Origin of the sequence: Nocardioides sp. (assembly GCF_041393715.1) — a bacterium.
Lineage (GTDB): Bacteria > Actinomycetota > Actinomycetes > Propionibacteriales > Nocardioidaceae > Nocardioides.
In genome coordinates this window covers 111232-165674 of the sequence record NZ_JAWKJQ010000002.1, presented here as the reverse complement: position 1 = coordinate 165674, position 54443 = coordinate 111232, and the positions used below count along the sequence as shown (strand labels likewise).

Sequence of the window (54443 nt, the reverse complement as noted above, 5' to 3'; positions counted from 1 at the left end):
AGGTGCTCGCCGAGGACCAGCAGCGGCCGCTGCGCGTGTCGGTGCCGGCCGTGCCGGTGCGGGTGCCCCTCGCCGCCGAGGACCTCGCCGACGCGGTCGACGTGCTCATCGACAACGTGTTCGCGCACACCCCCGACGGGACGCCGTTCGAGGTCAGCCTCAGCGCGCTGGCCGGTCGCGCCTCGCTCCTCGTCGTCGACGAAGGGCCGGGGCTGCTCGGCGCCGTCGCCGGCGACCGGCCCGGCACCACCGGCCTGGGGCTCGACATCGTGCGCCGCACCGCGGGCGACTCGGGCGGGCAACTGCTCATCGGCGCCACCAGGAGCGGTGGCGCCGATGGCTCGGAGATCGGGACCCGCGTCGAGCTCACGCTGCCGCTGGTCGAGGGCTGAGGCCCCCGGCAGCCGGCCCGCCGCGCGTCCCCCCTGCGCTGCGGTCATCGGGCTCAGTCGTCGTCCGGCTCGTCGGGCTCGTCCTCGTGGTCCTCGTGGTCGTCGCCGTCGTCGTCGTCATAGGAGCCGGAGTCGTCGGACCCCGAGTCGTCGTCGTACGACGAGCCGCCGCTGCTGCCGCTGCCGGAGCTGCCGGCGACCGAGTGGTGGCCACCGGAGGAGCCGCCGCTCGAGGCGGGCGGCGTCACCACCACGGTGTGGACCTCCTCGGTGACGCAGGTGTCGCCGCGCTGCACCGACGGGGGCTTGCAGGGGGCCCACTCGAAGCGGGTGCCCTGCTCGATCGTGGGGACGACCACCTCGGCCACCTCGTCGTCGGACGAGGAGGACACGGGCTGGACGGAGGTCGTGGGCGCGGAGGCCATCTGGTAGGCCGCGGCCGCTCCGCCGAGTCCGAGGACGGCGGCGGCTGCCGCGAGGAGAGACGTGGTGGTCTTCATGGCAGGAGATGCTGCCTCCGGCCTCGTTGTGTGCGCGTGCAGGAAACGTCAAGACTGCGTCAAGAGGACCCATGACCTGCTCTTAACACGAGGATGAGGAACCCTTGCCCGCCCCTACGGCAGGCTTCTGGACATGAGCTACACCGCCAAGACCCGCGACCGTTACCGGCTGGCCGTCGCCGCCGTGTCGGGACTCGCGACGTTCGGCGCGCTGACCGCGACCGGTCTGATCGCCGGCGCGGCGGCTCACGACTACGAGGCCCAGCAGGCGCAGAAGCGCGCCGACGACCTCGCGGCCAAGAAGGCCTACCGGATCGCCAAGAAGCAGCGCGCCGCGCTGATCAAGGCCAACAAGGTCTACTACGCCGAGCTCGCCAAGCAGGCCGAGAAGCCGCGCGTGATCCTCCGGGAGCGCCGGCACGTCACCCACGTCACCACGCAGTACGTCGGCGGCACCGCCTCCGGCTACGTCGGCTCGGGCGGCAGCGTCTCGGGCGGGTCGTCCGGCTACTCCGGCGGCTCGTCGTCCTCCGGCGGCAGCTCCGGCGGCTCGAGCGGCGGCAGCAGCTCGGGTGGCACCACCGCCCCGCCGCCTCCGCCTCCCCCACCGCCGGCGCCCTCGTCCGGCTCGTAGGACGATGAGCGCTACGACCTTCGAGGCGCTCGGCACCTACGTCTTCCTAGCCTCGCGGCGGCCAGCCATCCTGCCCCCCACACAGCGGCTGGCCGCCGCCGTCCTCTCCGACGTCGACCGCACGTGCAGTCGTTTCCGGGAGGACTCCGACCTCACCCGGGCCAACCGGCAGGCCGGCTCCTGGGTCGCCGTCGACCCGCTGCTGGTCGCCGCGGTGCGGGCCGCCTGCAGCGCCGCCGAGCAGACCGGCGGCCTCGTCCACCCGCTGCTCGGCCGCCCGCTGGTGCAGCTGGGCTACGACCGTGACTACGACGAGCTCCACGTCCTGGCCGACCAGCCCGCCGGCGAGCCGACACCGCCCGGCGTCGACTCGTGGCGCGAGATCGGGCTGGACGACGACGGTGCGCTCCGGGTCCCGGCGGGCACCGCGCTCGACCTGGGCGCCACCGCCAAGGCCTGGGCCGCCGACCTGATCGCCGCCGCGATCGCCGGGGAGACCGGCACCGGCGCGATCGTCAGCCTGGGCGGGGACATCGCGATCGCCCCCGACGCCGACGGCGAGGACCTGCCGCCGTGGCCGATCGAGATCTCGACCCACCCCGGGGACCCCGCGGAGACCACGGTCGCCCTCGACGGCGGTGGCCTGGCCACCTCGAGCACGCAGGTCCGTCGCTGGGCGCGCGCCGGCGTACACCTCCATCACGTGCTCGACCCGCGCACCGGGCGCCCGGCGGACCCCGTGTGGCACGCGGTGACCGCGACCGGACCGAGCGCCACGGCCGCCAACACCGCCTCCACCGCCTCGATCGTGCTCGGCGCCGACGCACCGGGGTGGCTCGAGGCGCACGACGTCACGGCCCGACTGGTGGCCGCCGACGGGCGCGTCGTGACCACCGGGTCCTGGCCCGATGAGCCAGGATCGAGCCAGGCCGCGGAGCTCCTGGAGCACCCTGGCGACGACCACCGCGCGCAGGAGGTGACCGCCCGATGACCACCGACGGCCCCCTGCTGTGGTACCTCAACCGCTCCACCGGCTTCGTGATCCTGGCGCTGTTCACGATCACCACCGCGCTCGGGGTGCTGTCGCTCGGCAGCAAGGCCGGCAAGCGGATGCCGAGCTTCGTGACCCAGTCGGTGCACCGCAACATCGCCCTGCTGTCGATGGCGCTGCTGGTGGCGCACGCCGCGAGCGCCGTGGTCGACACCTTCGTCGACATCCGCTGGTGGCAGGCGATCCTGCCGTGGTGGGGCTCGACCTACATGCCGCTGTGGCTGGGCCTCGGCACGCTCGGGCTCGACCTGTTCGTCATCGTGGCGGTCACCAGCCTGCTGCGTGCGCGGATGAACCACACCCTGTGGCGGAGCATCCACTACCTCTCCTACGTCGGCTGGGCGGTGTCGGTGGTCCACGGCATCGGGATCGGCACCGACGTCAAGGCGGCCACCCCGTGGGCCTATGCCATCGTCGGGGCGAGCGTCGCCGTGGTGCTGCTCGCGGCGGTCCTCCGGCTGGGCCGGGCGGCCACCAGCCGCGGAGTCGCCGAGGTCAGCCCGTGAACGCCCCCACGCCCGTCCCGATCCCCACCGAGCTGTCGATCCATCCCGGTCCGGCGCTGCTGTCGGGCATCGACGCCGGCTCGTCGCTGGCCACCCACCGCGCTCAGTACGGCGACCTGCCGGCCGTGTCGCTCCCCGCGCTGCTCGAGTCGGTCGACTCGCTGCGGATGCGCGGCCGGGGCGGGGCGGCGTTCCCCTTCGCCATCAAGCTGCGCACCGCCTCACAGGGGCGCCGGCCGGTCGTCGTCGTCAACATGAGCGAGGGCGAGCCGGCCAGCGCGAAAGACTCCGCGCTGGCGATGACCCGCCCGCACCTCGTCCTCGACGGCGCGGTCGCCACCGCCCGGGCGCTGCGCGCCTCGACCGTGCACGTGATCCTCCCCGGCGACCGGCCCGGCGTCGTGGAGGCGATGCAGGACGCCCTCGCCGAGCGCCGCGACAAGGTGCGGTTCCAGACCCACCAGGCCGACCCGGTGTTCGTCGCCGGCCAGGCCCGCGCGGTCCTGGAGCTGATGGCCGGGCGACCCAACCTGCCGGTCACCGCCTGGGCGCCCGAGGCCATCTCCGGTCACAAGGGCCGGCCGACGCTGCTCTCCAACGCCGAGACCTGGGCCCAGGTCGGCCGGCTGGTGCTGGTCGACGAGGGTCACTACCGCCGCTTCGGCACCGACACCGAGCCCGGCACCACCTTGATGACGTTCACCGGCGACGGCGTGCCCCAGGTGAAGGAGGTGGAGTTCGGCACCCGCATCCGCGACGTGCTGCCGCCAGGCTTCGCCGGCCGCCCGGCGCTCGTCGGCGGCTTCCACGGCGCCTGGGCGCCGTGGCACACGCTGGCCAGCGCCCGGGTCTCGGTCGACGGGATGAAGTCGCTGTCGATCCCCCTGGGAGCCGGCGTCGTGGTGTCGCCGCCGCAGTGCCCGGTGACCTTCACCTCACGGGTCGTCGACTACCTCGCCGGCCAGAGCGCCCGCCGCTGCGGCCCCTGCCTCAACGGCCTGCCCGCCCTGGCCGAGGCGCTGCGGGCGGTCTCGTCGGGGCGCGGCGGCACCGCCCGGGTCGAGGAACTCGCCGGGGTCGTCGTACGACGCGGGGCGTGCGCGCACCCCGACGGCACCGTCCGGCTGGTGCGCTCGCTGCTGGCGACCTTCCCCGGGGAGGTCGCGGCCCATGCCGAGGGCACCGGCTGCGGCCCGGCACTGGAGGAGGCCTCGTGAAGACCCAGCTGCGCGTCGACTGGCCCCACTGCAAGGGCCGCGGCCTGTGCCACCACGTGCTCCCCGAGATCATCGACCTCGACGAGTGGGGCTACCCGATCATCAACGGCCCCGTCACCAAGGAGCTCCAGGACGACGCCAAGGAGGCGGTCCGGGTCTGCCCCCAGCTGGCCCTCCGCCTCACCTGAGGTCGACCCGGCAGAACATCGGGTTGACCCGGCACAAGTTCGGGTTGACCCGGCAGAAGATCGCGAACTTCTGACGGGTCAACCTAGACGGTGTCGAGGAAGGCGTCGACGAGCGCGGCAGCGCGGGCCCGGGCGGCGGGCTCCTCACCGCGGGTCTGACCCAGCAGCTCGTCGGGGTCGCGGCCGGCCGAGCGGGCGTCGTGCGCGCCGCCGTTCCCGAGCCAGCCGTGCAGCATCGCCGTCGTCAGCTCGGGGTGGAACTGTACGGCGAGGTTGCGGCGCAGCACGAACGCCTGGCTGGCGGCCCCGTTGCGCGCCACCTCCCGCGCGTCGGGCGGCAGCGACCAGCGGTCGTAGTGCCACTGGAACCACGGCCCCGGCGGCACCAGGGAGTGGTCGTCGGAGTCGACCTGCACCCACCCGATCTCGGGGTACGGCGACCGCGCGACGCCGCCGCCGTGCGCCATCGCCAGGAGCTGCCCCCCGAAGCAGATGCCGAGCACCGGGATCTCCGCGGCGTCGGCCCGCTGCAGCAGCTCGACCTCGGGGCCGACCCAGGAGCCGATCCGGTCGGTGTCATAGGCCGCCCACGGGGCGCCCATCGGGATCACCAGGTCGAAGTCGGTGACCTCGGGGAACGCCGGCTCGACCCCCGGGCTGGCGAACCGCGCCTCGGGCACCACCTCGTGGCAGACCACGTCGTAGAGCCGCTCCTCGAGGCGTTCGGCGATCGGCCCCGGCGGCGAGACGTGGTCGTGCTGGATCACCAGGGCGCGCATCGACACCTCCTGTCGCCGCGAGGGCGAGTCTGCGGTCGAGCCCGGCCAGACCCTTGTCGCGCGGCCTGCCGGACCATTATCGTTCGGAGCCTAACGGTCTGGTCGCTCGACCGCGACCCCCAGACCCGACACCACGTCCGCCGGCACGGCGCACCCACCCGGACCCCACAGCGACGGAGCACCCATGACCATCACCAGCAGCGTCGGGACGGTCGTCACCGAGCTCGAGACCGAGGTCGTCGTCAGCGCGGTGCGCCACCCCGCCGATGATGTCGTCGAGCTGACCCTGGCCGCCCCCGACGGCCGCCCGCTGGCACCGTGGACCCCGGGCGCCCACATCGACCTGATGCTCGGTGAGGACCTGGTCCGGCAGTACTCCCTGTGCAGCAGCCCCGCCGACACGTCGTCGTACCGCGTGGCCGTGCTGCGCACCCCCGACTCCCGCGGCGGCTCGGTCGCCGTGCACGAGCTGGCCGAGGGCGCCGCGCTGCGCATCCGCGGCCCGCGCAACAACTTCGCCCTGCTCAGCGCTCCGCGCTATGTCTTCATCGGCGGCGGGATCGGGATCACCCCGCTGCTGCCGATGATCGAGGAGGCGGAGACCGCCGGGGCCGACTGGCACCTGTTCTACGGCGGCCGCACCCGCGCCTCGATGGCCTACCTCGCCGAGCTCGAGAAGTACGCCGGCCGCGTCACGCTCGTCCCGCAGGACGAGCAGGGGCTGCTCGACCTCGGTTCGATCCTCGGCACACCCGACGCCCAGGCCCTGGTCTACTGCTGCGGACCCGAACCGCTGCTGGCCGCCGTGGAGGGCTCGTGTGAGAGCTGGCGGCACGGCGCGCTCCACCTCGAGCGCTTCGCCGCCAAGGAGGTCGAGCGCGAGGGTGACGACGAGTCGTTCGAGATCGTGCTGCAACGCTCCGGGCTGACCTTGACCGTGCCTCCCGACCAGTCGGTCTTCCAGACGATGCGAGACGCCGGGGTCTCGGTGCTCGGGTCGTGCCTCGAGGGGATCTGCGGCACCTGCGAGACCGGTGTCCTCGAGGGCGAGGTCGACCATCGCGACTCCGTGCTCGACGCCGACGAGCAGGAGGAGATGGACTGCATGATGGTGTGCGTCTCCCGGTGCCGGGGCGCCCGACTGGTGCTGGACGCGTGAGGAGCCGACGATGACGACCAGCCACGCCGCACCCCGCCGCTGCCCCGACGTCCCGCACCACGCGTGGTACGCCGCCGCCACCACCGAGGAGGTCGGCCGCACTCCCCTGGCACGCCGGGTGCTCGGCACGCCGGTGGTGCTCTACCGCGCCGCCGACGGCGCCGCCGTCGCGCTCGAGGACCGCTGCGCCCACCGCCCCGTCCCGCTGAGCGACGGCCGGGTCGAGGGCGACGACATCGTGGCGTCGTACACCGGGTTCCGGTATGCCCCCGACGGGCGCTGCGTCGGGGTGCCGACGCAGGTGCAGGTGCCGTTCGGGGCCTCCGTGCGCAGCTTCCCGGTGCGCGACGACGGGTCCTTCGTGTGGGTCTGGGCGGGCGACGCCCGGCTCGCCGCGCTGCGACCCGCGCCCGACACCGGGTGGCTGCGCGACCCCGCGTGGTCGACGTTCGGCGGCGCGTGGGAGACGAAGGCGTCGATCGGGCTGCTGCTCGACAACTTCGCCGACATCACCCACGTCGCGCACGTCGACCCCGACATCGCGCCGCCCGCGCTCGATGCCGCGCCACCGCCGTTGCAGGTGACGGTCACCGAGACGACGATGCGGTTCGCCCGCGACTACCCGCCGGCCCCGCTGGCCGACTGGAACGCCCAGGTGCTGGAGCTGCCCGCCGACGCCGCCCACGCGCAGCGCGAGGAGGGTGAGCTGGTCTCCCCCGGCCTGTGGGTCGACCGCTGGCACACGACGGTCTCCGGCCACGGCCAGGCCGACGGCGTGCACACCTTCGTGTTCACCCATGCGCTGACGCCGGTCGACGAGCGCACCACGCGCCACGTGTGGCGGGTCAGTCGGAGCTTCGCGTCGTCCGCGGCTGCCGAGGGCACCCTCGCGCCGATCTTCGAGCGCTACTACGGCCGGGTGCGCGAGGTCCTGGAGACGATGCAACGCGTCGTCGACGCCGACGGTCCGCGGCCGGAGGTCCGGGTGGCGGCCGACGCCGCCGCGAGCGCCGTACGCCGGATCATGGAGCGGCTCGTCGCCGAGGAGACCGGCGCCCGCTGACCGCCACATGCGGGAAATGGCCCGCCGACATGCGGGAAATGGCGGGCCGACATGCGCCTCATGGCCCCACGACGTGCGGGAAATGGCGGGCCGACATGCGTCTCATGGCCCCACGACGTCCCCCAGACGGCGCGACCGCCAGGACTCCCGTCGTACGCCGCGTGTCGGCACGCCTCTTGGCGCATCTCGCGCGACCAGATGGTGCACGTGGGCACACCATTTCGCGCATCTCGCGCGACCATTTCACGCATGTCGCGGGAGGCGGGAGGAGTCAGGCCTTCTCGGTGATCGACACGGGGAACGCCTTGATGCCGTTGACGAAGTTCGAGCGCACCCGGCGGACGTCGCCGGCGAAGTCGACCGACGCGAGCCGCGGGACCAGCTCTTCGTACATCAACCGGATCTCCATGCGCGCCAGGTTGTTGCCCAGGCACAGGTGCGGCGAGCCCTTCCCGAAGGTCATGTGGTCGACGTTGACCCGCGTCAGGTCGAAGGAGTAGGGGTCCTCGAACACGTCGGCGTCGCGGTTGCCCGAGCCGAACCACATGACGACCTTGTCGCCCTCCTTGACCGGCTGGCCGCCGATCTCGGCATCGCGGGTGGCGGTCCGGCGGAAGTGGTAGACCGGCGAGGCCCAGCGCAGCATCTCCTCGAGCCCGGCGGCGACCCGGGTGGCCGGGTCGTCCTGCAGATAGGCCAGCTGGTCGGGGTTCTCGATCAGCCCGACCATGATGTTGGAGATGGAGTGCCGGGTGGTCTCGTTGCCGGCGATGACGAGCAGCGAGAAGTAGTTGTTGAAGTCCTGCTGCGACAGCGGCACGCCGTCCTCGGGCATCTGGTTGGCCAGGATCGACACCAGGTCGGTGCCGTCGCCGCCGACCCGCGCGGAGCGCAGCTCCTGCCCGTAGTCCCAGACCTCCTGCACGGTCGGCGACCGGAACGGCAGGTGGCGGTACTGGTCGGACTCATCGAGGTCGGCGCGCACCTTGGCGTAGTCGGGGTCGGTGTTGGCCACCAGCTCGTTGCCCCAGGCGATCAACTGCCCCGTCATCTCCTGGGGTACGTCGAGCAGCCGGGCCAGCACGTTGATCGGGAAGTCGGCGCTGATCTTCTTCACGAAGTCGATCTCGCCGCCGTGGTCACGCGCCGCCGCGAACGCCTCGTCGACGGTCTTCTTGGTCAGCTCGCGCAGGAACGCCTCGTAGTTCTTCATCAGGTTGCGCGGGGTGAACTCGCGCTGCACCAGCTTGCGCAGCGCCAGGTGCCGCGCGCCGTCGGTCTCGAGGATCGACCGGCGGAAGTCCATCAGGTCGTCGTCGACGTCCTCGAGGTTGACGAACTTCTCCGAGGTGAAGGTCTCGGAGTCCTTGTCGACCTCCCAGATGTCGGCGTACTTCGTGACGGCCCAGAAGCCGGGGCCGCCCTCCTCGGGGTTCCAGTGCACCGGGTCCTCGGCGCGCAGGGTGTCGAGCTGCGCGAACCCGCGCAGGTCGGCGAAGCCGTCGATGTCGGAGAGGTCGACCTCGTCGAGAGGGACCGGGTCGTGCCGGGGCATGCTGCGCCTCCTGAAGGTGGGTACGCCGGCGACGGCAGCCGCCGGCGAGTGGTCACAGGTGGTAGGTGTACTCGTGGAACTCCCAGTCGGTGATCCAGGAGTCGAAGCGCTCGATCTCGTCGCGCTTGTAGGCCAGGAAGAGGTTGACGAACGGCTCGCCGATCACCTCGACCAGCTCGCGGTCGGCCTCGAGCGCCTCGAGCGCCGCCGGCAGGCTGGTGGGCAGCGCGTCGGCCTTCTCGGGGTCGTAGCCGTAGCCGACCAGCGGCTCCGGCGGCTCCAGCTCGTGGCGGACGCCGAGCAGCGCGGCACCGAGCATGCCGGCGATCGCGAGGTAGGGGTTGGCGCTGGCGTCGCCCAGCCGCAGCTCCAGCCGCGAGGCCGAGCCGCGCTCCGGCGGGATGCGCACCATCGCGGACCGGTTGTCCATGCCCCAGTCGATCAGCCACGGGGCGAGCGTGTCGGGCCCGAACCGCTTGTAGGAGTTGATCGTGGGGTTCGACACCGCCGCCAGCGCGGGCGCGTGGGCGAGGATGCCGGCGACCGCGTGCCGGGCGACCTTGGACAGCCCGTCGGGGCCGTCGGGGTCGTCGAACAGCGGCGTCTCGGCGGCCGGGTCCCACATCGAGAAGTGCAGGTGGAAGCCGGAGCCGCCCTCGTCGTTGAACGGCTTGGGCATGAACGTCGCGAGGTGCCCGTTGGCCCGCGCGAGCTCCTTGATCGCGGCCTTGAACCGGTGCGCGCGGTCGGCGGCGTCGAGCGCCTCGCCGTGCCACAGGTTGATCTCGAACTGCCCGGAGGAGAACTCGTGGTTGGCCGCGACCACCTCGATGCCGTAGTCCCCCAGCTGACGCAGCGAGGAGAGCAGGACGTTCTCCGGGTCGCCCTTGAGGCCGGAGACATAGACGTTGCCGGTGCCCTCGCCGTAGCGCACCCAGCCCGACGGCGACTTCTTGTTCTCCTCGAGGATGTAGAACTCCAGCTCGGGCCCGACCATCGGCAGCATGTCGAGCTCGGCGAACTGCGCGACGACGTTCTTGAGCACCGCGCGCGGGCTCTCCGCCGACGGCGTGCCGTCGGGGTTGTAGAGGTCGGCGATGCAGTGGGCGACGCCGGGCTCCCACGGGATGGGCAGCAGGGTGTCGACGTCGGGGAAGGCGAGGATGTCGGGCAGGCCGGCCGACAGCCCGCCCTCGATGTCGACGACGCCGCCGCGCGGGGTGGTGCCGTAGACCGAGCGGCAGAACGCCACGCCGCTGCTGACCGTGCGGGCCATCCGGTTGACGAGGACGTCGCGGCCGCGGTCGGTGCCGATGATGTCGGCGTAGCCGAGCCGCAGCACGTCGATGCCCTGCTCGGCGAGGCGGTCGGCGGCCGGCTGGAGTCCGGAGGTGTCGAAGTGCGCCACAGGCGGTCAATCCCTTCGCAGAGGGTGGCCCGGTCGGTCTCCGGACCCGGTCGAGGCTGGCGTGGCGTGCGCCACACGTGCGATCGTTAGGGTCCGAACAGTACCGACGGCGGCCCGGCCCGGCAAGAGGTTCCCCTCGGTGCCGCGGAGCGCTATCGTACGGACCCAAACGATCTTGTACGCCGCCACCGCCGCGTCCGCGCGGCCGATCCAGGAGCGTCCCCGTGACCCACGACATGCAGGGCTTCTTCTTCCCGCGGACGGCGACCGGCCGGTCGTCGCTGATCCCCGCGCCGCCATGGTCCTACTCCGGCGACCTGCTCACCGTGGAGTACCGCACGGACCCGGCCCGGGTGGCCGAGCTGCTGCCGGCCCCGCTCGAGCTCGCCCCCGAGGACCCGGGCGCGGTCGCGCTGATCTGGGCCGACTGGCAGTCGTGCTCGTCCTCCCGCGAGGAGCTGCTCGACCCGGTGCGGTCGCAGTACAAGGAGTGCTTCGTGGTCGTCCGCTGCTCCTTCGAGGGCCAGACCTACTCCCGCTGCGTCTACATCTGGGTCGACAAGGACTTCGCGATCGCCCGCGGCATCCACCAGGGCTACCCCAAGAAGCTGGGCTCGATGTGGCAGACCCGGCCGATGGCCTTCCCGCACGCGTCCCCCCAGCTCGCGCCCGGCGGCGCCTTCGGCGCGACGCTCGCCGCGGGCGACCGCCGCCTGGCCGACGCCGTCCTCACCCTGACCGGGCCGTCGGACACCAACGGCTTCGTCAACGGGCACCCGATGGCCCACCACCGGGTCTACCCCGACATCGCGGGCCACGGCGACGCCTACGCCGAGCTGATCGAGTCCGGCGGCGCGGAGTTCGAGGGCGGCCAGGCGTGGCAGGGCGACGTCGAGCTCAACCTCTACGACTCCCCCACCGAGGAGCTGTCGCGGCTGAGTGTCGAGGAGATCATCGGCGGCTACTACCGCCAGGTCGGGGTCGTCTGGAACGGCGGCCGCACCCTGGCCAGGCTGTCGACCGACTAGCCGTGGCACGACGGGGGATGTCACGTGGTCGCCGGTAGGGTCGGCGTCATGCCGGACCATCACTCGCTCAGCGAGACCGAGCGGGCGACCCAGGAGCGCGTCGGCCACCTGGCCATCGACGTCCCCGCCATGCAGGCGGTGCTCAGCATCTACCGTGCCGCCAACGCCTCGCGCAGCCGGCTGACCAACACCGTGCTGCGCCCGCACGACCTCACCTGGACCGGCTTCCTGGTGCTCTGGCTGCTGTGGATCTGGGAGCGCATGGAGACCCGCCGGGTCGCCGAGAGCGTCGGCATCTCCAAGGCCACCCTGACCGGCGTCGCCAACACCCTCGAGGGCCGCGGCCTGGTCACCCGCATCCCCAGCACCACCGACCGCCGCCTCGTCGAGCTCGCCCTCACCCCCGCCGGCCAGACCCTGATGGCCGAGCTCTACCCCGAGTTCAACGCCGCCGAGGCCACCCTGGTCGCCGGCGTCGGCGCCGCCGACCTCGAGGTGCTCACCCGGGCCCTGCGGCAGGTGGTGCTCACCGCCGAGGCCGGAGAGGGCTGAGGACGGCGTTCGCTCGGCGCTGACGCCAGCTCGTCCACCGCCCGCTGGGGGTGTGGTGCGCGGTGGCCTCCATCTCCTGCGCCCGGGTTGCGGGTGAGTGCGCCGTCGAGGGGGCACTCACCCACCACAGCAGCGCGGGAGTTGGCACAGTCGGTGGGTTGGCCGACCTCGGGCCGGTCAGGACGCCGTGACTCGCGACTGACCCGACGCGGCGACCACGACGGGTGTTCCGTGGGGAACGCAGACCCCGCTGCTGTCCGCGAGGACGAGCGGGACGCCGAGCGACGTGACCCGGTGTGCGCTCGACGTCCAGACCGCTGACACACACGGAGGAGTCTGGGTACAACCCGTCACCAGATACGGGGTGTCGCCGCCCACCCCGGCCTGGCCAGAGAGCCGGACCCGGGCAAGCGGGATGGTCGGCTGCGCCTGGCCGGCGTGGGCGCACAGGACAACCGCGCCCTGCGTCAGGACCTCACCCATCAGGTCACGTCCAGGGCGCCATGGTTCACCGACACGGTGGGGCCGGTGAGTTTCACCGAGGCGCCCATGCCGTTGCTGAGCTCGATCGCCCCGGGCTCCAGGGACACCGTGCCCCCCTCCTCCAGCCAGCAGCCAGACCAGATCGGGCGGTCGGTGTCGCCTCCCTCGAACTCGACCCAGACGCCCGAGCCGACGGGTGGCACCCCCAGGTAACCAACCGGAACGCAAGGCGTGGCCCAGACAGCTGCCTCGTCGAGCACTGCCGGAACCGTCACCTGGATGCGCATGAGTCCCATCGGGTCGACGACGTTCTCGACCCTTCCGCGGTACTTGCCGTAGTTCACCATGACCTCCACCCTGGCAGCGAAGCGCGCGAGGCGTGGGGGGACCGGCGATCCCGCCAGGTCGGCCATGCCTCCAGCGCAGTCCTCTGCCGGGCAACGAACGCCCCGCTCGCAGGGGACGACTCCGCCGCGGCCCCACCGAGCGGGCGCCCGGCCTGGCCCACCCGCGTCAGTGCTGCACCCAGAGCCTCCGCGGCGGCCTGGTGATGGTCAGCCCGTCGTCCGACGACTTCAGGCTCACCGGTCCGCGGAGTCCGGCGTAGCCACCGCCGACCTGGACGACGATGGGCTCGTCGTCGGTGGTGAGCCAGAACCGGACCTCCCCGTCGGACTCGGGTTGGGGCTGGGCCGCGGTGGCGACGTACTCCTGCGCGGGGCGCCCCGCGATCGTGGTGGTCCCCACCGCCTCGACGGTGTCGAGGTCGAGGCTGTCGGACAGCCGCCGGACGTCGCAGGCGTCGGAGGGGTCGGCGGCGTCGGACTCCCAGCGGCCGCTCCACTCCTCCTGACGGTCGGGCGGGAGCAGGGCGAGGAACTCGTCGGACCAGTTGAACCACTCGGTGCCGTCGACGATCCGGGTGGTCATCCGCAGGCCGTCGGGGGTCTCGCGGACGATCTCGCAGCCGTTGTCGGCGACGCGCAACGTCGTGGTGAGCTCGTGCCCGGCGAAGAGGCCGGCGTCGTCGGTGGCCTCCCAAGTGCCGCGATAGGTGACGTCCTGGAGCGGCGCCATGTGCTGCTCCGCGCTGAGCAACGCCTCGGAGGGCGCGGCCGCCGCCGCCGATCCCTCGGTAGTCGACGGGTCGCCGTCCGACGTCGACGAGGTCTCCCCGCTGCACGCGGAGAGCGTCACCACCAGCACGGCACCGACCGCCACCCGACCCGACCTCATGACATCCCCTCGTTGCGGCCACGGAGTCCAGCGATCCTAGACCGCGCCGCCGCCCACCGACGACCGGCACGGCCCGGCGAGCCGGGAAGCCCCGGTCCGCCGGGCCGCAGCCGGTGAGCCGCTGCCGGTGAGCGTCAGTCGGTCACCCGCACCGGCGTGTGCTCACGGCGCATCATCAGCACCACGGCGACGACGGTGCCGACCACGAACGCCGCGCTGATCAGGGTGACGGTGGGGGTCGTGTCGATGAAGAAGCCGGGGACGACCATGATCGCGTTGAGGATCAGCGCCGCGGCGTTGATCCGGATGGCCAGGCGGTTGCCGGTGTTCCACGCCAGGAACGCGCACACCACGGAGACCAGGCCGATGGCGGCGTTGACCAGCAGCAGGCCGAACGGCGGCGGCGCCTCGCCCCAGTCGATGATGTCGGGGATGAGCGCGGGCAGGTTGGCCGCACCGATCAGGGCGGAGAGGGCGAGACCGACGCGGACGCTGGTGCTCGGGGTGGCGACCGGGGTGGCGGTGGTGGATGCCATGAGAACTCCTCGGGTTGATGGTGAGACCGACCCTGCCGATCCGCGGGCTCCCGTCACCAGAGAGGAACCACCCCGGCATCCTCCCAGGTTCGGGGAACGACCCCGGGAGGTTTGTCCCGGGCCACCGGCCGACGCGGCTGGCACGATGGGCGGGTGACCGACGACCCCCCGATCCGGATCCTGGTGGTCGACGATCACCCGGTGGTGCGGGGCGGCCTGGTCTCGCTCCTCCAGACGCTGCCCGGCCTCGAGGTGGTCGGCGAGGCGGCCGACGGCCAGGCAGCCGTCGACGCGGCCGTCGACCTGCGCCCCGACGTCGTCCTCATGGACGTCAAGATGCCGGTGATGGACGGCGTCGAGGCCACCCGCCGGATCAGGGAGCGGGCCCCGGAGTGCCGGGTGCTCGTCCTGACGATGTACGACGACGACGGCACCGTCTTCACCGCCATGAAGGCCGGGGCCCACGGCTATCTCCTCAAGGAGGCCGAGCAGACCGACATCCTCAGGGCCGTGCAGAGCGTCGTCGCCGGCGAAGCGGTGTTCGGCCCCGGCGTGGCCGCCCGCCTGCTCGGCTACTTCGCCGAGCCGCCCCGGCCGGCCGGCTCGCCCGACGAGGCGGCGTACCCGTTCCCCGAGCTCACCGACCGCGAGCGCGACATCCTCGACCTGCTCGCCCGCGGCCGTCGCAACGCCGATATCGGCGCCGAGCTGTTCCTGTCACCGAAGACCGTGAGCAACCACCTCACCAGCGTCTTCGCCAAGCTCCAGGTCGCCAGCCGGGCCGAGGCGATCGTCCGGGCGCGCGAGCGCGGCCTCGGGTCGCCGCCGTGAGCGGGCGGGGCTGACCGATGATCGACTCGTCGGCCATGTCGGCGACCGTGGTGGCGGGCACGTCGCTGCTCGGCACCGGCGTCGCCCTGCTGCGCACCCGCAGCCGCCTGTCGGGCCTGCTGATGCTCCTCGCCGCGGCCACGCTGGCGGCGTCCGCTCTCGCCCGCCACCTGGGCGAGGAACCGACGGCCACGCTGCTGTTGGCGGGCGCGCTGCTGCTGCCCGGTGCGATGGCCGTGTTGGCCTTCCCGCGGGCCAGCGCCGTGCATCCGGTGGACTTCACCGCCTGGGTCGTGGTGGCCGGCACGGGCGTCGTCGGCACCGCGACCGCGCTGCGCCCCGAGCTGGCGGCCGCGTTCATGACGATCTCCCCGATCGCCCTGGTGGCGCACTGCTGGCTGGTGCTGGAGACCGGCGAGGAGGCAGACCGACAGGCGATGCTCTGGTGGGTGTCGGCGGTGCTGATCACCGGGACGCTGGCCGGTCTGGTGGGGCTCCAGCTCGGCCGGGACGGAGCGTTGCTGGCGACGGCGCTGGTGTCGCTGGCGCCGCCGGCGATGGCGGTCGGCGTACGCCGGCCGGACGTGGGCGACGCCCGCTCTGTCACCGTGGCGGCGGTGGTGCTCGTCGTGGCCGCTCTCACCTATCTGTCGGTCTACTTCGCCGCCGTGGCGGCGCTGGGGCTCGTCGGCTGGGATGGCGAGGGGGTCGGCGTCTATGCCTTCCTCGCCGTCCTGCTCGCCGCGGGGTTCGGTCCCTTGCGCACCGTGCTCCGGGGGCTCATCGACGAGCTGCTCTTCGGTGAGCGGCGCGATCCGCTCGATGCCGCCACCGAGGTCGCGGGTCGGGTGGGCGACGACCCGGTGCTCGCGCTGCGGGCGATCCGCGAGGCCCTGCTGTTGCCCTATGCCAGTCTCCGGGCCGACGGCGTCGAGCTCGCGACCTCGGGCACCCTCTCCACCGAGCCTCGGCGGATCCCGCTGGGCTTCGGAGAGGAGTCGGTGGGGGAGATGGTGGTCGGCCTCCCGCCCGGGTCGGTCCGGCTCTCCCCCGGTGACGAGCAGGTGCTCCGGCTGGTGGCCCCGTTGCTCGCGCAGACGATCCGGGCGCGGGCGCTGGCCGCCCAGGTGGCCGAGTCGCGTCAGGCGGCGATCTCCTCGATCGAGGAGGAGCGCCGGCGCCTGCGCCGCGACCTGCACGACGGTCTGGGCCCGACCCTCTCCGGCATCGCGCACACCGCCGAGGCCGCGCGCAACACGATCGGCTCCGACCCGGCGTCCGCCGACGCCCTGCTGGGTCGACTGCGAGGGTTCGCCGCCGACGCCGTCGGGGAGGTACGCCGGCTGGTCTACGACATGCGACCGCCCGCGCTCGACGAGCTCGGCCTCGAAGGGGCGCTGCGCCAGCAGTTCGACGTGATGGCGACGCCCGCGGGCCGCCCGATGGTCGTCCTGCTGGAGGCCGCCGACCTGCCGCCCCTCCCCGCGGCGGTCGAGGTGGCGGCCTACCGCATCGCCACCGAGGCGGTCGCCAACGCAGCCCGGCACAGCGGCACCGACCGAGCCGACGTGCGCATCGGATGTCGCGGCGCATGTCTGGTCGTCACCATCCGCGATCCGGGCGCCGGGTCCGCCGCCTGGGTGCCCGGCGTCGGGCTCTCCTCGATGCGGGAGCGAGCGGCCGAGGTGGGCGGCTCGGTCACCTGGTCGAGCGGCGAGCGTGGCTCGCTGGTGCAGGCCGAGCTCCCGGGCGAGGGTCCCGCTCCGGGCGGTCCCGGGTCCCGATGAGACGCCGTCCTCCGTGGCCGCCGGACTTGACAGAAAAGCACGATCGTACGATTCTGGTGTCATGAGCAAGGGCCAGGCGACCAAGGAGGCGATCCTCGACGAGGCCGTCGGGATCGCCTCGCGCGTCGGGTTCAACGGCCTCACCATCGGCCAGCTCGCCGAGTCGACCGGGATGAGCAAGTCCGGGCTGTTCGCCCACTTCAGGTCCAAGGAGGCGCTCCAGCTGGAGACGCTCGAGCGCGGTCGCGAGCGGTTCACCGACCTCGTCATCCGGCCGACGCTCAGCGCGCCGCGCGGTGTCGAGCGGGTCCGGACGCTCTTCGAGAGCTGGCTCACCTGGGAGACCGCGGCCCTGGAAGGCGGGTGCGTCTTCGTCGCCGGCTCGGTGGAGTACGACGACCAGCCCGGTCCGATGCGCGACGCGCTGGTCCGCAACCAGCAGGACTGGGCCGACTTCATCGCCACCGTCGCCGGCACCGCCGTCAGCGAGGGGCACTTCCGCGCCGACCTGGACCTGCAGCAGTTCACCTTCACCCTGCAGGGCCTGATGTACGCCTACCACCACAGCGCGCGCCTGCTGCGCGACCCGCGCGCGCTCGACCTCACCCGTGCCGCCCTCGAGCAGCTGCTCGAGGCCAGCGCCGCCTGACCCCCCTCAACCCAAGGAGAGAGACCCATGTCCTGGTCAAAGAAAAGCACGATCGTTCGTGCTAGGAACCACGCAGTCCGGCAGCTCTTCCGCTCCGGCGAGTACGTCGCGCCGTGGCGTACCGGCCGGCTGGCGCGCGACCTGTGGTTCACCGCCCCGCCCCGGATGGGCGAGCTCCCACGTCCCGCCGGCGGCGAGGCCATCGAGCTCGAGGCCCAGGGGCACGCGGTCCGCGGCTGGACCTGGGGCGAGGGGCCGACGGTCTACCTGATGCACGGCTGGGGCGGCCGGGGCACCCAGTTCGCCGCGCTGGTGGAGCCGCTCGTGGCGACCGGCCATCGGGTGGTGATGATCGACGCGCCGTCCCACGGGGACTCCGACCACGGCCCCGCCGGACCGGGGCGCACGCACGGCATCGAGTTCGCCCGCGCCCTCGACGCCGCCTTCCTGCGCTACGGCCCGGCCGAGGCCGTCGTCGCGCACTCCCTGGGGACCATCGCGACCTACCTCGCGCTGCGCTTCGGGTGGCTCGGCACCCGGCGGCTCGTGCTCCTCGCTCCGATGGTGCACGCGCAGTCGCTCTTCGACGGCTTCCAGGCCGCACTGGGCTTCGGCCCGCGCACCCGTCGCGCGTTCGACCGTCAGGTCGAGGCACTCACGGGCATCCCCGGCCGCGACTTCGACGCCGTGACGCAGGCCGGCCACCTCGACCCGGTGGCCACGCTGGTCGTCGCGGACCGCGGCGACCGGCAGACGCCCTACGCCGACGCCGTCGAGCTCGCCGACGCGGTCGACGCCCACCTGGTCACGACCGACGGCCTCGGCCACCGTCGTCTGCTGAGCGATCCCGCCGTCGTACGCACCGTCGTGGCGTTCGTGACCGATACCGACGAACGGCGCGATCGGACCGCCTGACGACGCACGAGACCCGACGAGGAGTCCTCCTCAGACGGCCCGCTTCCTCGGTGAGTTCTGCGCGGTCATGCCCGGGTCGCTCACCACCACGTCGCCGAGCGCCTCGTCGATCGCCTTCATGGCCTCGGCCTCGAGCCGGACGCCGGCGGCCTTGACGTTCTCCTCGACCTGCTCGGGTCGGGAGGCGCCAACGAGGGCTGCGGCGACGTTGTCGTTCTGCAGCACCCAGGCGACGGCGAGCTGGGCCATCGTGAGGCCGGCCTCGTCGGCGATCGGGCGCAGCCGCTGCACACGCTCGAGGATGTCGTCGCGCATGAACCGGCTGATCATGTCGGCGCCGCCCTTCTCGTCGGTGGCGCGCGAGCCAGCGGGCGGTGCCTGACCGGGCTGGTACTTCCCGGTCAGCACGCCCTGGGCGATCGGGCTCCACACGATCTGGCTGATGCCGAGCTCTTCACAGGCGGGCACGACCTGGCCCTCGATGACCCGCCAGAGCATGGAGTACTGCGGCTGGCTGGAGATCAGCTGGACGCCGAGCTCGGTCGCCAGCTCGTGGCTGGCGCGGATCTGGTCGGCCGTCCACTCGCTGACGCCGATGTAGAGCGCCTTGCCCTGGCGGACGACGTCGGCGAAGGCCTGCATCGTCTCCTCCAGCGGCGTCTCGGTGTCGAAGCGGTGCGCCTGGTAGAGGTCGACGTAGTCGGTCTGCAGCCGGGTCAGCGAGCCGTTGATCGACTCCATGATGTGCTTGCGGGACAGCCCGGTGTCGTTCTTGCCCTTCGGCCCGGTGGGCCAGTAGACCTTGGTGAAGATCTCCAGGCTCTCGCGCCGCTCCCCCTTCAGCGCCTCGCCGAGCACGCTCTCCGCCACGGTGTTGGCATAGACGTCGGCGGTGTCGAAGGTGCTGATGCCGTGGTCGAGCGCCGCGCGGACACACGCCGTCGCCGCGTCGTTCTCGACCTGCGACCCGTGGGTGAGCCAGTTGCCGTAGGTGATCTCGCTGATCTTGAGTCCACTGTTGCCGAGGTATCGAAACTCCATGTCGCCACCGTAGGACCCACCCCCTGAGCGATCGCGAGAGGGACCGGGTCGGACGAGCCCGTCGCACCCCCCGACGTACTCTGGACCCGACCCGGGCGCATCCTGATCCGCCCCGGGAGCCCTTCCTCCCGGAGGTCTCGCCATGGACCCGACCAGCGCGCACGAGGCGTCCCGCCCGCCGATCGACGCACACGTGCACGACGTGGTGGACCTCGCGACCGGCTCGGTGGTCAGCACGCCGGGCTCGGCGGCACCGACCGCCTCCGAGCGGGCCTCCCGGCTGCAGCGGCGGGGCTTCCCGATCGACCTGCTCGGCACTCCCAGCCACCGGCTCAGCCCGAAGTACCCCTACCAGGCCTCCCCCGAGGGCTACCTCGACGCCTATGCCGGCGACTGGTCGGCCGGCAACGACCAGATCTGGTGGCGGCTCCCGGCGACCTTCGACAACGACCACCCCACGGTCAACGCGATCTTCTCCGGCGTCGCCGCCGGCGCCCGGGTGCTGACGCTCGACGTCGAGGTCTGGCCCTACGCCGGCCGCACCGGCACCATCGTCGTCTTCGTCGGCGACACCCAGGCGCAGATCCCGGTAAGCAGTCCGACCGCCCGCACCATCGACGTGTCGTTCACGCACGACAGCAGCGACCCCTTCACGGCGATGGTGGAGCTGCGGCAGGGCGTCTACGACTTCGTCGTGCACGAGGTCACCCTGCGCTCGCCCGGCATCGTGGTCACCCAGCAGCCGCCGCGCGCCTGACGCCGCCGCCACGCGACCCTCCCCGCGGCCGGGGGCCAGTACCCTCAGGCATGCTCCTGCACCTGCTGGCGATCGCGGCCGGCGTCGTGGTGCTCGCGAAGGCCGCCGACGCGTTCGTCGCCGGCGCGGCGGCGCTGTCGCTGCGGTGGGGGCTGCCGGCCGTGGTCGTCGGGGCCGTCGTCATCGGGTTCGGTACGTCGGCCCCCGAGCTGGTCGTGTCGGGCATCGCGGCGGCGGAGGGCGGGGCCGACATCGCGCTCGGCAACATCATCGGCTCCAACGGGGCTGCGGATCGCCGTTGACCGTGACGTCGTACGCCGCTCCGGCCCTCACCCTGGTGCTCGGGATCGCCGCACTGGTGGCCACCGGGATCACCGTCGACGCGGGCACCATCCGACGCGAGGTCCCGCTCGGCATCGGCGCCACGGCGCTGTTCGGCTGGTTCGTCCACGACGGGCTGAGCTCGACCGAGGGGCTGATCCTGCTCGCCGTCCTGGTCGGCGTCCTCGCGATCATCCTGCTCACCGGCCGCGACCGCCCCGACAGCTTCACCGAGCAGGCCGCCGACAACGCGCCCGAGCGCAGCGCCGAGGCCCGCAGTCCCGTGTGGCAGACCGTGCTGGGGATGCTCGGGGTGGTGCTCGCCGCCCAGGTCCTGGTCTACGGCGCGATCGGCGTCGCCGGCGACTTCGGCCTGTCCGGTGGCTTCGTCGGCATGACGATCGTCGCGATCGGCACCTCCCTGCCCGAGATCGTGACCTCCACGCAGGCCGCCTCCCAGGGCCGCACCGATCTGCTGGTCGGCAACCTGCTCGGCTCCAACATGTTCAACTCCCTCGCGGTCGGCGGCACCGTCGCCCTGCTGGCTCCAGGACCGGAGGGCGCCGACAACCTGGCCGTCGTCGGGGTCGGCGCGATGGTCGCGACCTCCCTGCTGGCACTGGTGTTCCTGTTCACCAGCCGCCTGGTCACGCGCTCCGAGGGGACGCTGCTGATCGGCAGCTACGTCATCCTGCTGCCGTTCCTGACCTGAGCGGGAGGTCAGTCCGGAGTGTCGAGCACCAGCCGCTGACCACCGTCGGCGAGCTCGCGGCTGACGTCGAGATGGCCGGCGTGCGTGGCGGTCTCCACCAGCACGTGCAGCAGCACCTCGCGCACCGTGGAGTACATCGGCGAGTCGTCGAACCACCAGCGGGGCGCGGCGTCGAGGTCGAGGTCGGCCAGGGCGTCGTTGCCGAGCGCGCACTCGGCGGCATAGGCCGCCAGCAGCTCGTCGTCCGACTGGTCCTCGGGCGCCAGCCAGCCGTCGTAGCCGGTCGGCAGGTCGACGGACTCCCCCGCCACGACCGCGCGCAGCCAGAAGCGCTCGACGTCGAGCGTCAGGTGCCGGACCAGGCCGCGCGGCGTCCAGCCCGACGGCACGAACGAGCGCGCCCGCGCCTCGGGCGGCATCGCCTCGACCTGGGTGGCGATGTGCCGCCGCTTGGCGTCGAGCCAGCCGAGCAGCTCGTCCTTGGTGGTGTCGGCGGTTCCCCCGTGGTCATCCATGACCCCAGTCAACCCTGCGCGCTCACGCCCGGGTCGACGCCCCGCCGAGCGCGCCGCCGATCGCCGCGTCGAGGATGTCCAGGCCGGCGTGCAGCTCGTCCTCGCCGATCGTCAGCGGCGGGGCGAGCCGGAAGATGCCGCCCATGCCGGGCAGCTGCACGATGTTGAGGTGGAGGCCCGCCTCCAGGCAGCGCCGGGTGATCTCCTGCCCCAGTCCGTCGGCAGGGGTCTTGGACGCCTTGTCGGTGACCAGCTCCAGGCCCTGCAGCAGCCCGCGACCGCGGACGTCGCCGACGACGTCGTACGACGACTCCAGGGCCTCCAGGCGCTCGCGCAGCAGGGCGCCGAGCTTGGCCGCGCGGGCCACCAGGTCGTCGCGCCGGATCACGTCGAGCACCGTGAGCCCGACGGCCGCCGCGAGCGGGTCGGACACGTGCGTGGTGAAGAACAGGAAGCCGCGGTCGAAGCAGGCCTGCTCGATCTCGGGGGTGGTGATCGTGGCGGCCACGGGAAGCCCGGCGCCGAGCGTCTTGGAGAGCGTGAGGATGTCGGGGGCGACGCCGTCGCGCTCGAAGGCGTACATCGTGCCGGTGCGGCCGAGGCCGGTCTGCGCCTCGTCGAGGATCAGCAGCATGCCCCGCCGGTCGCAGTGCTCACGCAGGCGGGCGAGGTAGCCGAGCGGCAGGTCGACGATGCCGCCGGAGCTGAGGATCGGCTCCACCAGGCATGCCGCGAGGCTGCCCGACGACTGCTGGTCGACCAGCCCGAAGCCGTAGTCGAGCTCGGCCTCCCAGTCATAGCTCCCGTCGGGATGCCGGAACGGCGACCGGTAGGCGTGCGGGGTGGGCAGCACGAGGTTGCCCGGGATCGCCGGTCCGTAGCCCCTGCGGCCGGCGGAGTACGTCGCCGCCGAGGCGCCCGCCGTCATCCCGTGCCAGGACCGGTCGAAGGACACGATCTCGAAGCCGCCGGTGAAGAGCTTGGCGAGCTTGATCGCCGCCTCGTTGGACTCCGCGCCCGTGGTCAGCAGCATCATCTTGCTCAGCTGCGGTGGCAGCGTCTCGGCCAGCCGCCCGCCGAGCTCCAGCAGCGGCGGGCTCACCATGCCGCTGAACAGGTGGTCGAGCTCGGCCACCTGGCGCGAGACGGTGGCCACGATGTCGGGATGGGCGTGGCCGAGCACCGCGCTCATCTGCCCCGAGGTGAAGTCGAGGATGGCGCGGCCCTCGGTGTCGTAGACATAGGCGCCGGCGGCGCGCTCGATCACCCGCGGTCCGAAACCGCCGCCGTAGCGGATGAGGTGCTCCGTCATGTCCATCCTGCGCCGTCCTTCGTCCTCGGAGCCCCCGGTCCGCCCATTCTCTCCTGCCGGGACCCGCGGCGGGCCGGTGTCCGCGCCGGCCGGGCGGCGGACCGCGGCGATAGCCCCATCGGGCCATGTCGACGACGACGGACGGCCGTGGGACGGTGGAGATTTGTCAGGCGCGATGCGCTCGGGGCACCACGCGCGAGTCCGGCCGAGTGGAAACCGCCATGATCGCGTTCTACCGGAGTGCCAGCATCGCCCCCGGCAAGATCCGGGAGTCGATGATGTTCGCCCAGGAGATCGCCGCCTACATCAAGGAGCTGACCGGCACGGAGGTCACCGTCGCCGTGCCCGTGGGAGGCAACCCCAACCGGGTCGGCTGGGCGGCGCAGTACGACAACCTCGCCGGGCTCGAGGCGATGATGGGCACCCTGATGGCGGACGAGAAGTACCTCGAGCTGGTGGCCAACGGGTCCACCAACTTCATCGCCGGCTCCGTCCACGACGACATCTGGTCGACCGTCTGAGCGGGACACCGGCCGGCGTCGGGCGACCGCGTCGGCCGGTCGGCGGGTGGCCGGTCGCGACCCTTGACATAGCGTCGTTATTTGCATAACAGTGTTATCCGTGAAGCGCGACGCGACCGGCACCGACCACCCACCCAGCAGGGTCGAGACCCAGGCCCGGACGCGCGCCGCCCTGCTTGCGGCCGCCCGCGAGTGCTTCCTCGAGCGCGGCTTCCACGACGCCTCGGTCGGCGAGATCGCCCGGCGGGCGGGCTACACCACGGGCGCGCTCTACTCGAACTTCGGCGGCAAGGACGACCTGTTCCTCGCCATGCTCGACGAGCACCTGGTCGACCGGGCGCAGTCCCAGCGGCACCGGATGGCCGAGGGCGCCACCTTCGAGGAGGCCGTCCGAGCCGCCGCTCGCGACCTGCACCGGGCCGGCGAGCGGGAGCCCGGGATGACGCCGCTGACCGTGGAGTTCTGGACCTACGCCGCGTCGCGGCCCGAGCTGCGGGAGCGGGCGCGCGCCCTGCAGGCACGCCAGATCGAGTGGATCGCCGACCTGGTGCGGGGCGTGTGCGAGCGCCACGGGGTCCGGCCCGGCTGACGCCGACGGAGGTGGCCCGCGGCGGCGGCGCTGTCGCGGGGAGTCCGGCTCGAGCGGCTGCTCGAGCCCGGGGGCATCGCGGAGGAGGCCTTCGTCGACATGTTCACCGCCTACCTGATGGGCCTGAAGGAGTCGCGATGACCACCGTCACCAACCCGCTCACCTCCCTGGTCGGGGAGCTCGCCGCCCGCGACCGGTGGACCCGGGCGGAGGTGGAGGGCCACCAGCGCGCGGCGCTGCGCTCGCTCGTCCAGCACGCCGTCGAGCGGTCGCCGTACTATCGCGAGGCGCTGGGCGCCGACGCCGCCGACCGTCCCCTGCAGGACCTGCCGGTGCTGACCAAGGCGACGATGATGGACCACTACGACGACGTCGTGACCGACCCGCGGCTGCGCATCGACGCCATCGACGCCCACCTGGCCGGGCCCGACGGACACACGCCGTTCGCGGACGGGTTCGAGGTCTTCGCCACCTCCGGCACCACCGGCGCCCGTGGGGTGTTCGCCTACCGCCCCGACGAGCTCCGGCTGGCGCTGGCGACCACGCTCCGCGGCATGATGCGGCTCGGCGCCCGACCCGGCCTCCGGCTGGTCGGGGTGGGGTCACCAGCCCGCTGTTCATGTCGCGACGCATCTTCGCCGGCATGCACGCCGGCGCCGCCGTCCAGCCGCCGGACATCTCGGACCACCCGGTGGCCGAGGCGGTGGCCGCGCTCAACGAGTTCCAGCCCGAGGCGCTGCTCGGCTACCCCACCAACATCGCGCTGCTCGCCGCCGAGCAGCAGGCCGGCCGGCTGCGGATCTCACCCACCGTCGTCGGCACCGGGTCGGAGGTACAGACCGCCGACCACGCCGAGCGGATCCACGACGCCTGGGGCGTCCGCCCCGGAACGCCTACGTCACCACCGAGGCGTGTCCGGTGGCCCTCAGCTGTCCGCTCGGCGTCGGCCTGCACGTCGCCGAGGACATGGTGATCATCGAGGTCGTCGACGAGCACGGCGCTCCGGTGCCGGCCGGCACCCCCGGGCACCGCCTGCTGCTCACCAACCTGGCCAACCTGACCCAGCCACTGATCCGCTACGAGCTGACCGACTCGGTGACCATGGCCGACGGCCCCAACCCGGCCGGGATGCCCTGGCAGCGCATCGCCGCCGTGGGCGGACGCACCGGCGAGATCCTCCGACTGCCCGGCCGGAACGGCGACGTGCGGGTGCACCCCACCAGCTGCGCGCGCCGCTGGCCGCCTACCCCGACGTGGTGCAGTACCAGTTCGTGGTGCGCGACCGTCGCGTCGAGCTGGCCCTGGTCGTCCGCGGCGACGCCCGGCACGACGTCGCGGCGCTGGTCGGCACCGCGGTGAGCACCGCGCTCATCTGCCCCGAGGTGAAGTCGAGGATGGCGCGGCCCTCGGTGTCGTAGACATAGGCCCCGGCGGCGCGCTCGATCACCCGCGGTCCGAAACCGCCGCCATAGCGGATGAGGTGCTCCGTCATGTCCATTCCCGGTCCTCCTGTCCTTGTCTCCGGTCTCAGGATCGGGTGGGTCCGTGGAGCCCGTGGCGCACCCGGCGTACGCCGAGCCAGACGAAGAGCAGCACGACCGGGATCGCCGCGGCCTGGAGGTACTCCTTGTCGATGTCGGCCCAGTGCGCCACCGGAGCCAGCACGTAGCCCAGCAGCCCGACAGCGTAGTAGCTCACCGCCACCACCGATAGTCCCTCGACCGCGTGCTGCAGGCGCAGCTGCGCCTCCGAACGACGGTCGAGGCTCTCCAGCAGCTGGGCGTTCTGGGCCGAGCGGGCCACGTCGACCCGAGCCCGCAGCAGGTCGCCGGCACGACCGGCCCGTTCGATCACCCGGGCGAGCCGTCGTTCGGTGGAGGCCACGGTCCGCATCGCGGGCGTGTAGCGCAGCGCGAGGAACTCGCGCAGCAGCTGCCGGCCGCCGAACCGGGTCTCCCCCAGGGCGGCCAGGCGGTCGGCCACGATCGCCTCGTAGGCGCGGGCCGCGGCGAACCGGAAGTCGTGCCGGCTGGCCAGCTCCTCCAGCTGGGCGCTGACCCGCAGCAGCTCGTGGAGGGTGTCCTCCGTCGAGTGGGACTCGTCGTCGATCCGCTCGGCCAGGTCGAGCAGTCGCGGCTCCAGCTCACCCAGCCGGGACCCGATCGTCCCCGCGGACTCCAGCGTGAGCATCGAGAGCGCTCGGTAGGTCTCGATCTCGATCAGCCGGCGGACCACCCGGCCGGTGCGCCCGGGCCCCATCTCCGGGCTTGCCATCACCAGGAACCGCAGGCAGCCCTGGCCGTCGATCCGGAAGTCGGTGGCCACGGTGATCTGCTGCTCCTGCACCTGGGAGATGAGCAGGTCGGTGGAGTCGAGGTGCTGCTTGGCGAGGGCGACCACGGCCGCGTCGTCGGCCGGCATCGGCACCACCTCGACGAGCACCGCCACCGCGCGCGGACCGCCGACCGCGGCGGCCCACTCCGGCGTCAACGGCACCCGGGCGGGGTCGAACAGCGTGTCCTGCGCGCCCGGGACGACCGCGGTGAACGACGCGAACTCGTGGTGCTCCTCCACGGAGACCTCGGCCTCGACCTGCTCGGCGATCTCCCGGTCGTGGGCGCGGTCGCGACCGGCGGCGCCCGCGGCCGGCAGGAACGCGGCGAAGGCCACCGTGGCGGGCGCCCGCAGCCGGGGCGCCGGACGCGCATGGAGGTCGGCCACCAGTGAGCGGCGGAGCTCCAGCGCCTCGAGCGGCTCGCTCCCCACGGACGCTGTCATGACTGCATCCTCCCAGGCGGGGTCGGCACCCAGAACGCCAGTGCCGGACCGAGCCAGGTCGCCTCGGCCCTCGGCGTATCCGAGAGGCCAGGACCTCGGTCCTCTAGGTCGGATGCCCGCGCACCTCGCGCGGACCGAGGACGGAGGTACAGACAGTGAACCGTGAGTTCCTGGCCCTGGTGGCCAAGATCAACCCGCAGGCGTGGGACGCCCTGATCCCGCGCTATGTCGGAAGCCGGCGCTTCGCGGAGCAGGCCGGCGAGAAGGTCAGCCTCAACCCGCAGCCGATCCCTCCCGGGGAGGCCGAGGTGGGCGCCCAGCTGGTCGCCGACGCGCTCGAGGCGGCGATCATCGTCGTCGGCGGACGCGGCGGCGACGTCGGCGGCGCGTTCATGGAGGAGGTCGACGACATCTGCGGCACCGGCTGGCGGAAGTGGTGGCCGAAGCCCCCGCGGCCGCCGTGGTGGGACGACCGTGCGGTGTTCACCGGGGCCGCGTTGCAGGCCGCGGCGCTGGCCGGCCGGTTCGACCACAACCCCGAGCTGCAGGCCACGCTGCTCGACGCCGCGGAGCGCTTCGGCGACGCGGCCGGCTGACGGCCCGCCGGAGCAAGGTCGGCGTCGCTCGCGCTCAGCGGGCGGCGTCGACCAGGGCGCGGACCACGTCGAGCTGCTTGGGCTCGGTCTGCCAGGTGTCCTCGGGATGCCACTGGACGCCGAGGTACCACCCGTCGTACGCCGGCAGCTCGACCGCCTCGATCACGCCCTCCTCCGAGCGCGCGGTGACGACCAGGCCCTCGCCCAGGTCGGCGAGGCACTGGTGGTGGTAGCAGGAGACCTCGACCGACTCGCCGACCACCTGCGCCGCCCGGGTCCGGTGGTCGACGGTGACGTGGTGGACGTGGTTGCGGTGGTGGGCGAGCTCGCTGTCGTGCTCGTCCATGTCCTGCACCAGCGTGCCGCCGAGCGCGACGTTGAGCACCTGGGTGCCCCGGCAGATGGTGAGCAACGGGATGCGCCGCGCCAGGGCGACCCGCGCGACCGCCAGGTCGAAGGCGTCCTGCTCCTCGTCGACGTCGTAGAGCGTGTGGTGGTGCCCCTGCGCCGACCAGCGGCCCGAGAGGTCGCCGCCGCCGGGCAGCAGGATGCCGTCGGCCCAGGCCAGCCTTGCCGAGACCTCGTCGTCGGACACCGCGCCGCCTGGAGCGTGCGGGTGCACGAGCAGCGGCTCGCCGCCGGCGGCGAAGACCGCGGTGACCAGGTTGTGCGAGCCGACCTCGGCCCGGTGTCGCAGCGCCGACGCGCTCTGCGAGAACCGCGACGGGATGGCGATCAGCGGACGCCGCTCCCCCGGGGCCACCTCAGATCTCCGAGGCGGGAGGCTTGGGCGGCCGGATGCCGCGGAACTCCCAGTCGCCGCCCTGGGCGGTGGAGAGCACCTCTTCGGTCTCGGTCGGCTGGGCGCCCACGTCGTCACGGATCGGCGTCGGGCCGGTGACGATGTGGTTGCGCAGCGTGCCGAGCCCCTCGACCTCGACCTCGACGACGTCGCCGGGATAGACGGTGCGCGAGATGGCCGGCGTGCCCGACAGCAGCAGGTCGCCCGGCTGCAGCGTGATCGTCCTCGCGATGTCGGCGACGAGATAGTGCATGTCCCACTCCATCTCGTCGGTCGTCGCGTCCTGCTTCACCTCGCCGTTGACGATCGTGCGGAGCCGCTTGCCACGGAAGTCCCAGCCCTCGACCACGCCCGGGCCGACCGGGCACAGGGTGTCGGAGCCCTTGACGCGCAGCATCGAGCCGGAGTCGGTGTCGCGGAAGTCGTGCAGACCGTAGTCGTTGGCGACGGTGTAGCCGCGGATGTAGTCACCGGCCTCCTCGGGCGAGACGTTGCGGCAGGTGCGGCCGATCACGATGGCGATCTCGCCCTCGTAGTTGAGCCACTTGCACAGCTCGGGGCGCACCACGGCGGCGTCGTGGGAGTTGAGCGCCGACACCGGCTTGTGGAAGTACGTCGGCGCCGGAGGCAGCTTGGTCATCATCTCGTCGACGCGCGAGCGGTAGTTGAGGTGCACGCAGATGATCTTCGACGGCGTCACCGGCGGCAGGTGGACGGCGTCGGCGATCGCGGTGACCCGGCCGTCGCCGGCCACCAGGTCGTCGCCGTCGCGCACCACGTCGACGGGGTAGCCGTCCAGCAGGATCCGTCGTGTCTCTCGCATCGCGCTCTCTCTCGGTGTCCGGGGCTCTCGGTCGTGGCGGGGGTCAGCCGGCGGCCGGGACGTCGGCGCCGGGGTTGCCCATCTGGCGGAGGTACTCCGGGTCCTCGGGCGTGGCCCGCGGGCGCGGGAACCCTCCCTCGGGCCGATCGAACCACAGGTGCACCTGGCCGGTGCCGATGGAGTTCTCGTAGTCGCCGTACTGCCGGGCGCGGGAGGTGTTGGCGTCCTCACCCAACGCGCCGGCGAGCATGAGGTAGTGGGCGAACATCGCCTCGGGCCGGTAGGGCATGAACGCCGGCATCGTCTCGAGCACCGTGGCGTGGTCGCCCTCCTTGAACCAGGCGATCCGTTCCATGTCGGCGGCGTAGGCCTCGGGGGTGCGAATGTGCTCGACGCCGGCGGCTTCGTGGTCGCGCAGCTGGCGCAGCTTCCAGAAGGTGTGGGACAGCGCTCCCGACGCGAGCACCAGCACCTTGCGGTCGGTCTCGGCGATGGCGTCGCCCAGCACCCGGCCGGCGCGAAGGAAGTCCTCGAGCTCACCGGTCTGCGCGACGCTGACCGAGATCCACCTCTTGTCGAGCCCCTCGCCGAGGAACTTCCAGAGGTTGAGGGTGGCGTAGTACATCGGCAGGTAGGGGTCGTCGATCGCCGTCACCCAGGTGGAGTGCCGGGCGTCGAGCCGGTCCATCGCCCACGCGAGCTCCGGATCGCCGACCCAGTCGTAGGGGATGCGGCACATGCCGCGCGGCAGCTCCTCGGCCGTGAACAGTCCGGCGCGGCGGTCCTGTGCGGTCACGACGAACTCCACGGTGGTGAACCAGTGGGAGTCGAGCACCACGACCGTGTCGTAGTCGACGGTCTCGAAGACGTCGCGACGCAGCTGGTGCAGCGCGTCGACCAGGGTGAAGTCCGGTCCGTTGTTGAGCTCGCGCCGGGTCTCCTCGGGCAGCATGATCGTCGGGACGTGCGCCAGGACGCCGGCGCCCACCACCTCACCCATGGTCACTCCTTCCAGCCGGTGGGGCTGAAGACGCTGTTCTTGATGTCGGTGTAGAAGTCGAAGCTCCAGATGCCGCCCTCACGGCCGATCCCCGACCGGCCGTTGCCGCCGAAGGGGGCACCCAGGTCGCGCACGAAGAAGCAGTTGACCCAGACGGTGCCGGCATCGAGCGCCGCGGAGACCCGTTCGGCGCGGTCGGGGTTGCCGGTGGCGAGGGTCGCGGCCAGTCCGAAGCGGGTGTCGTTGGCCAGGGCCACCGCCTCCTCCTCGGAGTCGAACGACTCGATCGTGGTGATCGGGCCGAACACCTCCTCGGTCAGGATCTCCGAGCCGGGCGGCGCGTCGACGATGATCGTGGGCTGGAAGTAGAGGCCACCCAGGTCGGCGTTGGGTCCGCCGCCGAGCAGCACCCGGGCGCCGTCGGCCTTCGCCCGCTCGACGAAGCCGACCATCTGGTCGAACTGGCGGCGGTGGATCAGCGCCGCGACGTCGGTGTCGTCGTCGCGCGGGTCGCCCTGCGTGAGCCGGGAGGCCTTCGCGACGACACGCTCGGTGAACTCCTCCACGAGGCTCGAGTGGACGAGCATCCGGGCCGCCTTGAGACAGCCCGGGCCGGCGTTGTCGAACTGCTCGACGGCCAGGTCGACGGCCAGGTCGAGGTCGGCGTCACCGAAGACGACGTAGGGCGACTTGCCGCCGAGCTCGAAGCTGAGGGGTACGACGTTGCGCGCGGCCGCCGCCGCGACCAGGCTGGCCGTCGGGACCGACCCGGTGAAGGCGAGTCGGCTCAGGCCCGGGTGCGCGGTGAGCGGCGCACCCGCGTCGGCGCCGAGCCCCTGCACGACGTTGAAGACACCGTCGGGCACCCCGGCCTCGGCCATGATGTCGGCCAGCAGGCTCGCGGTCAGCGGCGCCCACTCCGGGGGTTTGAGGACCACGGTGTTGCCCGCGGCCAGCGCCGGCCCGATCCGCCAGGTGGCCAGCATCAGCGGGGCGTTCCACGGGGTGATGATCGCGACCACGCCGGCGGGGTCGTAGGTCACCCGCTCACGATGACCGCGCACCTCCATGTCGGGGTGGCCCAGCTGCTCCTCGGCATAGTCGGCGAAGAAGCGGAAGTTCATCGCCACCCGCGGCATCACGCCACGTCGGTGCGAGCGGATCAGCGAGCCGTTGTCGCGGGTCTCCACCCGCGAGAGCTCCTCGACCCGGGCCTCGACTCCGTCGGCGACGCGCCGCAGGATCGCCGAGCGCTCGGCCACCGGCAGCGCGGCCCAGGCGGGGAAGGCGGCGCGGGCGGCAGTCACCGCCAGGTTCACCTCGTCCGCGCCGCCAGCATGCACCCGCGCGATGACGCTCTCGTCGATCGGCGACAGGTCGTCGAAGGTGGTGGCGGAGGAGACCCGCCGGCCGCCGATCCAGTGCCGGGTGTCGACCTCGACGCCCTCGACGACGGCCACGTCGCCCGAGGCGTCGGCGGCGGAGGACGCGCCGGGGGCGTGCTGGGTCATCGCAGGTCCTCTCGGTCGGCGTACCGCTCGTGGCCATGGCGGCTAGATCGTTCGGGTCCAAACGTATTTGCCCAACGTAGGGGGACCTGACCGACCGGGTCAAGGCTGCCCGAATGTCGGGCCGGGTCCTTGTGGCCGAGATTGTTTGGGCCCTATCGTACGGACCCGAACGGAATACGTGTGACCTGGCGCACACCGTCTCCGCGTCGTCTCGGAGCGACGCACACCGAGTCCACCGCAACCCGGAGAGAGCGCATGAGCAACTCTGAGCCCACGACGTCCCATCCCGAGCCCCACGAGCTGCTGCCCGGCGAGAAGCTCGCCAAGAACAAGCTCGGCATCGCCGGCGTCGTCTTCTTCGTCGTCGCCGCCGCGGCGCCGCTGGTCGGCATGACCGGTGCCGTCCCCGTCGCGATCGTCCTCGGCAACGGCGCCGGCGCCCCTGGGGCCTACCTCGTCGTCGGGCTGGTGCTGCTGCTCTTCAGCGTCGGCTACGCCGCGATGAGCGAGAAGGTCAGCAACGCCGGCGCGTTCTTCGCCTACGTCGGCCGCGGTCTCGGGCTGGTGCCGGGCGTCGGTTCGGCGTTCGTGTCGCTGCTCGCCGTACATCACCATCCAGCTGGCCATCTTCGGCTTCTTCGGCGCCGTCGCCGAGGGACAGCTCAACGCCAAGCTCGGCACCGACTTCGCGTGGTGGGGCCTGGTGCTTCTTCGCCTGGGCGATCGTCACCCTGCTCTCGATCCTGCAGGTCGACATCGGCGCCAAGGTGCTGGGTGTGCTGATGCTCCTCGAGGTCACCTCCCTGGCGGTCACGGCGCTGGCCGTGCTCTTCAAGGGTGGCGGGCCCGAGGGCTTCGACCTCGCCGCGTCCTTCTCTCCCAGCAGCATCTTCGCCGGCGGGTTCGGCGGCGGCGCCGGCATCGCGCTGGCCTTCGCCTTCGCGTCCTACATCGGCTTCGAGGCCACCGCGATCTATGCCGAGGAGACCAAGGACCCGAAGCGGGCCGTGCCGATCGCGACCTACACCGCGGTGGGCCTGATCGCCGCCTTGTTCGCGATCACCTCCTTCGCCATGGTGAGCGCGCTGGGCAGCAGCCAGGTGATCGACCAGGTGGTCGCCCACGCGGGTGAGGACCTCGGCGCCCCCGAGGAGGTGCTCTTCTCGGTCGCCAGCGAGTACGTCGGCGGCTGGCTGGCCACCACCATGAGCTGGCTGGTCCTCTCCAGCCTGTTCGCCGGGCTGCTGGCCTTCCAGAACTCCGCCGCTCGCTACTTCTACTCCATGGGCCGGGCGGGTGTGCTGCCCCGGGCACTCGACCACGTGAACAAGCAGGGGTCGCCGTTGGTCGGCGCGCTCGCGACGTCGGCCGTGTCGGGCGCAGTGATCACCTGGTTCGCCGCGACGGACAAGGACCCGGTGGGCAACATGTTCCTCTGGTTCAGCGCGGTGGCGGTGTTGGCCATCGTCGTGGTGGAGGTCCTGGTCTCCCTGGCGGTGATCGCCTACTTCCGGCGCACCCGCGAGGACACCCGGGTCTGGAACACGCTGATCGCGCCCGCGCTCTCAGCCCTCTTCCTCGTCGCGGGGGCCTACCTCGTGATGTCGCGGTTCGGACTGCTCGCCGGCACCACGCAGCCTGACGTCGACCCGACCGTCCAGACCTTCGGCCTCAACACCTTGGGCTGGGTCCTGGTCCTGTCCCCGTTCATCGCCTTCGTGATCGGCACCATCATCGGCGCCGTGCGCCGCTCGGACGAGAACGAGGACGCCGTCGCCGACCTGGTCACCTGACCTCGACCCGGCAGAACCTCGGGTTGACCCGGCAGAACCTCGCACTCCTGCGCCTGAACTTCTGCCGGGTCAACACAAGGAGGAAGCACGCGATGGCCACGCCCCGCATGGTCCTGATGCTGAGCGAGAACTGGACCATGGGCCCTCGACCGGACCTGCCCGAGCTGGTCCGATGGGCCAGGGTCGCCGAGGATGCCGGCTTCGACGGCGTGATGATCAGCGAACACGTCGTCCTCGGGCCCGACGCCAGCGACCAGGGCCTGATGAGCAACCCGCGGATGTACGCCCTGCCCGGCAACCAGGAGCCGGACACTCCGTGGCCGAACTCCCTGATGCTCCTCTCGGCGATCTCGGCGGTCACCACGCGGCTGCGTCTCGTCGCGGCCGCCGTGTTGGCCCCGCTGCGGCATCCGCTGCTGCTGGCACGCGAGCTCGGAACCCTGGACCTGCTCAGCGGCGGTCGGCTGGTGGTGCAGCCGACCGTCAGCTGGAGCCGCGACGAGTACGCCGCCCTGGGGGTGCCGTTCGCCGAGCGCGGCAAGATCCTCGACGAGCAGCTGGAGATCATGCGCCTCGCCTGGCAGCCCGGGCCCTTGTCGTTCGAAGGGCGCTACTTCTCCTTCCGCGATGTCACCCTCGAGCCGCGCGCCTTCCACCCGGACGGCCCGCGGTTGTGGTTCGGCGGGCAGCGGCTACACGGCGCCCTGCTCCGGCGCCTGGTCCGCCACGGCCACGGCTTCCATCCCCTCGGAGCGCCCAGCGACGAGGACATGCGGACGCTCGGCGAGGCGTTCTCCGCGGCGGGCCGCGACCTCGCCGAGCTGGAGATGGTCGGCGGGACCCGGGCCGTCTTCCCCGACGACCACTCCCCCGCCGATCTCGGCCGCGCGATGGCCGCCATCCCGGCCCAGCTCGAGGCCGGCTTCACCACGTTCGCGCTCAAGCCGTCGCAGTACGTCGACCACGTCGCCGACCTGGAGCGCTTCTGCGCCGACGTCATCCGCCGGGCCGAGGCGATGGCCGACCCTCACTGACCATCCTCACCCCACCGTCTGCGACGCCTCGCCCCACCGTCTGCGACGCCTCACCGCCCCATCTGCGACGCCCCGACGTTTACACAACTGCAACGAATTCGGCGGCGTGGAGCCGTTGTCCCGCCGGAATCCGCGCGGATAGGGTGCGTGGATCGTCGGGACCAGTCGGCGGGCAGCGTTTCAGCAACATGGCCCGCCGGCCCCGTCCGGGCGAGGCTCCCGGCAGGCACCGACGAACAGGCACAGGCACCGATGACGCACGCCGCCCCCACCGACCTGGGCAACGCGAAGGACACCGGCGCGACCACGCCCGCGGTCGAGCTGTCCGGCGTGTCCAAGCGGTTCGGCGACGTGGTGGCGGTCGACGGGGTCGACCTGACCATCGCCGACGGCGAGTTCTTCTCGATGCTCGGCCCGTCGGGCTCGGGCAAGACCACGGTGCTGCGGATGGTCGCCGGCTTCGAGGAGCCGACGAGCGGCCGGGTGCTGCTCGGCGGCGAGGACGTCACCGGCCGACCGCCGTACGCCCGCGACGTCAACACCGTCTTCCAGGACTACGCCCTGTTCCCGCACATGGACGTGCTCGCCAACGTGGAGTACGGCCTGCGGGTCAAGAAGATCGCCAAGAAGGAGCGCCGCGAGCGCGCGCTCGAGGCGCTCGACACCGTCCGCCTCTCCGGGTACGCCGACCGGCGGCCGAGCCAGCTCTCCGGCGGCCAGCGGCAGCGCGTCGCCCTGGCCCGGGCGTTGGTCAACCGGCCCCGGGTGCTGCTGCTCGACGAGCCGCTCGGCGCCCTGGACCTCAAGCTGCGCCGGGAGATGCAGATCGAGCTGAAGCAGATCCAGCGCGACGTCGGCATCACCTTCTGTTTCGTGACCCACGACCAGGAGGAGGCGCTCACGATGAGCGACCGGATCGCGGTCTTCAACGAAGGGCAGATCCAGCAGGTCGCCGCCCCCGCCGAGCTCTACGAGCACCCGGCCACCGACTTCGTGGCCGGCTTCGTCGGCACCTCCAACCTGTTGAAGGGCGAGGCCGCCCGGGCGGTCTTCGGCCGCGACGGGCACGTCAGCATCCGCCCCGAGAAGATCCACATGACGGCCCACGGCGCCGCCGCCGACGAGCCGCCGCGGGCCAGCGGCACGGTCTCCGAGGTCGCCTACCTCGGCTCGGTCACCCACTTCGGCGTCGACCTCGACGGCGGCGGGCATCTCACGGTGCTGCGCCAGAACCTCCACGGCAGCGCCGACCAGGCGCTCAGCCAGCGCGGCCAGCGCGTCGACCTGGGCTGGGCCGACGAGCACGTCATCACGCTCACCCCCACCGCCTCGGACCCGGGCTCAGCGGACCCGGCGGCCGACGGAGCAACCACCCCCTGAGCCTGGACGCCCGACGCCGGGCCAGGCACGCAACCACGAAGGAGAAACAGATGAGGATCAACCGACGGTTCCGGGTGCTGGCCGGCACGGCCGCGCTCGCGCTGTCCGTGGCTGCCTGCGGCGCGGAGTCCGGGGGCGGCGGCACCGACACCCCGAGTGACGGCGGCTCCAGCGCACCCCAGGGGTTCCAGGTGCCCGACATCCCGATGGCCGACGCGCTGGGCGACAACGAGGGCGCGATCAACATCCTGGCCTGGCCCGGCTACGCGGAGGACGGCTCCTCCGACAAGAACTACGACTGGGTGCACCCGTTCGAGAAGGAGACCGGGTGCAAGGCCAACGTGAAGACCTTCGCCACCTCCGACGAGGCGGTCGAGCTGATGAAGTCCGGCCAGTACGACGTGGTCTCGGCCTCCGGCGACGCCTCGCTGCGGCTGATCGCGGCCGGCGACGTGGCCCCGGTCAACACCGACCTGGTGCCCAACTACGCCGACGTGTGGGACTTCCTCAAGGACCGTGACTGGAACTCCGTCAACGGCCAGATGTACGGCATCCCGCACGGCTACGGCGCCAACCTGCTGATGTGGCGCACCGACATCGTCAAGCCCGCCCCCACCTCCTGGGGCGTGGTGTTCGACGAGAACTCGCCCTACGCCGGCAAGGTCACGGCCTACGACAGCCCGATCTACATCGCCGACGCGGCTCTCTACCTGATGAAGACCCAGCCCGACCTGGGCATCACCGACCCCTACGCGCTCGACGCCGACCAGCTGGCCGCCGCGGTCGACCTGCTGAAGAAGCAGAAGACCGTGGTCGGGGAGTACTGGTCCGACTACACCAAGGAGATCTCGGCGTTCAAGAGCGGCGACTCCGTGCTCGGCACCACCTGGCAGATCATCGTCAGCCTGGCCCAGGCCGAGAAGGCGCCGGTCAAGGCGATCCTGCCCGAAGAGGGCGCGACCGGCTGGTCCGACACCTGGATGATCAGCAGCAAGGCCGAGCACCCCAACTGCGCCTACGCGTGGATGAACCACATCATCAGCCCGGAGGCCAACGACTCGGTCGCCGAGTGGTTCGGTGAGGCTCCCGCCAACGCCAAGGCGTGCGACATCGCCACCGAAGGCTTCTGCGACGAGTACCACGCCGGTGACGAGGCGTTCGCCGACCAGATCTACTACTGGACCACCCCGATCTCGGAGTGCCTGGACGGCAGGACCGACGTGGAGTGCACGACGTACTCCGACTGGACGCAGGCCTGGACCGAGATCAAGGGCTGACCGAGGCCCGGAACCGGTCACCGATGTCGGGATTCCTCCACCGCCACCCCCGGCTGCGGCTGGCGGGGCTGCTCACGCCCCCCATGCTGTGGCTGGGGGTGGCCTACCTCGGCGCCCTCGCGGCGCTGTTCATCACCTCGCTCTGGACGGTCGACGACTTCACCGGCCAGGTGCGCATCGAGTGGAACCTCGACAACCTCAAGGACGTCGTCACCGTCCCCGTCTATCGCGCCGTCACGCTGCGCACCCTCGGGGTGGCGGCGCTGGTGACCCTGATCGATGCTCTGCTGGCCTTCCCGATCGCGCTGTTCATGGCGAAGGTGGCCAGTGTGCGCTGGCAGCGCATCCTGGTCATCGCGGTGCTGACGCCGCTGTGGGCGTCCTACCTCGTCAAGGCCTACGCCTGGCGCGCGATGTTCTCCAGCACCGGCCCGATCGACTGGGCGTTGGCGCCGTTCGGGATGAGCGGGCCGGGCTACGGCCTGCCCGCCACGGTGATCACGCTGGCCTACCTGTGGCTGCCCTACATGATCCTGCCGTTGTACGCCGGCCTCGAGCGGATCCCCGACTCGCTGCTCGAGGCGTCCGCCGACCTCGGCGCCGGGCCGTGGCTGACGATCCGCCGGGTGGTGCTCCCGGCGCTGTTCCCGGCCCTGGTGGCCGGGTCGATCTTCACGTTCTCACTGACGATGGGCGACTACATCGCGGTCAAGATCGTCGGCGGCACCACCCAGATGCTGGGCAACGTCGTCTACGACACCTTCCTCACCGCCAACAACAAGCCGCTGGCGGCCGCGGTCTCGATGATCCCCGTCGTCGTGATGCTGGTCTACCTGGCCCTGGTGCGGCGCACCGGCGCGTTGGAGAACGTCTGATGGGCCCGTCGTCCGGGTCCCGCCGCCTGCTCGGGGTGCTCAGCGCCCTGGTGCTGGTGTTCGTCTATGCCCCGCTGGCACTGGTGGTCGTCAACTCCTTCAACACCTCCCGCTCGTTCGCCTGGCCGCCCGACGGGTTCACCACCGAGTGGTGGGTGGCGGCGTGGCACTCCCAGGCGGCGCGCGACGCGGTCTGGGTGTCGGTGCAGGTGGCGGTGGTCGCCACCGCGGTCGCGCTCGTGCTCGGCACGATGGCGGCGATGGCCCTCTCGCGCTATCGCTTCTTCGGTCGCGACACCGTGTCGCTGCTGATCATCCTGCCGATCGCGCTGCCCGGCGTGGTGACCGGCATCGCGCTGTCCAACGCCTTCCAGACCATCCTCGACATCCCGCTGGGCTTCCTGACGCTGGTCATCGCGCACGCGACGTTCTGCATCGTGACCGTCTTCAACAACTCGATCGCCCGGCTGCGCCGCCTGGGCAGCTCGCTGGAGGAGGCGTCGATGGACCTCGGCGCCGGCCCGGTCCGGACCTTCGCGACCATCACCTTCCCGATGATGCGCTCGGCGCTGCTCGCCGGGGCGCTGCTGTCCTTCGCGCTCAGCTTCGACGAGATCATCGTGACGACGTTCACCGCCGGCGCCGGCATCCAGACCCTGCCGATCTGGATCTTCCAGAACCTCTTCCGCCCCAACCAGGGGCCGATCGTCACCGTCGTCGCGGCCGTGCTGATCCTGCTCTCGGTGGTCCCCATCTGGCTCGCCCAGAGGCTCGGCGGCGCCGACGAGGGGATCACCAGCTCCCGCTGACGGGCAGCCGAGGCGTCGCAGACGGGGCGGCGACGCGTCGCAGACGGGCGCCCACGCGTCGCAGACGGCGAGGTCAGCGCAGCGCGGCGCGGATCCGGTCGCTGGTCAGCTCGGCCTGGTAGATCAGCGACCCCAACGTGGGGCCGGAGACGGTGACCGACAGCAGGAGGTCGTCGTGCTCGAGCCGGACGGGCAGGACCACCGTGATGCTCTTGCCGTGCACCAGCGTGACCAGCGCGAGGGAGGTGTCGCCGTCCTCGGAGCCGCCCGCAGCCGGGTCGGTGGCGGCCGAGGCGAGCGAGGTCATCGAGCTGACCATCGAGGCGAGCCGGCGGGCCTCGTCGTCGTCGAGCCCGATCGCGCACAGCCCGAAGCCGTCTGCGGTCGACACCAGCGCCGACTCCACTCCGGGCAGCGCCGCGTCGAGCTCGTCCAGCGTGGGCAGCGCACGGTCCGCGACCTCGACCGCCCAGTCCTCCCACGAGCCCGCGGCGGCCGAGCCGGTGATGGTCGTGTCGAGCTCCTCGCCGGGAGCGTGCCGCTCGTGCGCATGCAGGGGTACGACGACCGGCTGCTCGCCCCCGAGCGCAGAGGTGCTCATCGACATCCCTCGCGGGTTGACCCGGTGGTCACCCGGCGCGGACCCGTCGGGACTCGCAGCGACGACACAGATCTCCTCGTGGCATGGCTCTGCACTGGTCGCGCCAGCCTAGGGGCGGCCCGACCCGGCCGCGGGCGAATCCGCAGATGCGCCCCGTCAGCGCGCCCGGCGCCCGCCAGGTGTCTAGTCCGCCGGGCGGTGGCACGTGAAGCGGGGGCGTGTCGGCAGGGTGTCAGGATGAGGCCGTGACCCCCGGCTCCTCCGCGTGGCGCGCGGACCAGCGCGCCGGGCTGTTGCGCTTCCTGGCCGGTGCTCGGCACCCGCTGGGGTTCGGCTACCTGGAGGCCGACGGCGCCCTGGCCCGGGACCGACCCGTCGAGCTGTGGATCAGCTGCCGGATGACCCACGTCGCGGCGCTCGGCCTGCTCGCGGACGAGCCCGGCGGCCCGTCGGGCGACGAGCTGGGCGACCTCGCGCGCCACGGCGTACGGTCCCTGGCCGGACCGCTGCGCGACCGGGAGTACGACGGCTGGTTCGCCGCCGTCGACGGCTCCGGCCCGGCCGACGACGCCAAGCAGGCCTACGGGCACGCCTTCGTGGTGCTCGCCGCCTCGTCGGCCGCCGCGGCCGGCGTCGAGGGTGCCGAGTCGCTGCTCGGCGACGCACTGGCGGTGTCCGCGCGGCGCTTCTGGGACGACGAGGCCGGGCTCTCGCTGGAGGAGTGGGACCGTGGCTGGACGGTGCTCGACGACTACCGCGGCGTCAACGCCAACATGCACACGGTCGAGGCCTATCTCGCCGCCGGCGACGTGACGGGCGACGCGGTGTGGCACGAGCGGGCCGGGCGGATCGCCGCGCGAGTGGTCGGCTGGGCCTCGGAGAACCAGTGGCGGATCCCGGAGCACTTCACCGCCTCCTGGGCGCCGATGCTCGAGCACCACCGCGACCAGCCGGCGCACCCGTTCCGGCCCTACGGAGCCACGGTCGGCCACGGCCTGGAGTGGGCGCGGCTGCTGCTGGCGGTGGAGGCGTCGCTGGGGACCGCGGCGCCGGGTGGGCTGCGCGGGGCCGCGGTCGAGCTCTATGCCCGGGCGGTCGCCGACGGCTGGGCCGCCGACGGCGCCGACGGGTTCGTCTACACGACCGACTGGGCGGGGGCGGCCGTCGTACGCCAACGGATGCACTGGGTGCTCTGCGAGGCGATCGGCGCGGCCGAGGCGCTGCGCAAGGTCACCGGCGACCCGGCGTACGCCGACGACCTGGCGCGCTGGTGGGACTACGCCGACGCCCACCTGGTCGACCGGGCGCTCGGGTCGTGGCACCACGAGCTCGACGCCGGCAACCTGCCCGCCGCCACGGTGTGGCCCGGCAAGCCGGACGTCTACCACGCCTACCAGGCGCTGCTCGTCGAGAACCTGCCACTGGTGCCGTCGTTCGCTGCTGCGCTGGCGGGTGGGGGTTGATGCTTCACACGGCGTACGCCGCCAGCTCGCCGGCCAGGTCGGCGTGGGCACGCCCACGGACCAGGGTGCCGTCGGCGGTGTGCTCGAGGGAGTCGATCTCGGCCTTCTGGTGGAGCCGGTTGACCAGGTCGCCCCGGTCGTAGGGCACCAGTGCGGCGAACTCCACGCCGGGGCGCGGCAGCTCGCCCTCGATCATCGCCAGCGCCTCGGTGATGCCCTCACCGGTCTTCGCGGACACCACGACGGAGTGCGGCTCACGCTGGCGCAGTCGCGCGATCACCAGCGGGTCGGCGAGGTCGGCCTTGTTGATGACGATGATCTCCGGGACCCCGGACGCGCCGATCTCGGCGAACACCTCGCGCACGGCGGCGATCTGGCTCTCCGGGTCGGGGTGGGAGCCGTCGACGACGTGCAGCACGAGGTCGGCGTCGGCCACCTCCTCCAAGGTGGAGCGGAACGCCTCGACCAGCTGGTGCGGCAGGTGCCGGACGAACCCGACGGTGTCGCTCATGGTGTAGACCCGCCCGTCGGCGGTGGTGGTCCGCCGGGTGGTCGGGTCGAGGGTCGCGAACAGCGCGTCCTCGACGAGGACGCCGGCGCCGGTGAGCCGGTTGAGGAGGGAGGACTTGCCGGCGTTGGTGTAGCCCGCGATCGCGACGCTCGGCACGTGGTGACGGCGACGCTCCTGCCGCTTCACGTCGCGGGTGCCCTTCATGTCGGCGAGCTGGCGGCGCAGCTTGGCGATCTTGGTGTTGATCCGGCGGCGGTCGGTCTCGATCTTGGTCTCACCGGGGCCTCGGCCGCCGATGCCGGCACCGCCGGCCACCCGGCCGCCGACCTGGCGGGACAGGTTGCCGCCCCAGCCGCGCAGCCGCTGCTTCATGTAGTTCAGCTGGGCCAGCTCGACCTGGGCCTGGCCCTCCTTGGACTTCGCGTGCTGGGCGAAGATGTCGAGGATCAGCGCGGTCCGGTCGACGACCTTGACCTTGAGCCGATCCTCCAGGTTGCGCAGCTGGCTCGGCGCCAGCTCGCCGTCGCAGATCACGGTGTCGGCGCCGGTCGCCTGCACGATCTCGCGGATCCCCTCCACCTTGCCGCGGCCGACGTACGTCGCCGGGTCGGGCGAGCTGCGTCGCTGGTAGATCGCGTCGAGCACCTCCGAGCCGGCGGTCTCCGCCAGCAGGGCCAGCTCGGCGAGGTGGTTCTCCGCGTCGGTGACGGTGCCCTCGGTCCACACCCCGACCAGCACGACCCGCTCCAGCCGCAGCTGGCGGTACTCCACCTCGGTGATGTCGTGGAGCTCGGTCGACAGGCCGGCGACCCGGCGCAGCGCGTAGCGCTCGGCCAGGTCCTGCTCGCCGGTGGTCAGTCCGTCGGCGAGCTCGGGGTCGTCGCCGAGCCCGGCGTCGTCGGCGTAGCCGCTCTCGAAGCCGTCGTCGAGCTCGATGTCGGAGTCGTCGGTGTCGTCCCACCCGCGGGTCGCGTCGAGCTCGGCGGACAGGTTGAAGTCAGGTGCGTTCGTCATACGCCGTCCAGGGTAGGTGGGCCTCTGCGCACACGCGAGTCCTTAACGGCCGCCCGGCCGCGGCTCGGCGGCGTACTCCCCCGGCGTCAGACCGGTCACGGCCCGGAAGTCGCGGACGAAATGGGCCTGGTCGGCATAGCCCAGCGACGCGGCCAGCTCGGTCAGGCTCGGCCGGTCCGGGTCAGCGAGTCGACCCGCGGCCTCGTGGAGCCGTCGTCGCTGGATCAGCCACTTGGGAGACAGCCCGATCCGTCGTGCGCAGACGCGCTGCAGCGACCGCTCGGTCATGGCGAAGCGGTCGCACAGCTCCCCCACCCGGGCGATGCCGGGCCGCGCCTCGACCCAGGCGACCAGCTCGTTGACGAGAAGCCCCTCCGCGTCGACGGGCAGCAGCCCGCGCAGCGCGTCCTGGACCAGGCCGGCGGCTGCCGCCTGGGCCTGCGGGTCGCCGGGGTCACGCTCGAGCAGCCGGCGTACGCCGGTCGCAAGGGCGCCGCCGTCGAGGCGGGCCACGCCGTCCAGGTCGAGATCACGGTCGACGAGGGTCCGCATCGGCGCGCCCAGCAGCAGCGCGCCCGCAGCGGGCTGCAGCATCGTGCCGAACGCCCACCCCGACCCGGACAGCTCCCGCGTCGACATCCCGAGCCGCGGCCCCACCAGGCGGGCGTAGTCGGGCGCGACGACCAGCTGGCAGACGGGGTACTGCAGCACCCGCTGCACGGACGTCAGTCCGGCCGGCAGCGCCCACACCGGCACCCAGAAGCGGCGCACCACGCCGGCGACGTCCGGCGAGGCGGCGAACCGGTCGATCGGTGGCGAGTAGCCCGCGGCGTCACGCAGGTGGGCGCGTTCGACCGGGTCGTCGCTCACCATGTGTCGGATTCTTTCAAGCCGCGCCGACATCCGGCGGGCACGATCGGTCCCATGGACCAGCGCATCGCCGACCACCTCGCCAACGCCGACACCTTCACCGCGCTGGTCGCTGCCGTCCCCGAGGACCGGTGGGACTCGCCGAGCCCCTGCGAGGGCTGGGCGGCCGCCGACGTCGTCCAGCACGTCGTCGACACCCAGCGCGACTTCCTGGCCCAGCGCGGGGTGGCGCTGCCCGACGCCCCTCAGGGTGGGCCGGCCGAGCGTTGGGCGGCCCACGACGCCGCCGTCCGCGAGGTGCTGGCCGACGAGGCCCTGGCCACCGCGGCGTACGACGGCTACTTCGGGCCGACCACGCTGGCCGACACCCTGCGCGATTTCTACGGCTGGGACCTCGTCGTCCACCGCTGGGACCTCGGCCGCGCCGTCGGGCAGGAGGTCACCTGGACCGACGCGGAGACCGCCTTCGTGGAGAGCCAGCTCGCCACCTTCGGCGACCAGCTCTATGCCGAGGGCATCTGCAAGCCGGCCCTCGACGCCCCCGAGGGGTCCTCCGAGCAGACCCGGGTGCTGGCGTTGCTGGGCCGCCGGGGCTGAGGGATTTCGCGCCTCCGAGGCGCCACTTTGCTCATTGTCGGCCGGAAATGGGCGATTTCGCTCCTCGGAGGCGTCACCACCCCGCCACCGGCCGCCCCCACGGGCACTAGCGTGTCGCCGTGCCCTCCGCAGACCTGCCCAGCCGTGCCCGTGTCGTGATCATCGGCGGCGGCGTGATCGGCTGCTCGATCGCCTACCACCTCGCCCACGAGGGCTGGACCGACGTCGTCCTGCTCGAACGCGACCGGCTGACCTCGGGCACCACCTGGCACGCCGCCGGCCTGATGACCTGCTTCGGCTCCACCTCGGAGACCAACACCGGCATCCGGCTCTACTCCCGCGACCTCTACGCCCGCCTGGAGGCCGAGACCGGCCAGGCGACCGGGTTCAAGCCGGTCGGGCTGATCGAGGCCGCAGCCGACGCCGACCGGCTCGAGGAGTACCGACGCGTCGCCGCCTTCCAGCGCCACCTCGGTCTCGAGGTCCACGAGATCTCGCCGCGGGAGATGAGCGACCTCTTCCCGTGGGCGAGGACCGACGACCTGCTCGCCGGCTTCCATGTGCCGGGCGACGGACGGGTCAACCCGGTCGACCTGACCGCCGCGCTGGCCAAGGGCGCGCGACAGCTCGGCGTCCGCGTCGTGGAGGGGGTCTCGGTCGAGGAGGTGCTGACCGCCCAGGCCGGTGAGATCAGCAGCGTGACCGGCGTCCGCACCGCCGCGGGCGACGTCGAGTGCGAGGTCGTCGTCAACGCCACCGGCATGTGGGCTCGCGAGCTCGCGGCACAGAGCGGCCTGGTGGTGCCCAACCAGGCCGCCGAGCACTACTACCTGATCACCGACGCGATCGAGGGGATGGACCCCGAGGCGCCGATCTTCGAGGACCCGGCCGCCCACGGCTACTACCGCGAGGAGGGCGGCGGCATGATGGTCGGCCTCTTCGAGCCGCGCGCCGCCGCCTGGAAGGTCGAGGGCATCCCGCGCGACTTCTCCTTCGGCACCCTGCAGCCCGACTGGGACCGGATGGCGCCCTTCGTGGAGACCGCGATGGCGAGGGTGCCGATCACCATGGAGGTGGGCGTCCGCACCTTCTTCTGCGGTCCGGAGTCGTTCACCCCCGACCTGGCCCCGGCGGTCGGCGAGGCGCCGGGCATCCGCGGCTACTTCGTCGCCGCCGGCATGAACTCCGTGGGCGTGCTGTCCGCCGGCGGGCTCGGCCGCGTCGTCGCGCACTGGATCGTCGACGGGCGCCCCGACGTCGACGTCACCGGTTTCGACGTACGCCGGTTCGCGGCCTACCAGGCCGACGACGGCTACCGCGCCGCTCGCACCACCGAGATCCTCGGCACCGTCTACGCCGCGCACACCCCGGGCAAGCAGCTGCACACCGCACGCGACGCGCTCCTCTCCCCCGTGCACGACCGGCTGGTGGCCGCCGGCGGCCTGATGCGCGAGGTGTCCGGATGGGAGGGCGCCGACTGGTTCGCCGGGCCGGGGGCGACCCCCGAGGCCACGCCGACCTGGGGGCACGCGCCCTGGTTCGACCGCTGGCGCGAGGAGCACCGCGTCGTCCGCGAGGGCGTCGGGCTGATGGACATGAGCTTCATGGCGAAGTACCTCGTCGAGGGCGCCGACGCCGGGCGGGTGCTCGACCTGCTCTCGGCCGGTGCGGTCGACGGACCGGCCGAGACGATCACCTACACCCAGTGGCTCGACGACGACGGGCGGATCACCGCCGACCTCACCGTCACCAAGCTGGCCGCCGACCGGTTCCTGGTCGTCGCCTCCGACACCGCCGCGGGTGCCGTGCTCGACCAGCTGCGGCGCGGCATCGGGTCGGCCGCCGCGACGGTGCGCGACGTCACCGCCGAGATGGCGCAGCTCAACGTGCAGGGGCCACGCTCACGCGAGCTGCTCGGCGGGCTGACCACGGCCGACCTGTCGACCGCGGCCTGGCCGTTCCGGACCGCCCGGCGGATCTCGGTGGCCGGCGTCGAGGTCCTCTGCGCCCGCATCACCTACCTCGGCGAGCTGGGCTACGAGCTCTACGTCGCCGCGGAGGACGCGCTCACGGTCTACGACGCGGTGCTCGCCGCCGGGTCGGCGTACGACGTCGCGCCGGTGGGCCTGAAGTCCCTGGCCTCCCTGCGGATGGAGAAGGGCTACCGCGACTTCGGGCACGACATCGACAACACCGACTGTCCGCTGGAGGTCGGCCTGGGGTTCGCGGTCGCGTGGGACACCGACTTCCGCGGCAAGCAGGCGCTGGTCGCGCGCCGGGAGGCGAACACCGCCCGAGGGGGGATGAGCCAGCGGCTGGTGCAGCTGCGGCTGACCGACCCCGGGCCCCTGCTCTTCCACGCGGAGGTGGTCTATCGCTCGGGCGTGCCGGTGGGCTACGTCCGAGCCGCGTCGTACGGCTGGACGGTCGGCGCCGCGGTGGCGCTGGCCTTCGTGTCGGCCGGCGACGGGCTGGTGTCCGCCGACTGGCTGGCCGCCGGCGAGTGGGCCGTCGACGTCGCCGGCGTCAGGCATGCGGCGGAGGTGTCGCTGCGCCCGTTCTACGACCCCTCCTCCGCCCGGGTGCGCGCCTGAGCCTGCGCCGTCGGACGCCTAGGAGGAGCTGCCCGGGCGGAACGGAGCCGGGGAGGCGAACAGCCCGTCGAGCTTGTGGAACGACTGGTTCCAGCCGGTCGAGGCGTGCCCGATCAGCATCTCCGGGAAGGGGCCCTGTCGGAGCTCCAAGCGGGTGCCCTCGCCCTCGGGGCGCAGCTCGACGCTCATCGTGACCTTGGCGCCGTCCTCCAGGCCGGGGAAGTCGCGCACGATGTCGTAGCCGACGAGCAGCCGGTCGGGCACCACCTCGATCAGCGTCGCGCTGACCGGGTTGCGCTGCTCGTGGTCGTGGTTGGCGACCATCATCAGCCGCCAGTGACCGCCGACCCGGGCGTCGACGTCGATCTCCCCGGCCGGGCAGTGGTAGGCCAGCGGCCCGAACCACTGGCCGAGCTGCTCGGGGTCGACGAAGGCCTGGTAGACCTCCGCCGGAGTGGCGTCGAAGTAGCGGCTGAGGTGGATCTCGGAGAGCTCGGTCATGGTGTGTCCTTTCCTCGGGTGGTGGCGGTCGTCGTACGGCGCCGCGCGAGATGGTCGGCGAGTCGGTCCATCCGGTGGTCCCAGGGGCCGAGCAGGCCGTCCATCCAGGCACGCGCTTCGGCGAGGCTCTCGCCCCGAAGCGAGCTGGGACGCCACTGCGCCCGGCGGTCCCGGCTGACCAGGCCGGCCTCCTCGAGCACCTTCAGGTGGCGCGAGATCGCGGGCAGGCTGATCGGGAACGGCTCGGCCAGCTGGGTGACCGTGAGCGTGCCCTGCCCCAACCTCTCGAGCATCGCCCGCCGCGTCGGGTCGGCCAGCGCCGCGAACACCTGGCTCAGCTGGTCGGTCGCCATACTTGCGCTCCTGATTAATTAACGATGTCGTTAAATTAGCCGGTGCCCGAGAGGGCGTCAAGCCCTCCGTGGAGCGCAGGGCTGGCAGGATGCGCGACGTGGACGTCGTGCGGCTGTCGGCAGACGGGCGGGAGCTGAGCCCCCTCGTCACCGCCGCGGTGGCCAGGGCGCCCGCGCGGTCCTCGACCACCGCGGACGACCCCACGGCGCCGCAGGAGTGGCACGACCGCCCGCGGCGCCGGATCCTGGGCATCGTGGGCGCGCCGGGGGCCGGCAAGTCGACGCTGGCCGCCGCGGTGGCCGCCCTGCTCGAGGATGCGGTGGTCGTCCCCATGGACGGCTTCCACCTCGCCGACGTCGAGCTGCATCGCCGGGGGCTGCTGGAGCGCAAGGGAGCACCCGAGACCTTCGACGGCTGGGGGTACGCCGCCCTGCTGGCCCGGCTGCGGCGACCGGCACCCGGCGAGCTGGTGATGGCGCCGGCGTTCGAACGCGACCTGGAGCAGCCGCTGGCCGGCGCGATCCCGGTGCCGCCGACCGTGACCACCGTGGTGACCGAGGGCAACTACCTGCTGCTCGACAGCCCCGAGTGGGCGGCGGCTCGCGCGCAGCTCGACCAGGTGTGGTTCGCCACCGTCGACGACCACGTCCGCCTGGAGCGACTGGTGGCGCGCCACGTGCGGTTCGGCAAGTCGCCCGAGGCCGCTCGCGCCTGGGTCGAGAGCGTCGACCAGCCCAACGCGCGCCTGGCGGCGGCCGGCGCCGTGCGCGCGGACCTCAGGCTGGACCTGACGGACTGGCGGCCCGGCGGCTGACCACTGGGTCGTGTGTCCCGGCCCGCGGAGACCACGACGGCTCGGACACACAACCCCCGCCACACCCGGGTCGTGTGTCCGGGCCCGCGGAGACCACGACGGCTCAGACACACAACCCCCCCCACACCCGGGTCGTGTGTCCCGGCCCGCGGAGACCACGACGGCTCGGACACACGCGCCGCGGGCGAGCAGGCGCGGCTACTTCGGAGGCATCCGGATGCCGCCGTCGACGCGCACGACCTCACCGTTCATGTAGGGGTTGGTCAGGCACTCGACGACCATCGACGCCAGCTCCTCGGGGCGCCCCAGCCGCCGCGGGAAGAGCACGCTCTCGCCGAGCTTGGCCTTGAACTCCTCGGCGTCCTCGGCGAAGTCATAGATCGGCGTGTCCACCAGCCCGGGCGCGACCGTGGTGAGCCGGATGCCGGCGGCGGCGAGGTCGCGGGCCACGGGCAGCGTCAGACCCACGAGACCCCCCTTGGACGCGGCGTAGGCCGCCTGACCGATCTGCCCGTCGAAGGCCGCGACGCTCGCGATGTTGACGATGGCGCCGCGCTCCCCCGACTCGGTGGGCTCCAGCCGGCTCATCGCCGTGGCCGCCAGCCGGACCGTGTCGAAGGTGCCGACCAGGTTGATCGCGACCACCCGTCGGAACGCCTCCAGGTCGTGGGCCGAGTCGAACTCGCCGTCCCGGCCGATGGTGCGCTGCGCCCAGCCGATGCCGGCGGAGCACACCAGGGCGCGGAGCGGCCCGAGCGCGGCGGCCTGCTCGACGGCCGCCCGGATCGAGGCGGAGTCGGTCACGTCGACGCGGGCGAACACCCCACCGATCTCGGCCGCCAGCGCCTCACCCTTCTCGGCCTGGAGGTCGGCCACGACCACCGTCGCGCCGCGGGCCGCCAGGGCTCGGGCGACGCCGGCACCGATGCCGGAGGCGCCGCCGGTGACCAGGGCCGAGGTTCCTGCGATCTCCATGCCGGCGAGCATAGGCCGCGCGGGTCTCAGAGGTCGGTGCTGCCCTCGGCAACCAGGACGGCGGGGCCGGTGAGGAGCAGCCGGTCGTCCTCGGTCCACGTCACCGACAGCTCTCCACCCGGGACGTCGATGCGGTACGCCGTCCCGAGTGGCACCCCGTCGACGGCCGCGGTCGCCACCATCGCCGCGCAGGCACCGGTGCCGCACGACCGGGTCTCCCCCGAACCGCGCTCGTGGACCCGCATGGCGAGATGTCGCGCGCCGCGGCGCACCACGAACTCGACGTTGACGCCGTCGGGGTAGAGCTCGCCGTCGACGTCGGGCGGCTCCCGGAGCGGTCCCGCCTGCGCCACGTCGTCGACCCAGGTCACGGCGTGCGGGTTGCCGGTGGTCACCTGGAGCGCCGCCTGGGGTGTGCCGCGACCCACACGCACCCAGGTGTCGCGCCCGATCACCGGCGTCCCCATGTCGACGGTGACAAGCTCCCCGTCGACGCTGACCTGCTTGAGCCCGTCGCGGGTGCCGACCGGGAAGTCCTTGCTCGAGACCAGCCCGGCGTCCACGAGGTAGCGGGCGAACACCCTGATCCCGTTGCCGCACATCTCGGCCACCGAGCCGTCGGCGTTGCGGTAGTCCATGAACCACTCCGCCTCCACCGACGCGTCGACGGCGGCCGACCGCACCACCCGCAGCACGCCGTCGCCGCCGATGCCGGCTCGCCGGTCGCACAGCGCCCGCACCCGCTCGGGGCTGAGGTCACCGTGGACGCTGCCGTCGGCGTCGGGCAGCAGCACGAAGTCGTTCTCCGTGCCGTGGCCCTTGAGGAACGGGTAGCTCACGGCGTCCAGTCTGCCAGCCGACCCCGGATCCACCCTCCTCCTCGGCGCCGGTCACCCGGCGCGGGAAACGGGCCGACGGCGGCGACGACCGCCGGGTCTCGCACCACCTAGCTGCCCGCGCTGACGAACGAGACGGCGCGGGAGAGGCGTTCGGGGTCGTCGAAGCGCACCCAGTGGATGCGGGGGTCCTTGCGGAACCACGAGTCCTGGCGGCGGGCGAAGCGGCGAGTGGCGCGCACGGTGTCGTCACGGGCCGCCTCGAGACCGCACTCGCCCCGGAGGTACGCCGACACCTGGCGATAGCCGATCGCCTCCCGCGCGGTGCGCCCCTCGTCGAGACCCGCCTCCCGGAGCCGGCGTACCTCCGCGACGAGGCCGGCCCCGAACATCGCCTCGACCCGCGCCTCGATCCGCGCGTCCAGGGTGGGTCGGTCGATGTCGACCCCGATCTGCACGGTCGCGGGGTCGGCGTACTCCAGGCGCGGCAGCGAGGCGGAGAAGGGCCGACCGGTCAGCTCGACCACCTCCAGCGCACGCACGATCCGGCGGCCGTTGTCGGGGAGGATCCGCCCGGCCGCCTCGGGGTCGACGTCGCGGAGCCGCTCATGGAGAGCGGGTGCGCCCACCTCGGCCAGCTCGGCCTCCCACCGAGCCCGGACGTGCGCGTCGGTGCCCGGGAACTCGAACCGGTCCAGGACCGCCCGCGTGTAGAGCGCCGAGCCGCCGACCAGCACGGGCGTGACCCCTCGGCGGCGGAGCCCGGCCACCACCGCCCGCGCGCGGCCCTGGAAGTCGGCGACGGTGAGCGGCTCGGTCACCTCGAGCAGGTCGAGCAGGTGATGCGGCACACCGCGGCGCTCGTCGACCGGCTGCTTGGCGGTGCCGACGTCCATGCCGCGATAGACCGCCATCGCATCGGTGTTGACGATCTCGCCGCCGAGACGCTCCGCGAGATCGAGGGCCAGCCCGCTCTTGCCGGAGGCCGTCGCGCCCACCACCGCCACGATGGGTGGGGCGGCGGCCGGGGCGGACATGCGGGCTAGTCTTCCCGACAGCGACCCCTGCACACGGGCGGGGCCGACGGAGGAGGGTTGATGGGATTCCTGGACGACGCCAAGGACAAGCTCGGCGACCTCGTCGACGAGCACGGTGACAAGGTCTCCGAGGGCATCGACAAGGCCGCTGAGCTCATCGAGGACAAGACCGGCGGCAAGTTCGACGACAAGATCGAGATGGGCGCCGAGAAGGCCAAGGACGCCCTCGACGCGCTCGACGGCAAGAACGACGACCTCTGAGCGGTCGCTTCGTCGTCGTCCCGGCCGCCTACGTCTTCCTCCTGCGCGAGGGGGCGGCCGGGACCGAGGTGCTGCTCCAGCTGCGGCGGCACACCGGCTACATGGACGACCACTGGGCCGCGGCGGCCGCGGGCCACGTGGAGCGTGGCGAGACCGCCTTCGACGCAGCGGCGCGTGAGGCCGTCGAGGAGATCGACGTCCACGACGTCGACCTGGCGTTCGTCACCGCGATGCAGCGCACCCGCCACGCCGACCCGATCGACGAGCGCATCGACTTCTTCTTCACCGCGCGATCCTGGCGCGGGGAGCCGCGGATCATGGAGCCGGCCAAGTGCGCCGAGCTCCGCTGGTGCCCGCTCGTCGACCTCCCCGACCCGGTGGTGCCGCACGAGCTGGTGGTGCTGCGCTCGCTGAGCGGCCCGCCGCTGCCGGCGTACTCGACGTTCGGGTTCTGACCCCTCTCCGACCGTCTCGACGTTGCCCGATCCGCTCACCTGTGTTTGGGTGAAGCGCATGACTGTTCGGGCAGCCGACCAGACCGAGGCATCCCAGCGGGAGGCCCTGGTGGTCCTCGACGGCGTCAACAAGTGGTTCGGCGACCTTCATGTCCTCCAGGACATCAACCTCACGATCGGCCACGGCGAGGTCGTCGTGGTCATCGGCCCCTCGGGCTCCGGCAAGTCCACGCTGTGCCGCACCATCAACCGTCTCGAGACCTTCGAGAAGGGCTCGATCACCCTCGACGGCCAGCCGCTCCCCGAGGAGGGCAAGGCACTCGCCGACCTGCGCGCCGAGGTCGGGATGGTCTTCCAGAGCTTCAACCTGTTCGCCCACAAGACGATCCTCGAGAACGTCACGCTGGGGCCGATCAAGGTCCGCAAGAAGCCGGTCAAGGAGGCCGAGGAGCGCGCGCGCACCCTCCTCGAGCGGGTCGGCGTGGATGCGCAGTCCGACAAGTATCCCGCGCAGCTCTCGGGCGGACAGCAGCAGCGCGTGGCCATCGCGCGGGCGCTGGCCATGGAGCCCAAGGTGATGCTCTTCGACGAGCCCACGTCGGCGCTGGACCCGGAGATGATCAAGGAGGTCCTCGACGTCATGGTCGACCTGGCCCAGGGCGGCATGACCATGGTCGTCGTCACCCACGAGATGGGCTTCGCCCGCACCGCGGCCGACCGGGTCGTCTTCATGGCCGATGGCCAGATCGTGGAGGAGAACACTCCCGACGAGTTCTTCACCAACCCGCAGTCCGACCGCGCCAAGGACTTCCTCGGCAAGATCCTGAAGCACTAGGGGGCGCACACCTGATCCACCCGAGGCCGACCAGCCCAGCGTGAGCACGCGAGACGACCACACGTGAACGAGGAGACGAACCCATGCGACTGACGAAGATCACCGGAACCCTGGCGGCCGTGGCACTGGCCGCCGCCCTGGCCGGCTGCGGCGACGACGGGGGTGGCGGGACCGACGTGAAGGTGGCGGACAACCCCGAGTTCGAGGCGGGCAGCACGATGGCCACGCTGGCCGACGCCGGCGAGATCACGATCGGCGTGAAGTACGACCAGCCCGGGCTGGGCTTCCTCGCACCCGGCGCGGACGCGCCCGAGGGCTTCGACGTCGAGATGGGGCGGATCGTGGCCGCGGCGCTCGGCATCAGCGACGACGGCATCACCTGGAAGCAGACCGTCTCCGACAACCGCGAGCCGTTCCTCAAGGACGGGACCGTCGACCTCGTCGTGGCGTCGTACTCCATCACCGACGACCGCCGCACCGAGGTCGGCCAGGCCGGGCCCTACTACGAGACCGGGCAGCAGCTGCTGGTCCGCACCGAGGACGCCGACTCGATCACCACCCCCGAGGACACCGCCGGCAAGAAGGTCTGCTCGGTGACCGGGTCCACGTCCCTGCAGCGCATGGAGGACGAGTACGGCGCCAGCCCGGTGCCCTACGACACCTACTCCGAGTGCGTCGACCAGCTGATCAACGGCACCGTCGACGCGGTGACCACCGACGGCGCGATCCTGCTGGGCTACGCCGCCGACCACCCCGACGAGATCGAGGTCGTGGGCGAGCCGTTCAGCACCGAGCGCTACGGCATCGGCTTCAAGCACGGCGACCAGGCGATGTGCGACTTCCTGAAGGAGACCCTGCAGACCTCCTTCGACGACGGCACCTGGGCCGAGGCGTTCGACACCACGCTCGGTGAGTCGGGGGTGGACGCGCCGTCGACGCCGACCCTCGACGACGCCTGCTTCACCGGCTGAGCCGACACGGGTCGCCGTGGCCGGGCCTGCGCCGCAGGCCCGGCCACGGGACCGGACGCCGCGTCACTGAGCTGACCACCGGGACGAGAGGAGGCACGTGTGCAGACCTTCATCGACAACTTCGCGACGATCTGGAGCGGCTTCGCGACCACGCTGTGGCTGCTGTTCTTCTCCGCCATCCTCTCGACGGTGATGGGCACGCTGCTGGCGTCGTTCCGGGTCTCGCCGATCCCGACGCTGCGAGCCGTCGGCACCAGCTACGTCAACGTCTTCCGCAACACGCCGCTGGTGCTGATCCTGGCGATGACCAGCGGGGTGATGCCGATCCTCGGCCTCAAGGTCGACATCGACGTCGGGTTCCGCACGTTCACCAGCCAGTTCGTCCTCGCCACCCTCGGGCTCAGCTTCTACACCGCGGCCTTCGTCTGTGAGGCCGTGCGATCCGGCGTCAACTCGGTCGCGCTCGGCCAGGCCGAGGCCGCCCGTGCGATCGGCATGGGCTTCACCCTCTCGCTGCGCGAGGTGGTCCTCCCCCAGGCCTTCCGCGCGGTGATCCCGCCGCTGACGAGCACCTACATCGCGCTCGCGAAGAACACCAGCGTGGTGGCGATCTTCGGAGTGCCCGACGCCGCCTACTACATGCGCAAGCTCGGCAACCAGTACGCCTCCGACCTGTGGTTCATCTTCATCGGGATCGCGGCCGGCTATGTCCTGATCGTGATGGCGATCTCCCTGGCCGGCAACCTGCTCGAGCGGCGACTGGTGGTGCTGCGATGAGCAGCGTCCTCTTCGACACCCCGGGCCCCGTCGCTCGAGCGCGCCATCGCACCATGACCATC

62 protein-coding genes (2 of these 62 only partly in view) are annotated in these 54443 nt (G+C 72.3%); 39 read left to right on the top strand and 23 right to left on the bottom strand.

Annotated features, from left to right (window positions below; all coding sequences use genetic code 11):
* Positions 1 to 392: the 3' portion of a HAMP domain-containing protein gene (locus R2740_RS03730; RefSeq protein WP_371301351.1), read on the top strand. 928 nt of this gene lie to the left of the window's left edge; the window shows 392 of its 1320 coding nt (coding positions 929–1320); the start codon falls outside the window, past its left edge; it ends in the stop codon at positions 390 to 392.
* A gap of 53 nt (positions 393 to 445) precedes the next feature.
* On the opposite strand, the gene R2740_RS03725 is transcribed toward R2740_RS03730, so the two are convergent.
* Positions 446 to 892: a hypothetical protein gene (locus tag R2740_RS03725; protein WP_371301350.1), complete on the bottom strand. Its 447-nt coding sequence runs from the start codon at positions 890 to 892 to the stop codon at positions 446 to 448.
* A gap of 133 nt (positions 893 to 1025) precedes the next feature.
* Between R2740_RS03725 and R2740_RS03720 the strand changes: the two genes are divergently transcribed.
* From R2740_RS03720 to R2740_RS03700, 5 genes are read left to right on the top strand one after another with little or no spacing between them, the layout of a single operon-like run.
* Positions 1026 to 1526 carry a hypothetical protein gene (locus R2740_RS03720; RefSeq protein WP_371301349.1) on the top strand — a complete coding sequence of 167 codons (501 nt, stop codon included), beginning with the start codon at positions 1026 to 1028 and terminating at the stop codon, positions 1524 to 1526.
* A 4-nt stretch (positions 1527 to 1530) separates the two neighbouring features.
* On the top strand, positions 1531 to 2517 hold the full coding sequence (locus R2740_RS03715; RefSeq protein ID WP_371301348.1) for an FAD:protein FMN transferase: 987 nt from the start codon (positions 1531 to 1533) through the stop codon (positions 2515 to 2517).
* A complete protein-coding gene (locus R2740_RS03710; protein ID WP_371301347.1) occupies positions 2514 to 3083 on the top strand; it encodes a ferric reductase-like transmembrane domain-containing protein in 570 nt (189 codons plus the stop codon). The genes R2740_RS03715 and R2740_RS03710 overlap by 4 nt, the downstream gene beginning before the upstream one ends.
* Positions 3080 to 4300, top strand: a complete 1221-nt coding sequence (locus R2740_RS03705; RefSeq protein WP_371301346.1) for an NADH-ubiquinone oxidoreductase-F iron-sulfur binding region domain-containing protein — start codon at positions 3080 to 3082, stop codon at positions 4298 to 4300. Before R2740_RS03710 ends, R2740_RS03705 begins: the two co-directional genes overlap by 4 nt.
* Positions 4297 to 4488: a ferredoxin gene (locus R2740_RS03700; protein ID WP_371301345.1), complete on the top strand. Its 192-nt coding sequence runs from the start codon at positions 4297 to 4299 to the stop codon at positions 4486 to 4488. The genes R2740_RS03705 and R2740_RS03700 overlap by 4 nt, the downstream gene beginning before the upstream one ends.
* A gap of 83 nt (positions 4489 to 4571) precedes the next feature.
* Here R2740_RS03700 and R2740_RS03695 read toward each other — a convergent pair whose 3' ends face one another.
* Positions 4572 to 5267 (bottom strand): type 1 glutamine amidotransferase, encoded by a 696-nt coding sequence (locus tag R2740_RS03695; protein WP_371301344.1) that lies wholly within the window; start codon positions 5265 to 5267, stop codon positions 4572 to 4574.
* 184 nt (positions 5268 to 5451) lie between these two features.
* Here R2740_RS03695 and R2740_RS03690 point away from each other — a divergent pair, with 184 nt between their 5' ends.
* Together R2740_RS03690 and R2740_RS03685 are read left to right on the top strand one after the other, a co-directional pair.
* Complete coding sequence (locus tag R2740_RS03690) at positions 5452 to 6426, top strand: 2Fe-2S iron-sulfur cluster-binding protein (protein ID WP_371301343.1); 975 nt, start codon at positions 5452 to 5454, stop codon at positions 6424 to 6426.
* A 10-nt stretch (positions 6427 to 6436) separates the two neighbouring features.
* Positions 6437 to 7489, top strand: a complete 1053-nt coding sequence (locus R2740_RS03685) for an aromatic ring-hydroxylating dioxygenase subunit alpha (protein WP_371301342.1) — start codon at positions 6437 to 6439, stop codon at positions 7487 to 7489.
* Positions 7490 to 7760: 271 nt separating this feature from the next.
* On the opposite strand, the gene R2740_RS03680 is transcribed toward R2740_RS03685, so the two are convergent.
* Positions 7761 to 9044, bottom strand: a complete 1284-nt coding sequence (locus R2740_RS03680) for a cytochrome P450 (RefSeq protein WP_371301341.1) — start codon at positions 9042 to 9044, stop codon at positions 7761 to 7763.
* A gap of 52 nt (positions 9045 to 9096) precedes the next feature.
* Positions 9097 to 10452, bottom strand: coding sequence for a glutamine synthetase family protein (locus R2740_RS03675; protein ID WP_371301340.1), 1356 nt, complete (start codon positions 10450 to 10452; stop codon positions 9097 to 9099).
* 224 nt (positions 10453 to 10676) lie between these two features.
* Here R2740_RS03675 and R2740_RS03670 point away from each other — a divergent pair, with 224 nt between their 5' ends.
* Both R2740_RS03670 and R2740_RS03665 read left to right on the top strand, forming a co-directional pair.
* Complete coding sequence (locus R2740_RS03670; protein ID WP_371301339.1) at positions 10677 to 11480, top strand: acetoacetate decarboxylase family protein; 804 nt, start codon at positions 10677 to 10679, stop codon at positions 11478 to 11480.
* Between the two features lie 48 nt (positions 11481 to 11528).
* Positions 11529 to 12032 (top strand): MarR family winged helix-turn-helix transcriptional regulator, encoded by a 504-nt coding sequence (locus R2740_RS03665; protein ID WP_371301338.1) that lies wholly within the window; start codon positions 11529 to 11531, stop codon positions 12030 to 12032.
* 482 nt (positions 12033 to 12514) lie between these two features.
* On the opposite strand, the gene R2740_RS03660 is transcribed toward R2740_RS03665, so the two are convergent.
* The 3 genes from R2740_RS03660 to R2740_RS03650 form a co-directional block, all read right to left on the bottom strand.
* On the bottom strand, positions 12515 to 12928 hold the full coding sequence (locus R2740_RS03660) for a phage baseplate assembly protein V (protein WP_371301337.1): 414 nt from the start codon (positions 12926 to 12928) through the stop codon (positions 12515 to 12517).
* Between the two features lie 100 nt (positions 12929 to 13028).
* Positions 13029 to 13751, bottom strand: coding sequence for a hypothetical protein (locus R2740_RS03655; protein WP_371301336.1), 723 nt, complete (start codon positions 13749 to 13751; stop codon positions 13029 to 13031).
* 134 nt (positions 13752 to 13885) lie between these two features.
* Entirely contained in the window at positions 13886 to 14287 is a 402-nt protein-coding gene (locus R2740_RS03650; RefSeq protein ID WP_371301335.1) for a hypothetical protein, read from the bottom strand.
* Between the two features lie 153 nt (positions 14288 to 14440).
* Between R2740_RS03650 and R2740_RS03645 the strand changes: the two genes are divergently transcribed.
* The 4 genes from R2740_RS03645 to R2740_RS03630 all read left to right on the top strand — a co-directional run bounded on the left by R2740_RS03645 (position 14441) and on the right by R2740_RS03630 (position 18469).
* Complete coding sequence (locus R2740_RS03645) at positions 14441 to 15118, top strand: response regulator (RefSeq protein WP_371301334.1); 678 nt, start codon at positions 14441 to 14443, stop codon at positions 15116 to 15118.
* A 17-nt stretch (positions 15119 to 15135) separates the two neighbouring features.
* Positions 15136 to 16905 (top strand): sensor histidine kinase, encoded by a 1770-nt coding sequence (locus R2740_RS03640; protein ID WP_371301333.1) that lies wholly within the window; start codon positions 15136 to 15138, stop codon positions 16903 to 16905.
* Between the two features lie 61 nt (positions 16906 to 16966).
* A complete protein-coding gene (locus R2740_RS03635) occupies positions 16967 to 17554 on the top strand; it encodes a TetR/AcrR family transcriptional regulator (protein ID WP_371301332.1) in 588 nt (195 codons plus the stop codon).
* A gap of 27 nt (positions 17555 to 17581) precedes the next feature.
* Entirely contained in the window at positions 17582 to 18469 is an 888-nt protein-coding gene (locus R2740_RS03630) for an alpha/beta fold hydrolase (RefSeq protein WP_371301331.1), read from the top strand.
* 30 nt (positions 18470 to 18499) lie between these two features.
* On the opposite strand, the gene R2740_RS03625 is transcribed toward R2740_RS03630, so the two are convergent.
* Positions 18500 to 19510, bottom strand: coding sequence for an aldo/keto reductase family protein (locus R2740_RS03625; protein ID WP_371301330.1), 1011 nt, complete (start codon positions 19508 to 19510; stop codon positions 18500 to 18502).
* A 142-nt stretch (positions 19511 to 19652) separates the two neighbouring features.
* On the opposite strand from R2740_RS03625, the gene R2740_RS03620 reads away from it, so the two are divergent.
* The 3 genes from R2740_RS03620 to R2740_RS03610 are packed head-to-tail and all read left to right on the top strand — an operon-like array spanning position 19653 to position 21300.
* Complete coding sequence (locus tag R2740_RS03620; protein WP_371301329.1) at positions 19653 to 20267, top strand: hypothetical protein; 615 nt, start codon at positions 19653 to 19655, stop codon at positions 20265 to 20267.
* A 50-nt stretch (positions 20268 to 20317) separates the two neighbouring features.
* Positions 20318 to 20569 carry a hypothetical protein gene (locus tag R2740_RS03615; protein ID WP_371301328.1) on the top strand — a complete coding sequence of 84 codons (252 nt, stop codon included), beginning with the start codon at positions 20318 to 20320 and terminating at the stop codon, positions 20567 to 20569.
* A gap of 2 nt (positions 20570 to 20571) precedes the next feature.
* Positions 20572 to 21300: a sodium:calcium antiporter gene (locus R2740_RS03610; RefSeq protein ID WP_371301645.1), complete on the top strand. Its 729-nt coding sequence runs from the start codon at positions 20572 to 20574 to the stop codon at positions 21298 to 21300.
* A gap of 8 nt (positions 21301 to 21308) precedes the next feature.
* Here the strand turns inward: R2740_RS03610 and R2740_RS03605 are convergent, their stop codons facing one another.
* Together R2740_RS03605 and R2740_RS03600 are read right to left on the bottom strand one after the other, a co-directional pair.
* Positions 21309 to 21815, bottom strand: coding sequence for a DUF664 domain-containing protein (locus R2740_RS03605; RefSeq protein ID WP_371301327.1), 507 nt, complete (start codon positions 21813 to 21815; stop codon positions 21309 to 21311).
* Between the two features lie 22 nt (positions 21816 to 21837).
* Positions 21838 to 23127, bottom strand: a complete 1290-nt coding sequence (locus tag R2740_RS03600) for an aspartate aminotransferase family protein (RefSeq protein WP_371301326.1) — start codon at positions 23125 to 23127, stop codon at positions 21838 to 21840.
* A 221-nt stretch (positions 23128 to 23348) separates the two neighbouring features.
* Between R2740_RS03600 and R2740_RS03595 the strand changes: the two genes are divergently transcribed.
* The 4 genes from R2740_RS03595 (at position 23349) to R2740_RS03580 (ending at position 25596) form a co-directional block, all read left to right on the top strand.
* Entirely contained in the window at positions 23349 to 23648 is a 300-nt protein-coding gene (locus tag R2740_RS03595) for a hypothetical protein (RefSeq protein WP_371301325.1), read from the top strand.
* A 100-nt stretch (positions 23649 to 23748) separates the two neighbouring features.
* Positions 23749 to 24237, top strand: a complete 489-nt coding sequence (locus tag R2740_RS03590) for a TetR/AcrR family transcriptional regulator (protein ID WP_371301324.1) — start codon at positions 23749 to 23751, stop codon at positions 24235 to 24237.
* A 619-nt stretch (positions 24238 to 24856) separates the two neighbouring features.
* Complete coding sequence (locus tag R2740_RS03585) at positions 24857 to 25210, top strand: hypothetical protein (protein ID WP_371301323.1); 354 nt, start codon at positions 24857 to 24859, stop codon at positions 25208 to 25210.
* Positions 25156 to 25596 carry a hypothetical protein gene (locus R2740_RS03580; protein WP_371301322.1) on the top strand — a complete coding sequence of 147 codons (441 nt, stop codon included), beginning with the start codon at positions 25156 to 25158 and terminating at the stop codon, positions 25594 to 25596. Before R2740_RS03585 ends, R2740_RS03580 begins: the two co-directional genes overlap by 55 nt.
* Positions 25597 to 25764: 168 nt before the next feature.
* Here R2740_RS03580 and R2740_RS03575 read toward each other — a convergent pair whose 3' ends face one another.
* Positions 25765 to 27015, bottom strand: coding sequence for a DUF3422 family protein (locus tag R2740_RS03575; protein ID WP_371301321.1), 1251 nt, complete (start codon positions 27013 to 27015; stop codon positions 25765 to 25767).
* Between the two features lie 155 nt (positions 27016 to 27170).
* Between R2740_RS03575 and R2740_RS03570 the strand changes: the two genes are divergently transcribed.
* Positions 27171 to 27611: a hypothetical protein gene (locus R2740_RS03570; protein ID WP_371301320.1), complete on the top strand. Its 441-nt coding sequence runs from the start codon at positions 27171 to 27173 to the stop codon at positions 27609 to 27611.
* Between the two features lie 34 nt (positions 27612 to 27645).
* Here R2740_RS03570 and R2740_RS03565 read toward each other — a convergent pair whose 3' ends face one another.
* Genes R2740_RS03565 through R2740_RS03550 form a run of 4 tightly spaced genes read right to left on the bottom strand, consistent with a single transcriptional unit; the run spans position 27646 to position 31747 of the window.
* Positions 27646 to 28374: a gamma-glutamyl-gamma-aminobutyrate hydrolase family protein gene (locus R2740_RS03565; RefSeq protein WP_371301319.1), complete on the bottom strand. Its 729-nt coding sequence runs from the start codon at positions 28372 to 28374 to the stop codon at positions 27646 to 27648.
* Position 28375: 1 nt separating this feature from the next.
* On the bottom strand, positions 28376 to 29236 hold the full coding sequence (locus R2740_RS03560; RefSeq protein ID WP_371301318.1) for a fumarylacetoacetate hydrolase family protein: 861 nt from the start codon (positions 29234 to 29236) through the stop codon (positions 28376 to 28378).
* 43 nt (positions 29237 to 29279) lie between these two features.
* Positions 29280 to 30236: a catechol 1,2-dioxygenase gene (locus R2740_RS03555; protein WP_371301317.1), complete on the bottom strand. Its 957-nt coding sequence runs from the start codon at positions 30234 to 30236 to the stop codon at positions 29280 to 29282.
* Between the two features lie 2 nt (positions 30237 to 30238).
* Positions 30239 to 31747 carry an aldehyde dehydrogenase gene (locus R2740_RS03550; protein ID WP_371301316.1) on the bottom strand — a complete coding sequence of 503 codons (1509 nt, stop codon included), beginning with the start codon at positions 31745 to 31747 and terminating at the stop codon, positions 30239 to 30241.
* 255 nt (positions 31748 to 32002) lie between these two features.
* On the opposite strand from R2740_RS03550, the gene R2740_RS03545 reads away from it, so the two are divergent.
* From R2740_RS03545 to R2740_RS03515, 7 genes are all read left to right on the top strand, one after another.
* Positions 32003 to 32530: a hypothetical protein gene (locus tag R2740_RS03545; RefSeq protein WP_371301315.1), complete on the top strand. Its 528-nt coding sequence runs from the start codon at positions 32003 to 32005 to the stop codon at positions 32528 to 32530.
* Entirely contained in the window at positions 32470 to 33540 is a 1071-nt protein-coding gene (locus R2740_RS03540) for an APC family permease (RefSeq protein ID WP_371301644.1), read from the top strand. Before R2740_RS03545 ends, R2740_RS03540 begins: the two co-directional genes overlap by 61 nt.
* Before the next feature lie 92 nt (positions 33541 to 33632).
* Positions 33633 to 34574 carry a TIGR03619 family F420-dependent LLM class oxidoreductase gene (locus tag R2740_RS03535; protein WP_371301314.1) on the top strand — a complete coding sequence of 314 codons (942 nt, stop codon included), beginning with the start codon at positions 33633 to 33635 and terminating at the stop codon, positions 34572 to 34574.
* A 252-nt stretch (positions 34575 to 34826) separates the two neighbouring features.
* On the top strand, positions 34827 to 35954 hold the full coding sequence (locus R2740_RS03530; RefSeq protein ID WP_371301313.1) for an ABC transporter ATP-binding protein: 1128 nt from the start codon (positions 34827 to 34829) through the stop codon (positions 35952 to 35954).
* 50 nt (positions 35955 to 36004) lie between these two features.
* Positions 36005 to 37231 carry an ABC transporter substrate-binding protein gene (locus tag R2740_RS03525; protein WP_371301312.1) on the top strand — a complete coding sequence of 409 codons (1227 nt, stop codon included), beginning with the start codon at positions 36005 to 36007 and terminating at the stop codon, positions 37229 to 37231.
* A 23-nt stretch (positions 37232 to 37254) separates the two neighbouring features.
* Positions 37255 to 38106, top strand: coding sequence for an ABC transporter permease (locus tag R2740_RS03520; RefSeq protein WP_371301311.1), 852 nt, complete (start codon positions 37255 to 37257; stop codon positions 38104 to 38106).
* On the top strand, positions 38106 to 38915 hold the full coding sequence (locus tag R2740_RS03515; RefSeq protein WP_371301310.1) for an ABC transporter permease: 810 nt from the start codon (positions 38106 to 38108) through the stop codon (positions 38913 to 38915). Before R2740_RS03520 ends, R2740_RS03515 begins: the two co-directional genes overlap by 1 nt.
* Positions 38916 to 38988: 73 nt before the next feature.
* Here R2740_RS03515 and R2740_RS03510 read toward each other — a convergent pair whose 3' ends face one another.
* Entirely contained in the window at positions 38989 to 39516 is a 528-nt protein-coding gene (locus tag R2740_RS03510; RefSeq protein WP_371301309.1) for a roadblock/LC7 domain-containing protein, read from the bottom strand.
* A 245-nt stretch (positions 39517 to 39761) separates the two neighbouring features.
* Between R2740_RS03510 and R2740_RS03505 the strand changes: the two genes are divergently transcribed.
* On the top strand, positions 39762 to 40979 hold the full coding sequence (locus R2740_RS03505) for an AGE family epimerase/isomerase (protein WP_371301308.1): 1218 nt from the start codon (positions 39762 to 39764) through the stop codon (positions 40977 to 40979).
* A gap of 4 nt (positions 40980 to 40983) precedes the next feature.
* On the opposite strand, the gene hflX is transcribed toward R2740_RS03505, so the two are convergent.
* Both hflX and R2740_RS03495 read right to left on the bottom strand, forming a co-directional pair.
* The gene (gene hflX, locus R2740_RS03500; RefSeq protein ID WP_371301307.1) at positions 40984 to 42504 is read right to left on the bottom strand and encodes a GTPase HflX; all 1521 of its coding nucleotides are present in this window, start codon (positions 42502 to 42504) and stop codon (positions 40984 to 40986) included.
* 42 nt (positions 42505 to 42546) lie between these two features.
* Complete coding sequence (locus R2740_RS03495) at positions 42547 to 43377, bottom strand: helix-turn-helix domain-containing protein (protein ID WP_371301306.1); 831 nt, start codon at positions 43375 to 43377, stop codon at positions 42547 to 42549.
* Between the two features lie 51 nt (positions 43378 to 43428).
* Between R2740_RS03495 and R2740_RS03490 the strand changes: the two genes are divergently transcribed.
* Entirely contained in the window at positions 43429 to 43971 is a 543-nt protein-coding gene (locus R2740_RS03490; protein ID WP_371301305.1) for a TIGR03086 family metal-binding protein, read from the top strand.
* Positions 43972 to 44090: 119 nt separating this feature from the next.
* Positions 44091 to 46565, top strand: a complete 2475-nt coding sequence (locus R2740_RS03485; RefSeq protein ID WP_371301304.1) for an FAD-dependent oxidoreductase — start codon at positions 44091 to 44093, stop codon at positions 46563 to 46565.
* An 18-nt stretch (positions 46566 to 46583) separates the two neighbouring features.
* Here R2740_RS03485 and R2740_RS03480 read toward each other — a convergent pair whose 3' ends face one another.
* Together R2740_RS03480 and R2740_RS03475 are read right to left on the bottom strand one after the other, a co-directional pair.
* A complete protein-coding gene (locus R2740_RS03480) occupies positions 46584 to 47066 on the bottom strand; it encodes an SRPBCC domain-containing protein (protein ID WP_371301303.1) in 483 nt (160 codons plus the stop codon).
* Positions 47063 to 47419 (bottom strand): ArsR/SmtB family transcription factor, encoded by a 357-nt coding sequence (locus R2740_RS03475; RefSeq protein ID WP_371301302.1) that lies wholly within the window; start codon positions 47417 to 47419, stop codon positions 47063 to 47065. Before R2740_RS03475 ends, R2740_RS03480 begins: the two co-directional genes overlap by 4 nt.
* A gap of 89 nt (positions 47420 to 47508) precedes the next feature.
* Here R2740_RS03475 and R2740_RS03470 point away from each other — a divergent pair, with 89 nt between their 5' ends.
* Positions 47509 to 48234 (top strand): nucleoside/nucleotide kinase family protein, encoded by a 726-nt coding sequence (locus R2740_RS03470; protein WP_371301301.1) that lies wholly within the window; start codon positions 47509 to 47511, stop codon positions 48232 to 48234.
* Between the two features lie 198 nt (positions 48235 to 48432).
* Here the strand turns inward: R2740_RS03470 and R2740_RS03465 are convergent, their stop codons facing one another.
* The 3 genes from R2740_RS03465 to miaA all read right to left on the bottom strand — a co-directional run bounded on the left by R2740_RS03465 (position 48433) and on the right by miaA (position 51082).
* A complete protein-coding gene (locus R2740_RS03465; protein ID WP_371301300.1) occupies positions 48433 to 49209 on the bottom strand; it encodes an SDR family NAD(P)-dependent oxidoreductase in 777 nt (258 codons plus the stop codon).
* A gap of 26 nt (positions 49210 to 49235) precedes the next feature.
* Positions 49236 to 50048 carry a diaminopimelate epimerase gene (gene dapF / locus R2740_RS03460; RefSeq protein WP_371301299.1) on the bottom strand — a complete coding sequence of 271 codons (813 nt, stop codon included), beginning with the start codon at positions 50046 to 50048 and terminating at the stop codon, positions 49236 to 49238.
* Between the two features lie 107 nt (positions 50049 to 50155).
* Positions 50156 to 51082: a tRNA (adenosine(37)-N6)-dimethylallyltransferase MiaA gene (gene miaA, locus R2740_RS03455; protein WP_371301298.1), complete on the bottom strand. Its 927-nt coding sequence runs from the start codon at positions 51080 to 51082 to the stop codon at positions 50156 to 50158.
* Positions 51083 to 51142: 60 nt separating this feature from the next.
* Here miaA and R2740_RS03450 point away from each other — a divergent pair, with 60 nt between their 5' ends.
* The 6 genes from R2740_RS03450 to R2740_RS03425 form a co-directional block, all read left to right on the top strand.
* Positions 51143 to 51343: an antitoxin gene (locus tag R2740_RS03450; RefSeq protein WP_371301297.1), complete on the top strand. Its 201-nt coding sequence runs from the start codon at positions 51143 to 51145 to the stop codon at positions 51341 to 51343.
* A complete protein-coding gene (locus R2740_RS03445; RefSeq protein WP_371301643.1) occupies positions 51340 to 51798 on the top strand; it encodes an NUDIX domain-containing protein in 459 nt (152 codons plus the stop codon). The genes R2740_RS03450 and R2740_RS03445 overlap by 4 nt, the downstream gene beginning before the upstream one ends.
* Before the next feature lie 58 nt (positions 51799 to 51856).
* Positions 51857 to 52633: an amino acid ABC transporter ATP-binding protein gene (locus R2740_RS03440; RefSeq protein ID WP_371301296.1), complete on the top strand. Its 777-nt coding sequence runs from the start codon at positions 51857 to 51859 to the stop codon at positions 52631 to 52633.
* Between the two features lie 83 nt (positions 52634 to 52716).
* On the top strand, positions 52717 to 53604 hold the full coding sequence (locus tag R2740_RS03435) for a glutamate ABC transporter substrate-binding protein (protein WP_371301295.1): 888 nt from the start codon (positions 52717 to 52719) through the stop codon (positions 53602 to 53604).
* A gap of 99 nt (positions 53605 to 53703) precedes the next feature.
* Complete coding sequence (locus tag R2740_RS03430) at positions 53704 to 54381, top strand: amino acid ABC transporter permease (protein ID WP_371301294.1); 678 nt, start codon at positions 53704 to 53706, stop codon at positions 54379 to 54381.
* 53 nt (positions 54382 to 54434) lie between these two features.
* On the top strand, positions 54435 to 54443 hold the beginning of the coding sequence (locus R2740_RS03425) for an amino acid ABC transporter permease (RefSeq protein WP_371301293.1). 765 nt of this gene lie beyond the right edge of the window; 9 of the gene's 774 nt are visible here — the first part of the coding sequence; it begins with the start codon at positions 54435 to 54437; its stop codon lies off the right edge, out of view.

Coding starts and splice junctions, on each gene's coding strand:
- R2740_RS03725 (WP_371301350.1), bottom strand. CDS start 892: ATGAAGACCACCACGTCTCTCCTCGCGGCAGCCGCCGCCGTCCTCGGA.
- R2740_RS03720 (WP_371301349.1), top strand. CDS start 1,026: ATGAGCTACACCGCCAAGACCCGCGACCGTTACCGGCTGGCCGTCGCC.
- R2740_RS03715 (WP_371301348.1), top strand. CDS start 1,531: ATGAGCGCTACGACCTTCGAGGCGCTCGGCACCTACGTCTTCCTAGCC.
- R2740_RS03710 (WP_371301347.1), top strand. CDS start 2,514: ATGACCACCGACGGCCCCCTGCTGTGGTACCTCAACCGCTCCACCGGC.
- R2740_RS03695 (WP_371301344.1), bottom strand. CDS start 5,267: ATGCGCGCCCTGGTGATCCAGCACGACCACGTCTCGCCGCCGGGGCCG.
- R2740_RS03690 (WP_371301343.1), top strand. CDS start 5,452: ATGACCATCACCAGCAGCGTCGGGACGGTCGTCACCGAGCTCGAGACC.
- R2740_RS03685 (WP_371301342.1), top strand. CDS start 6,437: ATGACGACCAGCCACGCCGCACCCCGCCGCTGCCCCGACGTCCCGCAC.
- R2740_RS03680 (WP_371301341.1), bottom strand. CDS start 9,044: ATGCCCCGGCACGACCCGGTCCCTCTCGACGAGGTCGACCTCTCCGAC.
- R2740_RS03665 (WP_371301338.1), top strand. CDS start 11,529: ATGCCGGACCATCACTCGCTCAGCGAGACCGAGCGGGCGACCCAGGAG.
- R2740_RS03660 (WP_371301337.1), bottom strand. CDS start 12,928: ATGGCCGACCTGGCGGGATCGCCGGTCCCCCCACGCCTCGCGCGCTTC.
- R2740_RS03655 (WP_371301336.1), bottom strand. CDS start 13,751: ATGAGGTCGGGTCGGGTGGCGGTCGGTGCCGTGCTGGTGGTGACGCTC.
- R2740_RS03650 (WP_371301335.1), bottom strand. CDS start 14,287: ATGGCATCCACCACCGCCACCCCGGTCGCCACCCCGAGCACCAGCGTC.
- R2740_RS03640 (WP_371301333.1), top strand. CDS start 15,136: ATGATCGACTCGTCGGCCATGTCGGCGACCGTGGTGGCGGGCACGTCG.
- R2740_RS03635 (WP_371301332.1), top strand. CDS start 16,967: ATGAGCAAGGGCCAGGCGACCAAGGAGGCGATCCTCGACGAGGCCGTC.
- R2740_RS03630 (WP_371301331.1), top strand. CDS start 17,582: ATGTCCTGGTCAAAGAAAAGCACGATCGTTCGTGCTAGGAACCACGCA.
- R2740_RS03625 (WP_371301330.1), bottom strand. CDS start 19,510: ATGGAGTTTCGATACCTCGGCAACAGTGGACTCAAGATCAGCGAGATC.
- R2740_RS03620 (WP_371301329.1), top strand. CDS start 19,653: ATGGACCCGACCAGCGCGCACGAGGCGTCCCGCCCGCCGATCGACGCA.
- R2740_RS03615 (WP_371301328.1), top strand. CDS start 20,318: ATGCTCCTGCACCTGCTGGCGATCGCGGCCGGCGTCGTGGTGCTCGCG.
- R2740_RS03605 (WP_371301327.1), bottom strand. CDS start 21,815: ATGGATGACCACGGGGGAACCGCCGACACCACCAAGGACGAGCTGCTC.
- R2740_RS03600 (WP_371301326.1), bottom strand. CDS start 23,127: ATGACGGAGCACCTCATCCGCTACGGCGGCGGTTTCGGACCGCGGGTG.
- R2740_RS03595 (WP_371301325.1), top strand. CDS start 23,349: ATGATCGCGTTCTACCGGAGTGCCAGCATCGCCCCCGGCAAGATCCGG.
- R2740_RS03585 (WP_371301323.1), top strand. CDS start 24,857: ATGTCGCGACGCATCTTCGCCGGCATGCACGCCGGCGCCGCCGTCCAG.
- R2740_RS03575 (WP_371301321.1), bottom strand. CDS start 27,015: ATGACAGCGTCCGTGGGGAGCGAGCCGCTCGAGGCGCTGGAGCTCCGC.
- R2740_RS03560 (WP_371301318.1), bottom strand. CDS start 29,236: ATGCGAGAGACACGACGGATCCTGCTGGACGGCTACCCCGTCGACGTG.
- R2740_RS03555 (WP_371301317.1), bottom strand. CDS start 30,236: ATGGGTGAGGTGGTGGGCGCCGGCGTCCTGGCGCACGTCCCGACGATC.
- R2740_RS03550 (WP_371301316.1), bottom strand. CDS start 31,747: ATGACCCAGCACGCCCCCGGCGCGTCCTCCGCCGCCGACGCCTCGGGC.
- R2740_RS03545 (WP_371301315.1), top strand. CDS start 32,003: ATGAGCAACTCTGAGCCCACGACGTCCCATCCCGAGCCCCACGAGCTG.
- R2740_RS03535 (WP_371301314.1), top strand. CDS start 33,633: ATGGCCACGCCCCGCATGGTCCTGATGCTGAGCGAGAACTGGACCATG.
- R2740_RS03530 (WP_371301313.1), top strand. CDS start 34,827: ATGACGCACGCCGCCCCCACCGACCTGGGCAACGCGAAGGACACCGGC.
- R2740_RS03525 (WP_371301312.1), top strand. CDS start 36,005: ATGAGGATCAACCGACGGTTCCGGGTGCTGGCCGGCACGGCCGCGCTC.
- R2740_RS03520 (WP_371301311.1), top strand. CDS start 37,255: ATGTCGGGATTCCTCCACCGCCACCCCCGGCTGCGGCTGGCGGGGCTG.
- R2740_RS03515 (WP_371301310.1), top strand. CDS start 38,106: ATGGGCCCGTCGTCCGGGTCCCGCCGCCTGCTCGGGGTGCTCAGCGCC.
- R2740_RS03510 (WP_371301309.1), bottom strand. CDS start 39,516: ATGAGCACCTCTGCGCTCGGGGGCGAGCAGCCGGTCGTCGTACCCCTG.
- hflX (WP_371301307.1), bottom strand. CDS start 42,504: ATGACGAACGCACCTGACTTCAACCTGTCCGCCGAGCTCGACGCGACC.
- R2740_RS03495 (WP_371301306.1), bottom strand. CDS start 43,377: ATGGTGAGCGACGACCCGGTCGAACGCGCCCACCTGCGTGACGCCGCG.
- R2740_RS03490 (WP_371301305.1), top strand. CDS start 43,429: ATGGACCAGCGCATCGCCGACCACCTCGCCAACGCCGACACCTTCACC.
- R2740_RS03480 (WP_371301303.1), bottom strand. CDS start 47,066: ATGACCGAGCTCTCCGAGATCCACCTCAGCCGCTACTTCGACGCCACT.
- R2740_RS03475 (WP_371301302.1), bottom strand. CDS start 47,419: ATGGCGACCGACCAGCTGAGCCAGGTGTTCGCGGCGCTGGCCGACCCG.
- R2740_RS03470 (WP_371301301.1), top strand. CDS start 47,509: ATGCGCGACGTGGACGTCGTGCGGCTGTCGGCAGACGGGCGGGAGCTG.
- R2740_RS03465 (WP_371301300.1), bottom strand. CDS start 49,209: ATGGAGATCGCAGGAACCTCGGCCCTGGTCACCGGCGGCGCCTCCGGC.
- miaA (WP_371301298.1), bottom strand. CDS start 51,082: ATGTCCGCCCCGGCCGCCGCCCCACCCATCGTGGCGGTGGTGGGCGCG.
- R2740_RS03450 (WP_371301297.1), top strand. CDS start 51,143: ATGGGATTCCTGGACGACGCCAAGGACAAGCTCGGCGACCTCGTCGAC.
- R2740_RS03440 (WP_371301296.1), top strand. CDS start 51,857: ATGACTGTTCGGGCAGCCGACCAGACCGAGGCATCCCAGCGGGAGGCC.
- R2740_RS03435 (WP_371301295.1), top strand. CDS start 52,717: ATGCGACTGACGAAGATCACCGGAACCCTGGCGGCCGTGGCACTGGCC.